Here is a 48,653-nt window from a genome sequence, read left to right on the forward strand (position 1 = left end):
GCCTGTAGATATCTTTATCAAAACTTACAGACGTTGTTGTACGTATTTGAATGGCACAATGCCACAGCTTAGGCTCTGGCAGAGTTGCCCATCCTGTCATTGCTTCTATCTGCCAAAGCTGGGAAGGACTTTCCCACACTTGAGTTGGCGCACAAGCTCTAGGGGTAATAGACTGTGTACCATCAGGCATATTATCCAATACTTGCTCTAGATAATGCTGACTGGTAGTCGCTTGATAACCTGCTAGCCAGTATAAATTAATAGGCATATCTTGACGTAAATAAAGAACAGATTGCGCCAACCATTGTGTTGGTGTTTGAACAATCACCCCTGTTAGCTTATGCACCCCCTGTTTTTTTAATTGCTCATAAAGTGTTTGTGCCACATTTTGAGCCAGCATCATACTTGCCTCTGCTGATTTTTCTTTCATTGAAGCATAACCTGATGGATAGCTGGATAATAATAGCCATACTTCCTTATCACTCCCCTGCCCCTGTTGTAGTAATACAGCCGATGTATTGGTTTCAGACACTGATAAAGTTTGTATACTTAGTTGATGGGAAGTTAATGCTTGCTTAGATGAATCAATAGCAGGTATGACTCCCATCTTTGCCAATAGCATCAAGAGACTCAATAGCAAAGCAGGCATACTAAGCCAACGGCTTAACAATCCTTTTGGTAATATCCACGGTAATAGACTAAGATAAATCACCAGTAGCATGGGCAAAGTAATCGTGGTATATAACCAACCTGAACCACTGGCAACATTTTGCAACCAAACCAAAATACCGTGAAACTGTGTTAATAACAGAATAATTAATGACCATAGTACATTTGCCACTGCTGGTACAACAAAATACAACACACCTGCAAATAGATTTAATGGAACCAATATCCAGCCGTAAAAATTAATGGCAAATAGATTAACCAGCATACCCCAAATAGATACCTTGCCAAACAACCATAATGTAATCGGTAATAAAGCAAAAAACATCCATACCTGTAACCAAACAAACGCCCATAACATTTGCCATAATCGATGAGCATACTGCGTTGATAGCGCCTTATTTGATAGCTGTTTTAGTGGCGCTTTTTGGTATTGCTGATGATGTCGGTGATAGGTTGCCTCCAGCATTTGTACTCGTTGAGAATAGACTACCAACATAGCAACCGCAGTAAAAGAAAGCCAAAACCCTGCCTGCCACAATACAAATGGATCTAAAAATGCCATTAATACTGCCAGCCCCATAAGTGGCTTAAATACGGAAGCACCTACCAATAAATAACGCAAGACACCTAACAATAGTAACATCCATGCTGTCCGCGCCGCTGGTACATCAAACCCAGTAAACCACGCATAACCAAAAGCAGACACAACCGCAATCACATAGCGCAACTGCCAACGGCTCACATAACGATATACTTCTGGTATAAACCGTGTCACCACCGCACTACTTATACCTGCCAGCCAAATCGCCAAAAATAAGACATGTGTTCCAGAGATTGCCAGTAAATGAGTAATACCTGCAAACTGATATAGCTGTGTCGTCTCATTGCTAATAAGACTACGATCTCCTGTCAATAGACTCAACGTCACTGCCATTGCTTGATCTGGCTGAACACTAGGGGTTATATAGCTTTCTTTTGCTCTCTCTTTTTCTAATGACAATTGCTGTAGATGCTGGCGAATAGCAAAGCGTTTATGGTTAATATTTTGCTGAAAAGAGGCAAACAATCCCTGTGCATGATAAGGCTCAATATCCTCTATCTGGGCAGATAAAATATGTGCTGTGGCAGTGGCATGACGTGTAGAAAGCCAACGATAACCATCGAAAGCATCTTTATCTACTTGTGGCTCTATTGGATACAGTGCCAAACGCATTTTTACTTGTTGATTTGGTGCTAAATCATTTAGCCACTGATATTGTGCTTCTTTACTTTGCACCATTACTGTCATTTGCTGAGGCAAAGTAACTCTTTCTAGTAAATGTGTATCATCAGGCTCTACAGCAGAGTCTGCCATAGCCAGTGGATTATTACGGACAGTCACATCACGCAATTGCACTTGTTCAGCTTCATCAAAAGTTCGAATGTCTTGTAAAGTTGCTAATAAACGATAGCTACGGATGGCTTTTGAATTTAAATGTGATGCTTCTATATCTATATTAGAAGTTTTTAAACTGTTGTTTTTATTGTTGTTTTTATTGTTGTTTTTATTGTTGTTTTTATGATTATGTTTATTATTACTATTATTCTGCTCCCTAATAGCAGGCTCTATTAGCATTTGCTTATCACTCAGCGCAATAGGACGTACCATCGCTTCCACATACACAACATGAGGAACTGACTGCACCAACAACTGCTGACGGACAAATAGACTTTGGCAAACCACTGCCAATAACAATGCAAAAATAATGCAGATATGCGTAAGATGGTCAAAGAATAAGGTAAACTGCTTTCTTTTTATATCGTCCTTGATATAACAACATGACCATTTATAAAGAAAAAAATTAGGGAATTTAGAGCAAGGAAATCGAAAAAAGCACAAACGTAATAGCCAGATTGTACTTGCTATCAATAACAAAAGCCATACAACACTCTGAAAATGTGACGCAGGAATATTGTGTAACAGCTCTGCCATTGTACTGGGCTGAATGGACAAAATTGCCAGCATAATCAACAATGCCAACACGCTAGCTACCCAAAACACCACTATTTTTCCTACCAATAGTTATATAGTAAGGATAGATAGTAGCGAATCTGATTTATAACTGTCAATTAAATTTACAATGGCTTTTTAATACTACTCCAAAAAATGATTTCTATCATAGTACAAAATAACAGACCTATAATTATCAAAAACTATCAAAATGCTTATCTAGTAACTGCTTATACCTCCTGTTATATATTCTTACACTTATAACGTTGCCCACTGTCCATTTTTTAATAGCAACTGTCTATCTGCCAATGCCGCCAAGTTACGGTCATGTGTGACCATTAATAATGCCGTTTTAAGTGTACTTTGTAACTCAGCCAATAACTCAAAAATACTTTGAGCATTATCATAATCTAAATTACCTGTTGGCTCATCTGCTAAAACCAGTGCAGGGTTAGTGACCAATGCTCGGGCAATTGCAACACGCTGGCGCTCACCACCAGACAGCTCTCCTGGACGATGTGGTAAACGATGACCCAATCCAACCTTTTCCAATAAATCTACTGCTCGACTACGCGCCTCATCAATAGATACCTCTTTACGCATTAATAAAGGCATTGCCACATTTTCTACCGCAGTAAACTCTGGCAATAGATGGTGAAACTGATAAATAAACCCTAAATGCTGATTGCGCATATTTCCACGCTCAGTCTCATTCATATGATTAAGGCACTTACCTTGTAGCCACACCTCACCCGAGGTTGGAACATCCAGTCCACCCAGTAGATGTAACAGTGTACTTTTTCCTGAACCACTCGTACCAACAATCGCAATACGCTCACCTGCTTGTACCGTTAAATCTAACCCTGTTAGTACCTGTGTACGAATACTACCTTCATCATACACTTTACTGATATTTGTAGCGGTCAAAATAGCAGACATGAATATTCCTTATAAACCTAATAATCTAGTAACCATATTTATTAACATGTAATTTATCTAATGTGCTTACCCAGCTCATTTACTCATAGCGTAACGTCTGAGCTGGCTGGATTTTAGCAGCACGTCGAGCAGGATATATTGTTGCTAAAAAGCTTAATAAAAAGGAAGTACTGGTAATAATAAGTACATCCAACCAGCGCAACTGTGATGGTAAATAATTAATAAAGTAAGCATCAAATAAGTGTAAAGAAAATGTCTGATTGACCCAACCTAAAACATCACCAATAGTCAATGCTAAAATCACACCGAGGATTGTTCCTGTAACTGTACCAATCACTCCAATAACCACACCCTGAACCATAAATACCTGTGTAATCAGCTTTGGTGAAGCACCAAATGTCTTCAAAATTGCAATATCTGCTTTTTTATCTGTTACCAACATCACCAAGCTCGACACAATATTAAAGGCCGCAACAATAATAATTAAAAACAGCAATAGTCCCACCATTGCCTTCTCCATCTGGATAGCACCAAACAGATTGCCATGCGTATTTGTCCAATCATTTGCATACAACATATCTGGAGCAATATTTCTTGCCCTATCTGCAACTTGTGGTGCTTTAAAAATATTATGTAGCTTCATACGGATGCCTTGCGCACCCTCAGGTAAACGCAATAACTTGGCTGCATCATTCATCGGAATAAAAGCCACCAAATTATCCACCTCACGGCTAATATTGAATGCACCAGATACCGTAAAGCGCTTAAATCTTGGAATCACACCAGCAGGTGATGGTGATGCTTCTGGTAAAACTAACGTTACCTTATCGCCAACTTGTAACCCAAGTGCCTGAAGCATACTTTCACCCAAAACGATATTAAACTCACCTGCCTGCAAGCTATCAATACTACCCTGTACCATATGATTATTAATGATAGATACTTGTTGCTCATACTCAGGCTCAATACCAGTCACCATAATACCAGCAACCTGACCATTTGCTGTCAACATCCCCTGTAGCTCAATAAATGGTGCAGCCGCCACAACCTCTGGGTCTTTCTTAATCTCATCGGCTAATGCTGGCCAATCTGTAATAATCTCACCTGCACTAACCGTCGCCTGTGGTACCATACCCAAAATACGAGTTTTTAACTCACGGTCAAAGCCATTCATCACGGATAGCACAGTAATCAATACTGCCACACCCAAAGTTAGCCCTACCATAGAGATGAGAGAAATCAAAGAAATAAATCGATTACTGCGCTCAGCACGGGTATATCGTAAACCAAGAAATAACGCTAAGGGTCGAAACATAATTAATACTCTATCATCTTAAATAACAAGAACAGCATATTTAGGTTTTATCATATATGACACATATCAAAGTCTACTAAATATCTCAAGATTCATACTATTTGCAAATAACAACCTAAAATACCATCTTATCTGGCTTAGTTATTTACCAAAATAGCAACTCAATAGACCCTACAATCATAAAAAGGACATAGTTTGACATAAAATGATACTCATTGCCTATGTTTAATAGCCACTGGCTACTTTTTTATAGTAAAGCAATCATAAAGCTGTAAAAATATATTCAAATACCTTAAAAGCTCCAAATTAAACTGAAGGGTAAATAGACCATATTCTTATTTCATCTTTTGTGTTATACAGCCAACACCAACGAATACCTCACTGGCTAGTAAACAATAAAAAGCCCTAACGCCATCTTGTAATTTTTATATCTGCCCCTATCTAAGAGAAGAGATAAAAATGGCAAACATACCAAACATTAGCATTTAAATACCAGCGATTAAGTCTATGACTATGACAACACATTACAAATATCAATCAACACAAACACCAAACCAATCACCTATCAAGGTTACGCTAACTTCAGAGCAGACTGCAGGGCATAGTGACCACTGGCAAATACTTACTAACGATATCACCCAAGTACCTAACTGGCTGAGTTTATCTATTGATACCGCAGGTCTACCAAGCGGACTACATACCCAACAAGATACTCAAAAGCAAGACCACTTATTACTCTCAGATAAACATACCTGTCATATCAATCAAATACTTGCCATTGATAATGGCAAACCGAAACATTTTGTCAATGCCTTCCCTTGTGTCAATAGCCCCTATGGAGCTAACTGCCAAATTGAACGTATTATTATTAATGAGCAAACACAAGACGCCGTACTTCGTCTAATTAGTGAAGACGGCAGTATCATATACGCCTTTGATCAATTGTATAGTATCAATCACAATCAATACCAAAAAGAACATTTATACTTTGTCAATCTCAGTGGCTGGGCTTATGAAATAACACCGAGCATTCAAGATGAAGTCATACGAGTCGAAGACCCAGAAGCCATCCGTTACCACCGAGCATTTAATGATATTGTAGCGGCTAATAATGGTATTCCACCTGAAGACATCGCCGAAAAAATCAAAGCATGGCAACCAGAATCTAAAACAAGCAATGATGAGCTTGCCCCTGTAGAAATTAACCTTGGGCATATGTGCGCTTACTTATTTGGAGAAACACTGGGACAAGAAGACGAAGCATGGTGTCAAGGTCAAGTCTTAGGCATGCAAACCACCACATTTTATGAGCAAGAAATAACACTTATGGATGTCGCTATATTACGTGAACCAGATGCTAATCCTCTGGTTGTGCGATTAGCCACTCCTACTACAAATATTAAAGGCAATATCGCTGTAAATGACTACATTCAAGCCAATATTTGGCTACAGGCAGCAATTTATAGTGAAAACCAAAAAAATACTAAGTAACACACACCATCAGATGTAGAGATTGTAGAGATACTATCTATAATGCAAAACCCTGCTAAATAGCAGGGTTTTGTGGATTTATACACATAGAGTTATTTACAAAAACTAGAAAAACACGGTATCATGCTTAAAAAGCATACAAAAATATAATAACAGTGACTATCTGTTATCTTTCTAAGTTGCCTCTTATGAAACAAAATCGTATTAAACACAATTACCACTCTGAGCTAAAGCCTACCATTATTGCCATTAATAAAAACCATATCTACCAAAAACCTTTTAAACTTCCACGTCATCAGTTTTTACCACTCTGTTTCTTTATCTCTGGTGCCATATTGATACAACTCTTTTTGTAATCATTCATCTTATTTAGCATACTAACCACTAATTCTTTAATTAGGTAATTAGGATCTGCTGAACTTTTACCACGTTATACTAATATCTACAAGGAATACAGCTACTTTTTACTTTCATGTAACAATTGGCTAAATTCTCCTATGAAGATGAATGTTCAACAGAACCTAATATCCTTATTAATGAACAGATAAAAACATATAAAAAAGCACCCAAATCTGAGTGCTTTTTAAAGTATTGTGCTATCAAACTAGCTAACAATACCTACTAACGAAGGACTATAACATATGGTCATCACTGACTAATATGGTTACGCCTGTTCAGTAATCTCAACAATACGCTTATATAAACTTTTTTGCTCTTCACTTGGTTTTGCACTTTGTAGCGCCATCAACTGGCTCATATCACCATCAACTCGAATATCACCCGACATAAATGCTTGCATTGCCTTATTCATATCAAAGTTAAAAGCCAAGTCTTTTAATGCTGATTCAGTTAAAGTAACCGTTGTTGACGCAGAAGCTTTACCCTTTTTTAACTTACCTTCTTCTAGATAAGCTTCAATCTCTTCACCCTGATTAGTTACTTTCAGGTTCATTACCATACTTGCTAATGATGGTGGTAAATTCAAGTCGCCTGCTTCCTGATTTAACTGTTCTACTTGTTCAAACCACTCATCTGTTAAAAATACTGCCATAATCATATCCTATTGTTCAGTTAAGTAATGGACTCAATTGTAGTGATATTTTCTATCCATACAATCCATCTTGTTCTTGAATATTTGCAAGAGTCTAATTCAATTATTAGATACTCTACCATAACTTGGACCTGATTGTAGCAACCTCAACAACAACTGTCTTAAAAATTTATGACTACTTATTATTGAATTTTGTTAATAGCACTCCCTGCCTATATAACAACCGTTGATTGTCTCCCAATACAAATAAATATATTTAGAACAAATAAAAGAGATGGCTATAGCCCAGCCCAACTCCAGCAGCTCTGTAGTACAACAAACTATAGTAAACATCCAGTGTGCTGTTACTTATTCGTCATTATTTTGTCTATATCACCATAAACCAGAAGCATTATCGACCATTTAGACCAAACTATTAGCTTATTTAGTCTAAAACTGGGATTGACTAATCTTTTCCTTACAAATATTATGGTTTTTTAAGATTTGACTGAATCGTCAGATGATATTTCTATTGCTTTAGGTTACAATAGGACAATGTTTAGACAAAATCGGGAGTTTTAACTCATAGATAGTAATATAACCTTAACTTAACGTCTACTTACACGTTAATCATGGGTCATTTGCTAAGTAGCCATCGCCACTTCTAATATGTTTGCGACATTACTTATATTGTACACATTTGGGATCTACTCTAAGTATTGAGAGATTCGACAGTAAAAGAGTCTACTAAAGATACTCACTACTGTCCTTTATAAGATAATGATGAAGACTATATGTAAAAATGTCTACTTTAAATAGTAGCCAAACATAGCGATTCATATCGATATTCGTGTTTTGAGTCAATGATATTGGGCGATGTCTTAATCTGTAGTTACTTCTACTGATCATTCGGGCTGTAAAGGAAATCTTCCAATGAGTTTACAAAACACAGCAGTCGCCTCAATCGACAAAGATTACGAAATCACCATCGTCCGATACTTTACTATCATGACAGTGATTTGGGGCATCATCGGGATGAGCCTCGGTGTTTTTATTGCATCGCAGTTAGCATGGCCATTTCTTAATTTTGATATACCTTGGCTGACGTTCAGTCGACTAAGGCCTCTTCATACTAATGCAGTTATTTTTGCCTTTGGTGGTTCTGCATTATTTGCAACATCTTACTATATCGTACAGCGGACGTGTAAAACACGACTCTTCGCACCTTACCTTGCTTGGTTTACCTTTTGGGGATGGCAAGCAATTATTGTTGCCGCTGTTATATCTCTTCCTCTAGGATATACCACATCAAAAGAATACGCAGAGCTTGAGTGGCCAATTGATATCATGATTGCAGTAGTTTGGGTTGCCTATGCTATTGTTTTCTTTGGTACGGTCATCAAACGTAAAACCTCACATATCTATGTTGCTAACTGGTTCTTTGCAGCTTTTATCATCACAATTGCCTTATTACACATTGTGAATAGCTTAGCAATTCCAGTATCACCCATGAAGTCTTATTCATTATTTGGTGGTGCAACAGATGCGATGGTACAGTGGTGGTATGGTCACAATGCTGTCGGCTTTTACCTAACCGCGGCCTTCTTAGGGATGATGTACTACTTTGTTCCTGTTCAGATTGGACGACCTGTTTACTCTTATCGACTATCTATTGTTCACTTCTGGGCACTTATCGCAGCTTATATGTGGGCAGGTGGTCACCATCTTCACTACTCAGCACTACCAGACTGGGCACAGTCTTTAGGTATGGTCTTCTCAATCATTCTATTTGCACCTTCTTGGGGTGGGATGATTAACGGGGTACTTACCTTATCAGGTAGCTGGGACAAACTACGTACAGACCCCATCATTCGCTTCTTGATTGTGGCATTGTCATTCTATGCGATGTCTACATTTGAAGGACCAATGATGTCTATTAAGACTGTTAACGCCTTATCACATGATACTGACTGGACTATTGGTCACGTTCACTCAGGCGCACTGGGTTGGGTTGGTATGATTACTATTGGTTCAATATATGTACTATTACCACGTATTTATAACAAACCAAAAATGTACTCTACACCATTAATTACAGCTCACTTCTGGTTAGCAACAGCAGGTACTATTTTCTATATCGTATCTATGTGGATATCAGGTATTGGTCAAGGTATGATGTGGCGTCAAACTAACCCAGATGGCACACTTGTATATAGCTTCATTGATACAGTTGAGTTTTCTCACTATCCTTATATCGGACGTGCTTTTGGTGGTCTACTATATGTAAGTGGTATGTTTGTTATGGCATACAACTGCTATAAAACACTCAAAATGCCTGATGCAATACCTCAAGGTACAGCAGACCCTACAGATCATGATACTGTCCCATTAAAGGACGTTGATACACAACCTGTGAAAGTATAAGGAGCAATCATGGCGGGTACACCACATGAAATAATTGAGAAAAATACAGGTCTATTGGTCATCTTTATCGTGATTGCTATTAGCTTTGCAACCTTGGTTGAGATTGTACCTTTGATCTTTGATACAAAATCTGGTGATGAAGGTGGTGTCAACCAGCCACTACCTACTATGGAGCCATGGTCACCACTAGAGTTGGCTGGACGAGATATCTATATCCGTGAAGGCTGCCACGTCTGTCATACACAGATGATTCGTCCACTACGTGCAGAAGTAGAGCGCTATGGGCCATATTCACGTGCAGCAGAATCTGTTTGGGACCATCCATTTTTATGGGGTTCAAAACGTACTGGTCCTGACTTAGCACGTGTTGGTGGACGCTACTCTGATGACTGGCAAAAAGAGCATCTTATTGCACCAAGATCACTTGTTCCTGAATCTGTTATGCCTAACTTCCCTTGGTTAGAACATAACGAAGTTGATGGTGCAGATATTCAAGCAAAAATGCGTCTTTTCCGTGATCGTTTTGGTTTGCCCTATACAGATGAAGACATTGAGGGTGCTCCTGACCAAGTTATGGGTGCAACTGAGCTTGATGCTGTTGTTGCCTATCTTCAGCAGTTAGGTACTGCGATGGAAGGACAACGCTAATGAATTTAGGCCTATTACAATCTATTGCAACTGTAGCAGCCTTTATAGCATTCATAGGTATCACTTGGTGGGCATTCTCACCAAAAAATAAAAAACGATTTGAAGAAGATGCACAACTTGCGTTCGATGATGATGATCAAGAAAGCTCATCATCTTCTAAGCAACGCAATAAGGATAAATGATGAGCATATTTTGGAGTTCATGGATTACTATCTTGAGTATCGGCTGCTGGCTGTTTATTCTCGGTGTGCTAATTTTTGTTTTAAAATACAAGCCTGAAGTACAAGAAGATGGTACAACAGGACATGCTTATGATGGTATTAAAGAATACGATAAGCCACTACCAAAATGGTGGTTAGTCATTTTCTTTGGTTCTATTGTTTGGGGTGTACTGTACTGGGTACTTTTCCCAGCGCTACTTCCTGGAATCTGGCATGGTGCATCCACAGTAGAAGTTGATGGTGAAACGAAACCTTGGACTTCCGTCAACGAACTATATAGTAATCTTGAAACAAATAATAAAATCTTTACTGATAACTTTGAGCAAAATATTTTGCCAGACGCCACTGCCGTGCAGCAGCTAAAGCAACTTAGTGATCTACAAGCAGAGCAACGCAGACAAGAAACACCATCTGCTGAGCTACAAACACAGATTGATGAAAATATCAATAAACTGGCACCTTATGTTGTCTCATTATCACAAGACCCGAAAGCATTAATGCTTGGTCAGCGCCTATTTTTACAAAACTGTGCGCTGTGTCATGGCTCTAACGCGACAGGTGCGACAGGTTATCCAAACTTAACTGACAATGACTGGTTGTATGGTGGCAAAGCTGAAGATATCTTAACCACAGTACATAATGGTCGTATCGGTGGTATGCCTGCATGGCGTGATGATATTGGCGAAGATGGTGTACGAGCTGCTTCAGAGTATGTTCTATCATTATCTCCTAGCCATGGTGACGTTAAAGGTAAATCTTATAGTAATGGTGAGCTTGATCAAACTTTAGTTAAACAAGGTTCAGCGATTTTCCAACAAAAATGCGCCCTATGTCATGGTGAAGATGGAAAAGGCATGCACTCTACTGGTGCGCCAAATCTAACTGATGATATCTGGCTTTATGGTGGTCAGCGTGAAGTTGTACGCAATACAGTCCGTCATGGCCGTGCTGGTGTCATGCCTGCATGGGAAAGCAAACTTGGTAATGAGCGTATCATGTTGATTGCAGCTTATATCTACTCACTTAGAGATGGTGGACAACCTCTTCCAGACTCTACGGGTAACTAAGCTAAATTAGTATTTTTCAGTACCTCATTCATTGTTATATATTTAAGGTAAACATTAGAAAAGGACTGTTAATGCAGTCCTTTTTTTATAAATCCAAGTTTATATAAACTAAAATATATCTGCTTTTATTGTTCTTTTATCTGTCACTATTGTTATGGATTTTCTCATAACTGCCCTCATATAAAAGAACAATACAAGTGATATGAGTTATCCAACATATCCGCTATATTCTTAATAATAAATGATCATAGGGCTGATGATGTTATGACATTAGTTTTCAATATATCTATAGTTTTAAGTTTAAAAAAATTCTCATAGCCAGCCAGCAAACTGACTCTTTATTAACAAGGTGAAAGTATGTCAGCACAGCAATCCAAACAAATACCTGTCCATCAAGTCGATCTTGATGCCACTAAAAAACAAGTCCACCCACGATTCGTTAGAGGGTTATATCAAAATATTCGACTGGTCAGCATGTACTTTTTGTTGGCTCTATTTTTACTCTTACCATGGTTACGTTATGATGGTCGCCAAGCCATCTGGTTTGATGTTCCCTCACAACATTACTATATTTTTGGGCTAACTCTGTTTCCACAAGATTTTTATTTTGTGGCGTTCTTTTTTATCATTGCCGCTTTTACCTTATTCATGGTAACCGTCTATGCAGGACGTGTTTGGTGTGGTTATGCTTGTCCACAAACTATTTGGACACACTTATACCAACATGTTGAAAAATGGGTATTAGGAGAGCGTAATAAACGGATTAAATTTGATAAAGAGCCATGGAGTGCCAGTAAAATTGCTAAAAAAGCCCTAATACACTTTATTTGGTTTACTATGTCAGTTATCACAGCACTGACATTTGTTAGCTATGTATCTGGGACTGACTTTTTATATCATAGTTGGACAAGTATTAGTGTCATTCCTTTTCCTGACTGGCCAACATGGGTATGGGTATCGATGTTTATCTTTACCTTTGCCACTTATGCCAATGCTGGCTATATGCGTGAGCAGATGTGTATCCATATCTGTCCATATGGGCGTTTCCAGAGTGTAATGTTCGATAAAGATACGCTGATTGTATCTTATGACTATAACCGAGGCGAACCACGCGGACCACGTAAGAAAGGAACACATCCTGAGAATCTCGGTGACTGTGTACAGTGTACCATGTGTGTTCAGGTCTGCCCGACAGGGATTGATATTCGTGATGGTCTGCAAGTCGCCTGTATTCAGTGTGCAGCTTGTGTTGATGCTTGTAATGAAATTATGGATAAAGTTGGTTACCCACGTGGGCTTATCCGCTATACCACTGAACGACAACTGGTAGAAAAAGAAAAAAGTCGTCTACTTCGTCCTCGACTATTTGCCTACTCTGCCTTATTAATCTTCTTAATCTCTGTCTCTCTCTATACCTTGACAGATAGGGTTCCACTAGAAATTGATATTCGCCGTGACCGTAATCAACTTTCATCTATCAATGCTGAGGGTATGATTGAAAACAGCTATATTATTAAAGTAACCAATAAAACTCAGCAAGCACATGATTACCTCATCACACTAACACCACAAGATGGTCTAACACTACGCACTCGCTTTAGCAGTTTGCCTCTTAATGCTGGAGAAAGTTATGACTTGCCGATAAGAATCATTGGTGATCCAAGCATCGTTAAGAAAGGTCAGACTCAAATTGAGCTAAATGTCGATAGTAAAGATGGGCAATATCATGTTTCAAAACAAAATGTATTTACCACACAAGGGCAAGACTAAAACGTGGCATAATATGGTCTTGATGCAAAATGTAACTGAAAGAGGCACTAATGGCTCAACATAATACCCCTTATCTAGATGAGAATACAAGGCTGACTCGCAATTCAACAAATGACTTTAAACCTCAAGATAGTCAGCCTTGGTATAAAAACTATATGGTCATTATCTTTGTGATTGGTATGCCTGCTTTTGTCGTCATTGCTTGTATTTGGTTCGTCTTTTATTCAGTACAGATTAAAGACACTGTAGTACGTGATGACTGGTATATGGATGGTAAAACTCTATACCAAGATGTCTCTCGTGATAAACTGGCTCATGATTTAGACCTGAATGGTAAAATGATGTTTGAGGATAATAATCAAGTCAGTTTTTATTTAAACTATCCTGAGCAAAGTTTACAAGATGGCAAGTTATTAGATGGCTCTGCATTGGTCTATCCAGATACTTTAGAGCTATCAATATCGCATGCAACAGATATCAATAAAGACCGTGAGGCAGTATTACAACACCAAGAAGGTAACCTTTATACTGCCCATATTGAACTTGATCCCCTACCCTCAAAATATTATGTGCAAGTAAGTAATCAGGGTAATCAAAACTGGAGATTGCGAGAAGTTGGTGAGCTACCTGCCAGCACTATTGAGTTCCATCCTCTACAATCATTTGATAAAAACTAACAACCATAGTCAACATTAAATGTAATGTTGACTATGATATATATTACAACATAGGATTAATTGTTGGGATTTTTTTCTTCTCTGCCTTAGAGCTGGAGGACTGTACAAATTTTGGGTTAAAAGTCTGTACTGCAGGTGCAACAGGCAAGCCTATCTCTGCTAAACTCTCTGTTTGTCCCACTTGAATGTTATCCCCTTCAAATAAGCGCTCGTTATCATCTCTATCCAAACTTAAGTTTTCAAAATCAAACAATTCTCTATCGGCTAATTGCGATGGGGCAACATTTTGCATGGCTTTAAAAATAGATGCCAAGCGTTGCGGGTGTTCTTTATCCCATTCTCTAAGCATGTCATTAATCATCGCCCGTTGTAGATTTTTTTGACTGCCACATAAGTTACAAGGAATGATGGGGAACTGCTTGTAATTGGCATATTTAATGATGTCTTTTTCTTCCACATAGGCTAATGGGCGAATAAGCACGTTTTGCTTGTCATCGCTGAGTAGCTTAGGGGGCATGGCTTTCAGCGAGCCACCATGAAACAGGTTAAGAAAAAAAGTAGCTAAAATATCATCACGATGATGACCTAAAGCGATTTTGGTTGCCCCAATCTGTTTGGCAAAGCCGTATAATGAACCACGACGCAAACGTGAACATGCTGAACAATAAGTTTTGCCTTCAGGAACAACACTTTTAACAATGCTATAGGTATCTTTTTCTAAGATATAATGTGGTATGCCTTGCTCATTAAGATAGTTGGGTAAGATATCTTCAGGAAATCCGGGTTGTTTTTGGTCAAGATTAACCGCCACCACTTCAAAGTTAATTGGGGCAATGCGTTTTAAAAATAGCAAAATATCTAATAGTGTAAAGCTATCTTTACCACCAGAGATGCAAACCATGACCACATCGCCATCTTCAATCATATTAAAGTCACGAATTGCCCATGACACCTGTTTACGTAGCTTTTTTTGTAAGCGGCGAAAGCGTGCTGAGTCAGTACCTTGACGTTCATGCTCTGTAGCTTCAACCTGTGTTAAATCAATGTCTGAATCTATAGTGGCATTTGGGGTTATATCAGTTGCAGTCATACTCATAGGTCAGCTCAACACTCATTTATCAAATAAAACAAAATATCATGAGTAATTATAACAAATTTAACAACAGCAAACATGCCATAGCTTTAAGCTTTGATGAACATCCATCGTACTAACTCGATATTAATACGATTGACAGCGATATTTATTCTGATATTAAAAACTTTACTCAACTTTCCCAATTACTTGCAGACATTATAGTGACGCCATCGCCATTTGTGTCAAAACTCGCCCACGGGCTGTTCTTAAAACATAGCCTTGTTGTATCAAATATGGCTCAATCACATCTTCAAGTGTCCCTCTATCCTCTGCCATGGCAGCCGCAATTGCCTCAACACCTGCAGGTCCACCATCAAAACGCTCATATACCATTTCAATATATCGTCTATCAAGGTGATCCAAACCTCGGCGGTCTACGGCTAACATATCCAATGCACTATCTGCAATCTCACCTGTCACTTGTCCATTTCCTTTGACTTCTGCATAGTCACGTACACGGCGTAACAAACGGTTGGCAATACGGGGGGTACCACGTGCACGCCGAGCAACTTCTAAAGCTCCTTCTGGTGTCATACCAATATTCATCAATCGAGCTGAACGGGTGACAATGGTGGTCAAATCTTCAATACTATAAAACTCTAAGCGCTGGACAATACCAAAACGATCTCGCAGTGGGGAGGTCAATAGACCCGCACGTGTAGTCGCTGCTACTAAGGTAAATTTTGGTAAATCCAACTTAATAGAACGTGCCGCAGGACCCTCTCCAATCATAATATCCAACTGAAAGTCTTCCATTGCTGGATATAAAATCTCCTCAATAACAGGACTAAGGCGATGAATCTCATCAATAAATAAAACATCACCCTCTTCCAAATTGGTCAGCATGGCTGCTAAATCCCCTGCCCTCTCCAGTACAGGACCAGAGGTTGAGCGCAAATTTCCATCCATCTCACGGGCAATGATATTGGCAAGAGTAGTTTTTCCCAATCCTGGAGGACCAAAAATTAAAGTATGATCCAGTGCTTCACCACGATTGCGTGCTGCACCAATAAAGACCTCCATCTGCTCACGAACTACAGGCTGACCAATATAATCAGCCAATTTGGCAGGACGAATACCCATATCTGGAGCATCATCTTGACGCTCAAATGGATTAATTAACCGATTTTGCATGCGCTCTCTTCTTTATCTATATTTGAAGCTATGTTTATAACGACTATTTTGATAATTCCATCAATCAAGGCAAGTGAATCATTATCAGCATACGATAACATATCACTTTTCGTATATGGTTTATATATTAATATAAAAAAAAGACGACATTTAATGTCGCCTAATAGAGTTAATCTCTTACCTCAAACCCATATGACACAGCTTATTTAAAAGTTTGATAACTGTTTTAGTGTGGCTTTTAATAATTGCTGAGTATCTGTAATCTGCATATCATAAGCACTTTGAGCGGCCTTAATCGCCTGTTGAGCTTCTTTTTCTCTATATCCTAAGCTCAATAGTGCTGATTCTACTTCTGCAATAATCTGTCCTTCGTGATTGACACTCGGTTCAGACACTTGTGATTCCATAAAACTATTATCTATTTCGATATCTTTGAGTTTATCTTTTAGCTCAATTAATAGTCGTTGTGCTGTCTTTTTACCAATACCTGGAATACGAGTCAATGCAGTTTCTGAGCCTTGCTCTACATGTGCTTTTAGCTCAGCAGCAGACATAGCAGATAGCATGGCTAATGCCATCTTTGCACCCACACCATTAATTTTTATTAACTTTCTAAATACATCTCTATTATTTCTATCAATAAAACCATACAGCAGTTGTGCATCTTCACGAACATGTAAATGTACCCAAATGCTGATATCTGCATTCATCTGTAACTGACAAAAAGCGGGAAGAGGTAGCTCAACTTCATACCCCACACCAGATGCAGTCATGATACATGCCATTGGTGCTTCAAGCAGCTCTACCCGCCCTTTAATCAGTCCAATCATTCATCTACTCCACTTACACTTATGACTTAGCTAACCATAGGCCAGCCTTTAATGATTAAAAGGCTGGTAGTCATGTCTTATTCCAATTTTATAGCCTAATACGCACCTAGTTAGATTAAATATCTCTAGCTGAAATATAGCCATAAAAAAGTAACTCAATTTATTTAAGCCTGATAAAAATCTACCATTTGCTCAAGACTAATTGGACGAATCTTACTGGCATTACCAGCCGTACCAAAAGCCTCATAACGAGCAATACATAAATCCATCATTGCATCCATTGATGCTTTAAAAGGTTTACGAGGGTCAAAGTCACTTGGATTTTGTGCCAAATAGCGACGGATAGCACCCGTTGAGGCTAAGCGTAAATCAGTATCAATATTGACTTTACGCACTCCAAACTTAATGGCTTCAGCTATCTGCTCAACTGGTACACCATAGGTTTCTCCAATGTCACCACCGTATTCATTAATCACTTTTAGCCACTCTTGAGGCACACTAGATGAGCCGTGCATGACCAAGTGAGTATCAGGAATACGAGCATGAATCTCTTTTACACGTTCAATAGATAAGATATCACCAGTTGGTGGACGGGTAAATTTATACGCACCGTGACTGGTACCAATGGCAATGGCTAACGCATCAACGCCTGTATCTTTAACGAACTGCTCTGCTTCATCTGCACTGGTCAATAGTTGAGAATGGTCTAAAACACCCTCTGCACCAATGCCATCTTCTTCACCAGCCATTCCTGTTTCTAGACTACCCAAGCATCCAATTTCACCTTCTACTGATACTCCACACGCATGCGCCATGTCAACAACTTGACGAGTAACACGGGCATTGTACTCATAGTCAGTAGGGGTTTTGCCATCCTCTGCTAATGAGCCATCCATCATTACAGAAGAAAATCCCAATTGAATAGAGCGCTGACAAACTGCTGGGCTTGTACCATGATCTTGATGCATAACCACAGGAATATGAGGCCACTCTTCAATTGCAGCCAATATTAAGTGTCGTAAAAATGGTGCACCAGCATACTTTCTTGCCCCTGCACTCGCTTGCACAATAACAGGAGAGTCTGTTTTATCTGCAGCCAACATAATGGCTCGCATCTGTTCCAAATTATTGACATTAAAAGCAGGAACGCCATATTGATTTTCTGCTGCATGGTCAAGTAGTTGTCGTAAAGAAATTAAAGCCATAATATTCTCTTAAAAAGCCTTGCTAAGTTTAGCTGGGTTGAAATGGAATTAAAAATCGGCGCTAGTATACCAAAAAGCAGTCAAGAGGTGGTGATGCTTTTCTGCACAAAGCAGAACATAAAAAAAGCTTCAGTAAATAAAATACTGAAGCTTCATATTGGGGATACTGGAGTGCCACTCAATGCACACACTAAGTATTTACAAGTTAACAGTCTATTTGATTTGCATCACTTATAGTGATTCATCTTTTAAAGTTAAGTACTTTTAAAGAATTGCTTTGAAAGATTAGTATTGCTGATCTTCTGATACAGCATTCATATCTTCAGCAGCATGTTGCTCTTGTCTAGCTTCTGCATCAGAAGCAACTTTATCTGCACCTTCAGCAACGGCATTGGCAGTATCAGCAACAGCTTCATTTGCACCATCTGCAATGGCTTCACCAGTACTAACAACAGCATCAGTTGCCTCAGCACCAGCAGTTTTTGCATCATCAACCATACTGTCACCAGCTTCACTTGCTGCAGTTGCCGCATCGCCTGCTGCTTCAGAGACATCTTGACCTGCTTGTTCAGCAGCATTTTTGGCATCTTCAACTTGTTGGCTACATGCCATAAGTGACATTGTGCCTGAAACTAAAGCAACGAGTAATAGGTTACGTTTTAACATTGTATTTCCTCACTTAAATGTGACATTAATTCCTCTCATAGTATTGTAGCGATGCTTGCAGATTCTTTGCAAGTTATCTCTACACTTGTTAACAAAACTCAACTACTGCAACTATGAGAGACATATTTGGTAACAACCAAATATCTTTAAAGCATATAGCATACACCACTATGAGCCAACTATCTATACACTATATGCCTAATAATAGTCACTTCTATCGGCTCAACGCAGCAACTGCAGGTAATGTTTTGCCTTCAACAAACTCTAAAAATGCACCACCACCTGTCGACATATAACTAACACCATTGGCAACTTCATATTTATAAATCGCTGCCAATGTGTCTCCACCACCAGCGATACAAAATGCTGGGCTATCTTTTATTGCTTCTGAAACGATTTTGGTACCTTCTCCAAATGCATCTACTTCAAAAACACCTACAGGACCATTCCATAAAATAGTTTTAGCTGACTTGATAGCATCAGCAAGTTTTTCAGCACTTTGTGGCGCAATATCCAAAATCATCTCATTGTCACCGATATCTGCAACGGCTTTAATTTTGGCTTCTGCACTATTTAGTGAGCCAATAAAATCATCAAAGTTAATTTGTGCTTTATCTGCCACCACCACATATTCTGGCAATAAAATCTGAGTCTGGCTCATGATTGACTTGGCAACCTCAATCAAGTCAGCTTCATATAGAGACCCACCAACAGAATGTCCCTGTGCTGCTAAAAATGTATTGGCAATACCTCCACCAACGATAATCTGGTCACAAATTTTTGCAAGGCTGGTTAATACATCCAGTTTGGTCGAGACTTTAGAGCCACCAACAATGGCAAGCATTGGTTTTTCTGGCGTTTCTAATGCCTTACTCAAAGCATCTAACTCTGCGGATAATAAAGGTCCTGCACAGGCTTGTTTATTTTGGTGATTCACCGCTTCAATAACGCCATGTGTTGAGGCTTGTGCACGATGTGCTGTACCAAAGGCATCCATTACAAAGACATCACATAAATCTGCATATTTTTGTGACAATGCACTGTCATCTGCCTTCTCACCCTTATTAAAGCGGACATTTTCTAGTAATACCACATCACCAGAAGTGACGCTCACACCTGTGCTTAAATAATCACGGCTCAATAACACCTCTTGTCCTAACTGCTCGGATAAATAGTCAGCCACAGGTTGTAGTGAAAACTCATCAGCATACTCACCTTCTGTAGGACGACCCAAATGAGAGCAGACCAACACGCCAGCCCCTTTTTCTAATGCCATCTTAATGGTTGGTAAGCTTGCTTGCAAACGGGCATCATTAGCAATCTTTCCTGCCCGTATTGGCACATTGAGGTCTTCACGTATCAATACTCTTTTATCCGTCAAATCCAAGTCATTCATACGCAAAAAATTCATCTGTTGCTCCTCTCAAAGGGTTGGTTTCTATGGCTTTACAAAATATCATATCAATATCACAAATTAATGTCACAAAATTTTAACACACATTTTATTCATCATCACAACTCTATAACCAAAACCATATTGAGTAATACATTCTGCCTCTGTAACCTATTAATCATACCCAAGTACATTTATGTTTTTATTACTAAATGATTGATAAGGAAAAGATATGAGTATAGATTTTAATGAAGCAAAAACACGCCTACTTAGCTTAAAAGAAGAATATGCCACTCGTATCGAAAAAATCGAAGACCATATTCAACACCCTCAAGACTCACTCAATGAGCACTGGGATGACCAAGCCATCTCTACTCGTGAAAATGACATGCGTAAAAACTTATTAGTTGAAGCACAACAAGGGCTAAACTATGTCAATAATGCACTGAGTCGTATTGAAAATGGTACATACGGTGAGTGTACAGAATGTGGTGAAGATATCGAAGAAAAACGCTTACAAGCTGTGCCATATGCGACATTATGTATGCAACATGCTGAATAAGCGCTATATGCTACATATAGCACAGCAACAAAATCATAAAAAAATCCCCCAATCATAATGGTTAGGGGATTTTTTAGACTTAGCTTCAAATAAGCTTAGATTCAAACAAGAGGTATAGACTATTGCATCCAACCTGCTAGAGCATCCTGCCAGCGTTGACAGCGCAACGCAATCTCAGCCACTGGATACTGCAAAATATCACCAACAACAGCAACATAACGCAATGAATACGGATAAAGCTGGGTGACATTTTCTGCACTAATGCCACCTATGACACACAGGTCGATATCACAATGTTGTACTTGCTCTAATACAGATAAAGAAATAGTTTGTGCGCTTGGCTTGGTAGATGATGCAAAGATTGCCCCCAATGCTGTATAGCTGGCACCTTGACGCTTTGCCTCTTCAACCAATGCCACAGAGCCATGACAAGTACAGCCAATCAGGGCATTATCACCTAAAAGCTGACGTGCAGATGCCACGTTACCATCTTCTTGCCCCAGATGCACACCCACACCCAACTCATGAGCCAACTGCATATCATCATTCATCACCACAGTCACACCATACCTTTCTGCTAAGGTAATAATCTGTTTTGATTCATGCAATACACCAGCACGCCCTTGCGCTTGACTCACTTTTTTACGACGAATCTGAACAACCTCGACCACACCTGTTGCAAATGCTTTATCAAGCTTCTCACATAACACAGTTAGCTCATCATCATTTGTAATTAAGTATAAACTGGGTGTCTTCATTCACATCTCATCCTAAATCTTCTGCTTTATAAAAAAAGCCCACTTTTAACACTCTACTTTTAGAGATAAGGCATCAATCACTAATATGGGTATTGATATCAGAATCTGTCTCCAGCTCAAATACTTGGCGTAAATATGCCAGATAAGTATCATTGCTAATCATCGTTTTTCCGGGACTATCTGACAACTTAGCAACAGGCTGTCCATTACATTCAACCAACTTTAACACAATATTAAGCTGAGTCAGACCCATATCATTGGTTAAATTTGTACCAATACCAAAACTGGTTTTTATGCGCTCTTTAAAATACTGATGTAACTTCCATGCTTTGGCAATATCCAGCCCATCACTAAAGGTTAACTGTTTTGTTTTAGGATTAATCTTTAACTTTTGATAATGGGCAATTGCCTTATCACCCCATTCATACGGGTCACCACTATCATGACGCAACCCATCAAACAGCTTAGCAAAGTATAAATCAAAATCTCGCAAAAACGCATCCATACCCACCACATCCGTCAAAGCAATACCTAAATCACCTCGGTATTCATGCACCCATGCCTCAAGTGCAGCCTTTTGTGAATCGCGTAGTCGCACATCCAGCGCCTGAAATGCCTGCATAAACTCATGCGCCATTGTACCAATAGGTGTCATCTTTAAAGTCTTAGCGAGATAAACATTTGACGTTCCACGTACAATATTCGGCTCAGCACGATGCAATGCTTTAACAACATGCGCCTGCCACGTTTTACTAAAACGACGACGAGTTCCAAAGTCAGCAATGATAAATGGTGGGTCATTACGTTGCTGTTTACCAGCATACTGATGCAAACTGTCTATTTTTTGCTGTAAGCGATGCTCACCTTCTTCTAAAACCGCAGGCGTACTCAGACGCTGATAATACAACTCATTGACAATCGCCAATACAAACACTTCAAAAAACATCGCTTGTATCATTGGACCTTCTATATCAATACAAAGGCGATTTTTTTCATCTGTACTAACCTTAATAAATCGGCGTTTTAATTGAAAAAGCTCCAAATAGTCAACAAAGTCTGAACGCAAAAAACGCAAGCCACGTAAATAATCCAGCTCATCTTGACTAAAACGCAACTCACACAAACTATCTAACTGTAACTCTAAATCAGGTTTAATATCTCGTAGTGGATAAGCTGTCTCTTGATAATTGCGACAACGAAAGCGATACACACCATGCGTCTGTGGAAACTGGTGTAACATAGCTTGTAGCATGGTAAATTTATATAAGTCATTATCTAACAATGAGGTAATAATAGGTGTGATTTTCCCGCTCATAATGCTACCTTTTTTTATTAGGAAATAGAGATTTTAAAATTATTGCCTAAAACTTAGCATATTTCTGAACATGCTGGTAGCAATATATATAAAAAACTTGATATAAAACACGATGATAACAAGGATGACTGATAAAACTTTTTGTTTTACACCAACCATTTATCATATGATGATGTGCAAATAATAGGAAACCAGAGAATTTAGGAAACCAGAGAATTATCGCTCTGGTTGCAGTAAATTTTGGTAACTTGGCTGAATTTGTTCAAATGGCATCCAAATAAATACATCAGCACAATGAAACATCACATCAAAACATGCTTGCTCGGATAAACTTGCACCCATCTTAATATATGTCCTTAGTAGTGGTGGAAGCTGTGGTGAATGTCTTAACACACTTTCAGGCAGTCGATATTTCGGTTTTACAGCTACTTTTGGTACAGCCAAATCATGAAGCCAACCCTGAATATCACCAGCACCTACTGGAATAGAGCAACAACCCATAAACGCATTCACAGACAGCAAATGTGCAACCTGTCCCACACTTTGCCATAACTGCATCAGTGCCTTCATTCCTCGAAATTGCGGATGAATACATGTTCGTCCAATTTCCAAAATATTATAAGGATAACGTGATAAAAGATGGGTTAGTGTAAATTCACTTTCACTATAAAATCGACCTGCTTGATTGGCACGAGGACAGTCTAATAATCGTGTGGTTGCCACCACTTTGCCATCTTGTATCAATACAATATGAATACAAAACTCATCAAACTCATCATAATCTCGCCCATCTGGAAAGGTCGCACCAAATGTCTGTGAAAAACACAATGCCCTAAGCTGTTGTGCTTGCAATAAATACCCCGAAGCAAGGTGACTATCTATGCGATGATGGCTGGGCAGATGGCTCATTGATTGTGACTGTTGAACCGCAACATCATAATGAGGCAATGCTCCAAAAAACGAAGTTAAGTGATGCTCAGAATCACTCATCTTAGAAACTGCATCTGGTATGATAAATCGCTGAGTGCGCCCATCAATGAACAGCGACTGTATCTGCGTACGTTCCTGAGACTTTTTTTGAGAAAAAGTGTGGTAGTCCTCTACATTGGCGTGTAGAATCTTACCGTCTTTTTGCTGAAGTTCGCTTTGTTTTGTACGAGCAATATAATTATTATGATGATACTCAGGCTCACTGGTCGCACAAATACTCTGTATTGCCCCTTGTTTTGTGGTTTGCTTTTTTGTTTGCTTGGCAATATTTTGGTATAAATTGTTTTGATTGCCAGCATCAATATCATTTGTACGATAGTGATTTTTTAATATATAACTATTCATATGAAACAAAGTTGGCATAATATCCGTCATAATTTATTGCTCATTTTATTGCTTAGGGCATATAACAATTTAAACTTTAAAGTGAGATGATTTAATAAAAAGATTAAAAAAGTTAAAATTGCCCCAGTTAAAAGAGACCATACAACTATCAATAAAACACGGCTAAAAATAAACTAAGTTTGTAGTAAGTTTACAAGTCAATGTGGTTATAGAAGTGTATGACACTAGGTTTCTTTTTGAGTATGTGACATCAGCATGTCCTTTATATGGCAAAATAATGGCAAAATGATGACAAGTTTTCGCAAATATGTTTCTATTATTTAATATCTAGATAAGTAAAAGGTGATAACTTTTGGAATATTTTGAGCGCCACGAAGGTGGTGAAAGAGCGATACTGGTACATTTAGACATTAGGCAACTACGTGACCCTGATGATTTAGAAGAGTTTGAATTATTGGTTGACTCTGCTGGGGCACAACAGCTAGCCATTGTGACAGGCTCTCGACTAAAACCTGATGCTAAGTACTTTGTTGGAACAGGTAAAGCTGAAGAAATCGCTGAGCAAGTCCGTCTACATGATGCAGATATTGTGATATTTAACCATAGCCTTTCCCCTTCACAAGAGCGCAACCTTGAAGCATTGTGTCAGTGTCGTGTTCTTGACCGCACGGGTTTAATTTTAGATATTTTCGCCCAGCGTGCGCGTACCTATGAAGGGAAACTACAAGTTGAACTGGCTCAGCTTAACCACTTATCCACACGACTGGTTCGTGGCTGGACACACTTAGAGCGCCAAAAAGGTGGGATTGGACTACGAGGTCCAGGGGAAACACAGCTAGAGACAGACCGTCGCTTATTACAAACTCGTGTCACTCAGCTCAAAGCTAAGCTTGATAAAGTCAAGCAAACCCGCGCTCAAGGGCGGGCAAAACGACAAAAGTCTGATGTATTAACCATCTCATTGGTAGGCTATACCAATGCTGGCAAATCAACTTTGTTTAATCGCTTGGTTGATGAAAATATCTACGCAGCAGACCAGCTTTTTGCTACGCTTGACCCCACGCTACGACGTCTCGACTGGCAAGGAATTGGACGTGTGGTCTTGGTAGATACGGTTGGCTTTGTACGCCACCTACCCCATGAGCTGGTTGAGTCTTTTCATGCCACTTTAGAAGAGACACTAGAAGCTGATTTATTACTACACGTCATTGATTCTGCTAGCCCTGATATGCACGAGCAAATCAAAGCCGTCAAAGCAGTACTGGCTGAGATTAATAATGACGTCCCTGTTCTCAATGTTTACAACAAGATAGACTTAACTGGAGAGCCTGCTCATATTGGTTATGCCCGTGAAGGTGTACCCAATCGTGTCTATGTCTCTGCCCAAAAAAATCTGGGTATCGACAAATTGTATGATGCCGTACAGCAACTTTTATCTGGACGACTGCATACCTTTGATTTGACGCTTCCATACGATGCAGGGCAATTTAAAAATGCACTCTATCAATTAGATGTCATCTTAGAAGAAGACTTTGATGAAGCAGGACACGAATGCTTAAAAGTACGGCTACCAAATGATAAGCTTAAACAACTTCTGGGACAGGCAGATATTGACCCCTATCAGGTGTTGCCAACAGAACAAGCAGATCGTCTAATGCCAAAGCTTGAGCCATTTGAACAAGCAGAACCAGCTCAAACGGACCAAGCCGATGTAAACAGTGACAAAGAATAAGATATCCTACCTAATATTTGCCATATTTTGTGATACACATAATGGCTGATAAATACTTATTTAGATAGAAGGAAGGGATAAGGAAAAGATAATGAATGATTTAATAAATGCACTAACCAGCATTTATGATAGTAATACTTATTTGTTATAAAAATTTGTTAATAATAGGGATATTAGCATCTGTTGCACTTGAGTATTTAGCCGATACTAAAGCAAATAGCAACAGAGAGCCATGATCTAACCATGACCCATCATCATATGGAAGAGATGCCAGATGACGCCAAATCAAACACAGACACCAAAGCTCCCCTTATATCTTGCCATTATACTCACTCTAGTAATGGTGATAGTCGTTCGTGAAGGGGCAGTCATCGTCTGCCGAGCCATGAATATTGAAAGTGCCGCCAATATTGTTGGCATGATAGTCATGTTTATTTTATTGATGACATGGCGACTGACAGTAGGGCTACCAGAATGGATTAGCCGTGCCAGTAACCGACTACTTGTCGATAGTGGATTTGCCTTTTTGCCAGTTTCTGCTGGCGCGGGGCTGTTACTATTTGCACTTGGCGAAGAGTTTTGGGGCATTGTGATTACCATCATCGTCAGTACCCTAATACCATTATGGGGACTTGCCAAACTTGCTAATCACTGGCTCAAAGATACCCCAGAACAGCCAATGACCTCGCAATGCAACACAACTGACTCACAGCAATCATCTAACTAGGAGTTATATCGTATGACAGAATATTTTGCCTCCGCTCCTAGCTTAGCTATTTTAGCAGCCATTGTCTTAACACTGATAGCACATGTCATTGCTCGTCTGATTGCCCTGCGTGTTCGTGGCATTCCATTAGTTATTACCGCCATGATTTTGGTGATTTTATTTTTATACCTAATCAACTGGCAGTATGAGGCTTACTATGCCGTTGCCAAGCCCATCTTTGACCATCTGCTAGGTTATGTCACCGTGCTACTTGCCATCCCACTGGCAGCTATGAACTTTAAAGGTTTACCACTCAAACGCTTATCCATCATTGTCATTATTGCCAGTGCAGTAGGCGCATTACTGCCAATGTCGATGGCATACTTATTTTCACTTAGCCAAGAGACTTTATTGTCTTTTGCTACTCGCTCTGTAACCACACCAATTGGGCTCAGTGTTGCTGAAATTATTCATGCTCCCTTAGCGATGGCAAACCTTATTATCATTGTCTCAGGTTTACTGGGTGCAGGTGTTGCACGCTGGCTATTTAGAGGTGTCACAGATGATCGTGCTAAAGGTTTGGCTCTAGGACTAGCCGCTCACGCTTTTGGCACAGTTGAGGCATGGCAGATAAGTGAAACAGCAGGACGTTATGCAGCCTTTGGATTAGCAGTTAATGGTATTGTCACTGCTATTTGGATACCGATTTTTTTAAGTATTTTTTAGCCATAAACTTATCTATAGCCAAAGAAAACTAAAACAGATACAAAGCAACCGAGTGCAGATAGTACAGCAAACGAGGTCAACATCGTTACTGTTTAGTAGTTCTTTGACTATACAAATTAAAGGCTTAGTATATAAACATATACTAAGCCTAGTTAAATGATATTGATATATCTGCTATTTATTTTGCGTTATTGTGAGGAGGAATAACTGCATCTAGCTCTTTTTTCATTGCTGGCAAAGTAATACGCATTTGCTCATCTACAGCTTTCATTATCTCAGGCATTGCCGTCATCATATAGTCTTGCATTACTTCTGGCTGCTTTTCAATAATACTCTGTCCAACAGGGCTACTATAAAACTCAATTTGTGCATCTACTTCCTCTTGTGTGTAATATTTTTTTGATGCATCAATAAAACCTTGGTGTGACAACTGTACCATTTGAGGTCTAACTTTATCTAACATATCACGAACATTTCTATTAATAATTTCTGCAACCTGCTGTTTCTGTGCAGGTGTCAAGTCCTGCATTTCTGCGTGTGATAGTTCCGCTTGTATCATCGGCTGAACGATATCATGTTGTGAGCCAAGCATCTGATCCATTGTCTCTGACATATGCATGACTTGCATCAGCTTCAATACTGAGGCATCCGTTGGCTCAGCCGCTTGTGCAGGCAACATACTTGTGCCAAAAATAAGAGTTGCTGTTAAAGCTGTCGTTTTTAGTAATGAACGCATAATAATAAATTCCTTTGTTTGGTAAGTATCTAGTAAATATTTAATGAATCTATATATTCAATATTACAAGTATGGACTTTAAACTTTGATAAGTGATTTAAACCACCTATATCAACATTAAATAGTTATACTACAGCTTTTATATTAAGAATAGTTATGAATATAAATTTAATAACAAAACTAACAAAACTCATTACATTCTGACAGCAGATAACAGGGATAGTCTATTGTTCATCACTATTACCATCAAGCTCACCCACAAATCCGCTAATATCACAGCTTGGGCGATTCGACTCATCCATGCGGATTTTTTTACGCTCTACAGCCGCATCAAAACGACACTGCTGTAAAGGAGATTTAATCTCTAATGGCGGTACAGGGGTTGGCTTACCATTTTCATCAATCGCCACCATAGTAAAATAACAACTATTGGTATGACGAATGGTTCGTGCTTGGATATTTTCAGCTTCAACTCGTATCCCCACTTCCATAGAAGTACGCCCAACATAATTGATACTTGCAGCGAAGGTGACCAACTCTCCGACATATATTGGCTCACGAAACATCACTTGATCGACAGATAACGTCACAACATGCGCACCACTATAACGACTGGCACACGCATATGCCACCTGATCAAGCATTTTGAGTAAATCCCCACCATGTACATTACCAATAAAGTTTGCCATATCAGGCGTCATTAAAATTGACATGTACAGCTCATTTTTTAAAGGTGCTTTTTTTGCTGTTGATGCTGTATTCATCTGTGACATAAAATTCCAAATTTAAAGTTTAATAGGACGCATATTATAAGAGTCGTATACTTAATAGTACAGTCATCAGTATGTCATGGTACAATAGACACGATGTATGGCAAAAACTTGGTTATTATTCGTCATATCATTAATAATCAAGTCTGTTTCTTTTTATATGAATCAAAAAATATAAGGATAACTTATGAGTGAGCTTCAACTCTCAGACCGCGTAAATAACATCAAACCTTCTCCTACCCTTGCTATTACCAACAAAGCCAAGGAGCTAAAAGCTGCCGGCAAAGATATTATTGGTCTTGGTGCAGGTGAGCCTGACTTTGATACGCCAGAATTTATTCGCCAAGCAGGTATTGATGCAATCAATCAAGGATTCACTCGCTATACTGCTGTTGATGGCACACCAGAACTAAAACAAGCCATCATTGCAAAGTTTAAGCGTGACAATGACATTGAGTTTGCTGCTAATGAAATTTTAGTTTCATGCGGTGGTAAACAGTCATTTTTCAATTTGGCACAAGCATTTATCAACCCAGGCGATGAGGTCATCATTCCAGCACCTTACTGGGTGAGCTATCCTGATATGGTTAAAATCGCTGAAGGTGTGCCTGTTATTGTAGAATGTTCTGCTGAGCAAGACTTCAAATTAAGTGCAGAGCAGTTAGAAAATGCCATCACAGACAAAACCAAACTTTTGGTATTAAATAGCCCATCAAACCCAACAGGTATGATTTATACCCTAGATGAGCTAAAAGCCTTAGCTGAAGTACTAAAAAAACATCCTCATGTTTATGTGGCCTCTGATGATATGTACGAACATATTCGCTGGACCGGTGATAAATTCTATAACATCTTAAATGCTGCTCCTGAGCTAAAAGAGAGAGCCATCATCCTAAATGGTGTCTCAAAAGCTTATGCCATGACTGGCTGGCGTATTGGCTACGCTGGTGGCCCTGCAAAACTGATTGGTGCTATGAAAAAAATCCAATCACAGTCAACCTCTAACCCAACATCTATCAGCCAAAAAGCTGCCGAAGCGGCACTAAATGGTGACCAAAGCGTTCTTGAACCAATGGTTGCTGCTTTTGAAAAGCGTTGTGATTTGGTGGTAGATGGTTTAAACAAAATTAAAGGCATCACTTGCCTACGTCCAGATGGTGCATTTTATGTTTATCCAAACATCATGCCATTAGTTAAAGCTGCAGGACTCAAGTCATGTACTGAATTTTCAGAGTGGCTATTAGATAAAGTTGGCGTTGCTGTCGTACCTGGTGATGCGTTTGGACTGGGTGGTCATATGCGTATTTCTTATGCCACTGATGAAGCAACATTACAAGATGCCCTAGCGCGTATTGAAAAAGCCGTCTCTGAATTAGACGTTGCAGAATAAATCAAAGCACTCTAACTATATACACTAAACAAAAAGTCACCATCTGGTGGCTTTTTTATATTAATTTCACTTTCTTTAAAAAAAACACTTGACGTTTCTGATAAGTTTGCTAGAATACGCCCCACTTAACGCAGTTATCACTATTATTCGATAATCGTTAACACAACTTATTCCCCAATAGCTCAGTTGGTAGAGCATCGGACTGTTAATCCGTGTGTCCCTGGTTCGAGCCCAGGTTGGGGAGCCATATTATTTCATGCTATGCTGGTATGATGATTGTTGGCCATAATGCCAAAAGCCCTTATCCCACAGATAAGGGCTTTTTTTTATAGCAATGTCTCGTTAATTACTCCTTAGTATAAGCTATAAATTCATTTCTCTTTTGAGTCTAAAAGTAAAATAGTATCAATTTTAGAAAAATCCATTTATAGGCTTGACAGCCATAAAAAGCTTAGCTAAAATACGCCCCACTTAACGCAGTTATCACTATTATTCGATAGCCGTTAACACAACTTATTCCCCAATAGCTCAGTTGGTAGAGCATCGGACTGTTAATCCGTGTGTCCCTGGTTCGAGCCCAGGTTGGGGAGCCATATTACTATCTTATATGATAGATATTAATTAGCCCTTACTTCAAAAAGTAAGGGTTTTTTTATGTCTTGATATTTATAATATCTATTATAAAGCCATAAAACTAAATAACATTACTATGACTAACTATTGACTATTATTAACTCAAGATAGCCACTTCTGTGGTTTCAGTTCCTGTTTTTTTGGCTTATAATGACTCCTCCCTTATCATAATTAATCACAATCACTCATCCTAATATCTGGTTGCCACTATGTTACCTCCACATATTAAAAACAAATTTTCTGAGCATCCACAAAAAGTCATGCGCCCAATCAGTATTCGACTTTCAGAAGAGATGCTACTGCTATTACAAGAAACTGCGGATGAATACGGCTTTAATCGTATACAAGGTCTATTACGCTTATATATTCGCCAAGGGCTTGATCGAGACAATGATAAATACACACTTGCTCACGATGAAGTATTTTTAGAAACTTTGCGACAAAAAGGGGTCAGTCAAAAACTCATTGATGAAGCAATTATTGATACAAATAATGCTTCTGCACCTAAGCTTCCATAATAGCGCCAATCACTACTAAATCCCCCTAATTCACCAATCTTTTACTGATGCTTCAGCTAATTAAACCAGCCATTTTGTGCTGGTTTAATTGTCATTAAATCATAGTATATAACTACCCATACAAAACTTCTGCTATAGTGGTGCAAATTATCTTGTCAAAAAAATAGCTCTATTATGTCAAAAAATATCGTCTGCCAGCACCATATACTCCTCACCCCCTATCTGATATTAAGAGGCTTGAGCATTTGCTTATTGTTTGGCTTGACCATAATACTAACTGGCTGTGGTGGCTCTTCGTATGAGTCAGACTATGATAATGGTACACAGGCTATTCTTAGACTCTCTACAGAGGAACAAGCATTATTTTATCGTTATGTCGCACGTATGCAGTCTATACAAGCTGAGCAAAGACCTCATCGTGTCACGATTGCACAAGCTTTATCCAGTCAACGTGAATATGAACAAAAACATGCAGATTCTGATAAACACATGTTAGATAAACGTCCTAAGGAACGTTATGCTCTTATCTTACTTCCTGAGCAGATAACCAATGCACCACCCAATACCCCCCGCTTTAGCATCAGTCTATACAATAATAGCGATATGGCCGTCAAAACATTCCAAGGTACAATTGAAATTAGCTTACCTACTTGGCATCAACCACAAACCCTTACTATTCCTTTGACACAGTTTTTGCCACCTATTGCTCCACAAGGTCAAGGAATATTAGCAATCAACGATAGCCTACAAAATGCGTCTATCTTACGAGACATCAAACAGCTTGATACAGCCAGTATTCATATTGTCTCTGCAAAACTGACTTTAGATGACAATCAAGTTGTGCAACTGCCTATAACGTCAACATCTAAAAGTAAGCCTGCAAATACACCAAAATAACAAAAAATAGAGAATCTATAAAAAAATTATAATTTTTTTAGAAAAGGGGCTTGCAGTATTATATAACTTGTGTATAATACTGCACCTACGGAAGCGTGGCAGAGCGGTTGAATGCACCGGTCTTGAAAACCGGCGTGGGTTCATAGCCCACCGAGAGTTCGAATCTCTCCGCTTCCGCCATATACCAAAAAGCCAATTACTAATTTAGTAATTGGCTTTTTTTATGGGTGATGGAAATTATTTTTTCGATTATGTCATAACTGTATTCATCTCCCTACATCCTCTCTCCCTTCATGAAAAAAATATATAAATTTATTTAAACGACATAACCTGTCAAACATATACTGCATACTATAAAAATCATCTCAAGCAGTCAGCGATGAGAATCAAAATAAATCTAGGGAGAAAAGTTATGAAAAAACTGACAATATTAATGACCTTGTTCTTTTTAGCACCCTTAGCAAATGCTAATGAGGACACTCTAAAAGTAAATACCCTCAAAAGCCTCTATAAAAACTGTGTTGCCTATGAAGTTAATAGAGACTCTGACTCCTGTTATGAAGCGCTTTATAAGGTCTCTAGCCCTGAGCTTAAGTTAGCATTAATATTAGCAAGTGGATTTGAAGCTCAAGAAGGTATGTTATGTACTGATATTAATCTTTGGGACTCAGTAGATCCAATTTTTGATACTCAAATTACTTTTACAAATATGCATGATGGTAGGGTATTAACTAGATTTGGCTATGGAGGAAAAGTTTCATACTCTTTATCTTGTAATCATCACAGCTGTATGGTTACAGATATATTTAATCGTAATGACATTTCATTTGTTCAAGATGCCAATCAAAACTGCTATCCATAATAACAAATAACCAAACCTATAAATAAGAGAATATATGATGAAAACTACCTATAAATTAATCACTGCTTTGTTTGTTTCAGTAATAGCTACTTCTTCTTATGCAATATGCGATAAACTCTTTAGCTGCACAGTCAAGGGGAACCATAAAAAAGTACAGGTGTGTGACGATGATAATGGTTATATTACCTATCGATTTGGAAGAAATTTAAATTCACCAGAGATGAAGTTAACCCTCCCCTATCATAGAACCAGTATCTAGCATTGGTGGGACATAGGTGCAGGACGCTGGCATAATAATATACTAAATTTACCAAATGGTAATAGTCTCTTTACCAGTCTTGATACCCATACACATGCATTTCAAAGTGGCATTTTAGTAGAAGCTAATGGTAGACAAGTTGCTGAATGAAAATGTATAGATGATACACTGTATTCTGACTTAGAAAATGTGGATTATTTACCAAGAACTCGTTGGTAAATTACTTCTATATAGATAAAAAAAAGACTAGGCATTAAGCCTAGCCTTTTAATATATTCAGTAATTAGTTAACCACAGGATAAAACGGCTTGCCCCAATCCATCTGGTCATGATGGCTCATCATGATTTGTATCATCAGCGGTAATAGTGAGGATAAAATGGCACAGCCATCTTTAACCTGCTCACGATTAACTTGGCTATTATGCGTTGCTCCACCATGTACGATTTGATTGCGTAGCGTATATAGTCGTTCAAATACCACAGCTAGGATAATATCTGTATCTTTATTAGTCAGTGCTACATGAACCTTACTTTTTGCCTGTTTAAAGTCCTCTAGCCATGCTTGCTCACTAATATGACTATTATGAAAATCCCAAAATGGCTGAAATGTATAACGGTTATCTAGTAGTGTACGAATACTCCCTGAATAAGTATCCCAAACTAGATTATAAATAGCCTGCACTTTATCTAGCTGACAAATCATTTGAATAAAACGGCGAAACTCTGCCTTTTCACTGTTTGTTATATTTAGCCCCATTTTGCGAGCATAAACGGCATTAAAGGCTATCCATAGGCTGATAAATTGAATATCCTTATCATCACACTCTTGAGCTTTGGTTATCCAACTGAAAGCACGATGTAGGCGTAGGTTTAATTCATCTGGGCGACTACTACGAGTATTATTAAACTGCTCAAGTAATGTCATATTGTTGCCTTAATAGCTAGTTTTTTCACTGTATATAAGCTATTTTTCCTAAAAATTTTAAGTTATGATAGATGTTTTAAATTAACTAATATTAATCTTACGTTTACTTTTTGGCACATGCTGAATAATGCTATCCATCACCTTAGATATATTATAGTTTTCTGTGGCAGAATAATAAACAGGCATGCTGATTTTTTGTTTTGTATTTTCATAAATACGACTTTGTACTGACTTTACCTTATTTTCCAAAAATAATTTTAATTTTTCTTCTGGGAAGTGATTTTTAGAATTCCAGTAGCGACCCTTCATACCCATATCACATTGATTAACAACTGTAATAATTCTATCAGATGGTATTTGTTGACAAATAACCTCCTCAAGTAAATGATATGTTGTACCAAAATCACGAGATGACCCATCTAATATTACTAAAACCAAATCAATAAGTCCCCATGTGCCATCATCATGAGTATAAGTTTTATAAAGCGTATCAACCAGTTTCTTTTTATGAATCACATCTTTACTGGGAGAGTCACCCAAACCAGGACTATCCCAAAACCTAAGTTTACTTTCTCCAATATCATAATGGTCTATTTCCATGGTTTCAGGATCAGCACCCTTACCTACTTTTGCAACATCATTACCAAACAATGCATTAATTGTTGAAGATTTACCTACACCAGTTGCACCAACCAACAATATATCTAAAGGATATGCACCCATTGAGTTTATTTTATTAAGTAATTCTTGTGTTCTATAAGTTCGTGCATAACTGCCATTAATCTCTTGCATACTCTCTAATTGTTTAATCAGGTTTTCCACCTGATTTAATAAGGAAAAAACATCAGTCATCATCTAACTCCTATTTCAAAATATGTATACTGATATAGTGTTAGAAGTATCTAATATTAACTTTATTAGTTTTCCATAAGATACTTCCAACATAAAGTTTAGGTAAATTATTAGTTAGTTTAAGTTCTTAGCCAAATAAACCACTAAAAAATGATTTAACTACTCCAACAGCTCCACCCACAACAGTTCCAATAACTCGCCCAACGGCTCGCCCTCCAGAACCAAGTAAACTTCCTATTTCCTCACCAATTTCACCACCTGTCTGAGCAGATTCACGAATAGAGTCTATAAAACTTTGTTGAACTTCCTTTTGATAATCTTGCAATTTATCATCATGTTCCCAAACCTTTTTATCTATATTCATATCATTAATATAAACAGCCCGTTTTTTTGGCTTAGTACTATTAACAATAAACATAAATAACTTAGACAGGTTATAAGGTTGTTGTTCCTCATCACCATCTTTATATCCTGCTGAATAATAGATGGGTTCAACATTAACACCTGTTGCCTCATGAATACGCTTACGGGTTGATTCTACCTTTTCATCTAAAAATTCAACCAACTTATTCTCAGGTTTATTTTTCTCATGATCCCAATAACGCCCCTTCATTGCCATATCACACTGATTAATAGCAACTAGTAGACGGTTAGTATCTTCACCTAAATTTGGAATAATCACTTGATTAATTAATTCAAATGATGTTCCCAAATCCCGAGATGAGCCATCTAAGATGACTAACACTAAATCAATTAAAGCATTGCCATCTTTATCTTTCTCATATAGCTTATTAATAATATTTTTTGAATGACGACGATCAGCCTCTTTACCATCACCCAAACCTGGACTATCCCACAGTATAATATTATTTAATTCAAATTTTTTAATATCCATTGTTTCAGGATCAACACCTTGACCAACTTTAGCAACATTTTCTCCAAATAAGGCATTAATTGTTGAGCTTTTACCACAACCTGTTGCACCTGTAACGAGAATATTAATTTTTTCATCAGCGAGCTTTTGTATACTTAACATTAAATGTTGTTTTGCTTTTTCACTCATTCCATGTTCAGTTGCCAAGTCACGTATTACAGCTTTAAAATCATCTAATCTCATATTGATTTACTCCAAATTAATTTAAAAATTTATAGTCTATATCTACATCTACTTAAATAAATACTCTATCAGCCTAACCTCCTTTTTCTATTATTCTATTTCTAATATTAGAAACACTCTAAAAAATTATCCTTACTTTTTGATATTCATATAAACTAATACCTTATCTTAACTAAGTTCTATGTAAGCTAAGAGGTTTGATTAGCACTTATTCCCTCGCTGTTTTTCTAGATATGCTTCAATCGTAGAACAGCCTGTTTTCTGAGCATGAGGGAACAGAATAATAACGGATGGCTTGGTACTACAAGGTTTCGTTTTTTGTTTATTCTCCAAGTATATTTTTTGATAAGCATCATATTTCATAACCATCTTTACATCCTCCTTATATCAAACCCAAATACTCTCTTAACCCCTCTTCCATCTTCTGCTGGACTTCAACAGGGCTAATCACCCGTATATGAGGTATCCAATACTGTACAATCGGGGTGATTTCTCTAGGATGAATATTCTTACAAACCAATAGCAAATCACCATTATCCAGATGACGTACTAACTCCTGATTGGGTAATAAATCTCGCCGTTGAAAATATCCTGCAACTTTGGCATTCACCTGTAGCACAATTTCACTGATACGATTGCCAAAAAACAAACTGTCTGTGGCTAGTATTTCTTCCTTAATCTCTGGGTCACACACAAAGGTTTCCTCAGAAAGCTGAATGTTATTCATCTGGGTAAAGCAATAGATACGCTGTTGTTGCTCTTTAAGCCCGACCACATACCAAATGCCATTCTTATTTAATAAATGATAAGGTTGCAGTTTATGGTGTTTAAGTTGTGTTTCTGTCTTCTTGCCACGTACTTTTTGATAATCAAATTCAATATAACGATTCTCATCAATGGCTTTGGTAATTCTGTCGAATTCTCTTTGTTTATGACGAATATTTTCGTATTGAAATCCTTTTACTGTAATACTTTGACTTAGTTTTTCTTGGAAAAAACGACGGTCAACTTCGGGAAATAGGTCTTGTATGCTGGCAAAGTTTGCTATACGGCGAATTTCTGCTTGACTCAAATGCCCCTGTTTATTTTTATTGAGTTGGTAATGGCTTGAGCCAGCTTCTGCATAGTCAAAGAGCGCAAGCCGTTCGTTTAAGTCTCTTTGTATGGTACGTACAGAGACTTTATGTTCATCTGCTAAATCATGGATGTTAAGACGTTCACCATTATTAAGGCGAATGATAATGTCTGTTAGTCGTACGGCAAGGCGTTCATGTTTTTTTGATGTCATATATCCTTAGTACCCTCTATTTATCCTATTATCTTTTTTACCTGTATCTCTCTTTACAGTATATTTTTTATTATTTTAACAACTATACTTGACAGGTTATGTCGCAAACTAAAGAAAAACTGCTCTTTTTTTGCTTAAAATGACAACAAAAAAGAGTAAAAGCAATGTTTAAAGTCTAGTATATAACTTATTAGCACTGTATCTCAATACGGTAATGCCTAGTATTCCAAAATAAATGGGAGGTTTTATGGTATTGCGTACAGATGATGAGTTAAGCAGAAATATTGGTCGAGCAATCGCTAAAAATAGACAGTTGGCAGGGCTAACTCAGGCTCAGGTTGCAGAGTATTTAGAGATTAGTAATGATGCGGTATCTCGTATGGAGCGAGGTAAGATTATGCCAACGGTTGCACGGCTGATGCAGATGGCTGATATTTTCGGCTGTGAGACAGCAGATTTATTGACCCAAAGTAGTGTGTTAGCCTTGGATCAATCCAGACGGATTCAGCAGTTATTAGCTCAGTTGGATGAAAAAGAACGGGTACAGTTATTAGAGATTGTTGAGACAATGGTCCAGTGGTATCAACAAGGCAGGGATAAAAAGTAATATCCCAAACCTTGACATACTACCAACCCTACTTGTTATCGCATTGGCTGAGGTATAAACACATATCGAGCAAGCGGTTGGCATAGCCCCATTCATTATCATACCAAGCAAAGACTTTAAACTGGCTACCTACCTGCATTAGTTGTTGCCCATCAATAATCAATGACTCTGACTGATGAATAAAATCACTGGAGACCAATGGCTCATCAGTATAGTCCATGATACCTGCTAACCGTCCCTGACACGCCAGCATCAAGGTCTGGCGTAGATGAGTTAAGTTAACGGGTTGCTGAAAGACAAACGTCGCATCAATGGCAGCGACATCAATGGTAGGAACTCGAATAGAATGTCCATTAATCCGACCTTGCATCTGAGGCAAAACCCGCTCAGTAGCGGCAATACTGCTAGATGTGGTCGGAATGATGTTATGCCCAGATGCCCTAGCACGACGTAAATCACGGTGCGCTTGGTCAAGTACAGTTTGGTCAGCAGTGACAGCATGTATTTCTGTCATCATCACCGACTCAATCGAAAACGCTGTGTCTAAAACATGAATCAATGGGACTAATGCCTGTGTGGTACAAGACACACTAGAGATGATAGGCAACTTACGTGTAAGTAACTCATCATTGACACCCATCACCACGCAAGCATCAATATCATCAAACGGTGCAGCACCAATAATCACCTGCTTAGCACCTGCATCTAGATGTTTTTTGGCATCTTGATAAGAGCGAAAATGCCCTGTGCATTCCAAAACCACATCAATATTTAATGACTGCCACGGTAGATTTTCTGGACTAGCTACGGCAAGCATTTGTATATCATAGCGACGTGTGGCTTTACGCAAACATAGCATGTACTGAGCATCTTGCTCAGTTAGACTTGCGTCTACACCACTGTTACTTAATCGACCATGTGTACTGTCAAACTTAAGTAGATGTAATAGCGTCTGAGCATCAGCGACATCATTAATCGCTACAATATACACTGATTTACCCAACACTTCAAAGCGCTCAATCAATGCCCGTACAACATTGCGACCAATACGACCAAAGCCATTTATTGCAATTCTTAATGGCTGCGTGATATCACTCTTAATCGCTGATGTGGGACTCAAAGACGATACAGTGGGCATTGCTATTGTGGGATGTAGATTATGAGTAGACAAAAGATTCTCTTTAATTTAATAAAATTAACCAATAAAGACTTATTTCCGTGTTTTTAGCACTGTGTTATATGGATAGCATATGCGGTATCAATACCAGTTGTTACTCTGTAATAAATATCAGTGCTAAACGAATGGTATTATAATCAATGGTCTCTCGTAAATGCTCAAAAATAGGTTTGAGCTTGATACTACCATCATCATTAAAGTCATTAGGGTCGTTTGCCACCTTAATGGCAACATAGGCATTTCCCACTTTTGTCATAACCTCATCACTAGGACGCAGGTGTTCACAAGCCAATTCAGGATGTTGTTTTTTAAGCCGACTTAAGTGGCGCATAATTGTAGACTGTGCCAGCCCCCTTGCTTGTGCAATTTCAGCAATGCTCAGGCTCTCTTCTAACAGTAATCGGGTCTCTAACAATGTACTACTGGACTGGTCACTGACTTGATTACTCAATTGCTCTTTTTTTTCATGTTGGCGCTTGAGTTTTTCTTGTCTTTTTTTACGCATGGATTCATAAGCATCAATCGCACTTTGGCTGAGTGTGCCACCCGATTTGAGAATAAAGTTATTTTGTGTATTGCTTAGGCTATTTTCATCTAACAAAGCATAGGCACTTTCTGCCTCATCAGACAGCTCTAAAAAACGTCTGTCTGCACCTCTGGCTAATGGGTCAAGCTGGAGGCTTAGCTCGTTCATTCCCAAAAGCTGTAGCCCATCTAAAGATTTTAAACGAGACAATGCCACATAACCCTGACCCAGCTCAAAGGTCTTTGATAAGTCTATCTCAGCCGTCTCTAGGGTCATTCCTTGTGACTTATGAATAGTAATCGCCCATGCCAAGCATAGAGGCACTTGACTATAACTTGCCAGCACTTCACCGTTCTCATCTTCGATAATCCATTCTTCTATTTCTGCTGTGACTTTTTGTCCATTATTCAGCTTTACAACAGGAAGCTTATCACCATCAGGCTTATCGGCTTTTACGGGGGCAAAAGCAATCACCTCTCCCATACTGCCATTTGATACGCCAAGCTCATTATTATTTTTGATAAACATCACTTTTGCGCCAACTTTTAATACCAGCTCATCAGAAGTGCGTACATTCTTTTTTAGAGTCTCTACCAGCTTGCTATCACCAAATGTACTGGCACTAAACGTCATAGCATCTGATGGCAAAGCGTCCAGCTCACGCTCATTAATTTTATTCACATTTAGATTATGTGTATACAGGCGTGTGCGGTTATGGTGGATATCTTGAAACTTTGTCGCATTAAGCGTATCAATCGCTTCGTAAGTGATGCGTTGCTGACGGATTTGATTCAAAATGATATCTAAGGACAAACCTTCTTCTACAGATATTTCCGATTGACGATGCTGCTCTGTCAAATAACAAATATGAAAGTTTGCTTCCAGCCAAGCAGCTGACATAAAGGCAAACTTATCACGATTGGTTTCTTCACGTGTCCCAATAGGCGGAAGCTGAAAAAAATCCCCCGCCACTACAACCTGAATCCCACCAAAAGCGGCTTCCGTTTGGCGAATATGTTTTAGTACCTGATTAACTAAATCTAGCTGTTTAGCATGTAGCATGGAGATTTCATCAATAATCAATACTGCTGTCTCTTTAATACGCTCAGCTAAGTAACGCTTACGACTCAGATTACTTAAATCACGCTCACTTAAGCTATCTTTAATACCAATACCCGACCAACTATGAATGGTAATACCGCTCATATGAGTGGCGGCAATACCTGTACTGGCAGTAACGGCAACAGGAACTCGGCGTGCTCGCAAATAATGGATATATTGGTTTAATGTATAAGTTTTACCTGAGCCTGCTGAACCTGTTAAAAAAACATTTTCACCAGTTTTAAGAATATCTAGAGCAGTAGATTGACGCATAGAAAATGACCAGCACGCTTAATTTTAAAGGAATAGTTTGATTGATAAATTGCCACACAGACCATGATAACAAATGCCACCAGTATAATTATACCTTTGTGTGACAACTGGTGAACAAACCCTCTCATAGACTCGACAAAATTTTATAAAATCCTTTTAAAATAAATAACTTAAATTCATTGTTTTTAATATGGATTTAAGGCATCATAGCTGATGTACCTATTAATACAATAGATAAAAATCATTCAAATTTATAAATAGCACTGACCATACATAAATAATAATGACAAAAACCATCTACTAAGAGGTTCAATATGCCATTTAAGCCCATCCCTGCCGTCATCTCTATTTTAATTGGCTTGATTATCTGGTTTGTTATTCCTGTACCTGAGGGTGTCAGCCCTGATGCGTGGCATTTATTAGCACTATTTGTCGCTACCATTGCAGCTATTATTGGCAAGGTTTTACCTATTGGTGCGATTGCAATTATTGCAGTAATGCTCGTCGCCATTACAGGAGTAACCAACGAAACCCCCAAAGGGGCAATTAATGACGCACTATCCAGTTTTTCTAGCCCACTTATTTGGCTAATTGGTATTGCAGTGATGATATCACGAGGGCTGATTAAAACAGGGCTGGGTGCACGCATCGCCTATTACTTTATTTCAGTCTTTGGCAAAAAAACATTGGGGATTGCCTACTCATTATCCATTGCCGAGCTGTTAATTGCACCCATCACCCCTTCAAATACCGCACGTGGTGGCGGTATCATTCACCCAATTATGAAATCTATTGCCCATAGCTTTCACTCTACCCCAGAAGAAGGTACACAAAATAAAATTGGTCGTTATTTATCCTTGGTCAATTTTCAAACCAACCCCATCACTTCAGGTATGTTTATCACTGCCACTGCTCCTAATCCACTGGTGGTAGATTTAATCGCAAAAGCCACAGGCAATGATATTCAACTGTCATGGACAACGTGGGCAGTTGCCATGTTTCTACCCGGTATGCTGTGTATTTTGCTGATGCCATTGGTCATATACATGGTCTATCCACCCGAGATTAAAGAAACACCTGATGCCAAAGGCTTTGCCAAAGAAAACTTAGCCAAACTGGGTAAGGTCAGCACCCAAGAAAAAATTATGCTCGGTGTTTTTGCACTCATGCTAATTTTATGGGCAAACATTCCAGCAATGATTTTTGGTGATGCTTATGCAGTCAATGCCACCACTACTGCATTTTTAGGCTTATCCTTGCTTATCTTATCAGGGGTCTTAACGTGGGAAGATGCCCTAAAAGAAAAGTCCGCTTGGGATACCATTGTTTGGTTTGGTGCGCTGATTATGATGGCATCATTTTTAAACAAGCTTGGTTTGATTGAATGGTTCTCTACTAATATTAACTCAGCAATTGCAACCACTGGCTTTGGCTGGGTTGGCGCTGTGGCAATCTTAACCTTAGTTTACCTATATATTCACTACTTCTTTGCCAGTACCACCGCCCATATTACGGCGATGTTCGCCGCCTTTTATGCGGTCGGGCTTGCTCTTGGCGCACCACCAATGCTCTATGCACTAATACTAGCAGCAACTGGTAATATTATGATGTCACTGACCCACTATGCCACAGGAACAGCACCCGTAATTTATAACTCTGGCTACACTACATTAGGTGAGTGGTGGATTGTCGGTGCCATTATGAGTGTGGTCAATATGATTGTATGGATTGGTAGTGGTTTAATCTGGTGGAAAATACTGGGTTATTACTAACGTCTATTGAACATTCATCTTTATAGGAAAAATTTTGCCAATTTTACATAAAAGTAAAAGATAATCTCGCCCGTAGTACCTACTTTGATAAGACAAGATAAGAGCAGTTACACCTTCCCTCGTTTTGCTTGTAGCTACATTATCTTGAGCTAACTACAATAAATTTTTGATGAAGCTCTATTCATATAGTCTACAAAACTAGACATGGCTATTTATAGCTTATAGCCACCTCTAACCTTAAGGATAAATAACCAACAAACCCTAGCAATAACTCATAAATATTTTTTATACAAAAACATAAAAATAATTATCAATTTTGACTATCTATTTGCCCAAAAAGTTAGTACGATGAAAAGGCAGTTAAATGATAAATGACTTATCAATTTAAAACAAAATCCCTAATAATTCCAATGATATATAAACATGGATAGGTTGCCTGCAAAAAACGGCACATCTCATCACTCTATCCATAATATCAGAGTGCTAAAGTGCTAATCTCATCAACACCAGCAGTTATGGAATTATTTTTTATTATAACGAGCAATAAGGAATTAAAACATGCAATATGATTATCCAAACACCTCAAATAGCCCAGTACAATTTAAGGAAAAATATGGCAATTTTATTAATAACGAATGGGTAGCCCCTGCTGATGGTGAATACTTTGAAAGCACCAGCCCGATTAATGGTGCAGTGGTCTGCCAAGTTGCCCGCTCAAAAGAGGCTGATATCGAAAAAGCCCTAGATGCAGCCCATGCTGCCAAAGAATCTTGGAGTAAAACCAGTGTTACTGAGCGTGCCAATATCCTACTAAAAATTGCTGATAAAATCGAAGAAAACCTAGAAGCCATCGCCATTGCTGAAAGCTTTGAAAATGGTAAACCAGTACGTGAAACGCTAGCAGCTGATATTCCACTTGCCGTTGACCAATTGCGTTATTTTGCAGGGGCAATTCGCGCCCAAGAAGGCGGTATTAGTCAAATTGATGAAGACACCGTTGCTTACCATTTCCATGAGCCACTTGGTGTGGTCGGGCAGATTATCCCTTGGAACTTCCCTATTTTGATGGCAATTTGGAAAATCGCTCCTGCCCTAGCTGCAGGTAACTGCGTTATCTTAAAACCTGCCGAGCAAACCCCTGCATCTATCTTATTTTTGCTAGACACCATTGGTATTGCAGACATTCTACCCAAAGGTGTACTTAATGTCGTCAATGGCTTTGGTGTCGAAGCAGGTAAACCACTGGCATCAAATCCACGCATTAACAAAGTTGCATTTACAGGGGAAACCACTACTGGTCGCCTTATCATGCAGTATGCCAGTGAAAATATCATTCCTGTCACCCTAGAGCTTGGTGGTAAAAGCCCCAATATCTTCTTTGAAGATGTGATGGACGCCGATGATGACTACCTTGATAAAGCCATCGAAGGCTTGGTAATGTTTGCCCTAAACCAAGGTGAAGTATGTACTTGCCCTTCACGTGCCTTAGTACATGAAAGCATTTATGACAAGTTTATCGAGCGTTGTGTCGAGCGGGTGAAAGCCATCAAACAAGGCAACCCACTGAACACCGAAACCATGATTGGTGCACAAGCCAGTTCTGACCAATTAGAAAAAATCCTATCTTACCTAGACATCGGTAAAAAAGAAGGGGCTGAAGTGCTGGTCGGTGGTGAGCAAGCCAAACATGACGGTGAGCTAAGCGAAGGCTACTATGTGCAGCCTACCATCTTTAAAGGCACCAATGACATGCGTGTGTTCCAAGAAGAAATCTTTGGACCTGTACTGGCGGTCACCACCTTTAAAGATGATGAAGAAGCAATGAAAATCGCCAACGATACCTTGTATGGTCTAGGTGCTGCTGTATGGACACGTGATATTAATCGTGCTTACCGCTTTGGTCGTGGTATCCAAGCAGGTCGTGTGTGGACAAACTGCTATCACGTCTATCCTGCCCACGCAGCCTTTGGTGGTTACAAGAAGTCTGGTATCGGACGTGAGACCCATAAAATGATGCTTGACCACTATCAGCAAACCAAAAATATCTTGGTTTCGTATAGCACCAAAGCACAGGGTTTCTTCTAGAAACTTACGACAGTTATGTGTCTAACGGTTAAATTTAAAATGCAATCTGTCGGCTGATGGATTGCATTTTTTATTCATTAAAATTAGGGGAAAACTTATGCAATTAATAGCAACGGATGCCTGCAAAGAGCTAATAGCCTTATTAAAGTCTAAGCATGGTGAGCTAATGTTTCACCAATCTGGCGGCTGCTGCGATGGTAGCTCGCCGATGTGTTATCCACTCGGTGAATTTAAAGTCGGTGCGGTTGATGAGTTGGTCGGTGAGCTAGAAGGTTGCCCTTTTTATATGGATAAGGCTCAATATAAACTATGGCAACATACCGATTTAACCATTGATGTGGTCAATGGACGTGGAGCAAGTTTTTCGTTAGAAATCCCCGAAGGCAAGCGGTTTATTGTACGCTCTGATGTGTGTGCTGTTGACTAGATGTTATCATACTGGTATTGATGAGTCTGATAATAGATACATTCAAGCTAAGAACAGTTATCCATTACTTCTATAAATACAGGTTGTGAAAATTTTTCAATATTATCAATATCATAAACTATCTCATTGGTTCTATTACAGTGAAAGGTGAATGTTGCCAACTTACCTATTTCATCCTCTTGGAAACCAACTATCGTAGTGATGGGCTGATTCAAAAATTGTTTTTTCCATTGCATACGAAATCGTTTGGCAAAGAGGATAGCCTGTATAAATACATCATTTTGAATGAAATCTTCGATATGAAATTTATTGATAACACATTCAAGCCCAGAATAATCACGATATATTGCCAAATCATATATTTGGTCAAAATCTATGTCCATATAATTCTTCGGAAAAATTTCTCTTAAAAACACACAGTCTTCTAATCGATAAAAACCTTTATTAATTACTTCCCATAACATAGGATCTAAAGAACTTTTAGCAATTAAATCTTTTTTACTTTTTAAAAACTCTTGCATACTACTATTTGTATACAACATAGTTACTATCCTAATAGTTACTACCCTAACAATATTATTTTTTATTGATTCTTTTTAAGCCTTAATCACCCAAGATTTAGACTCAATTAGCCAAGTGACGATATTAATCGCACCTTCACCCAGCTTTTAGAGTGGATATTATTGACATAGTTTGCTAATAATAGAATTTTAGTTTAAGAGTATAACCATGAATAATAATACCACCTCAATAAAAAGAAAATCAAAGTCACTCAGATTATATTTTTTTCTAATAATCTTTACTATTTTTATCATTATTTTTTACGCTATTTATAAATCTCAGCAAAAAGATGAATTTCTTTTAATCACCTATGATTTATGTCGACAACAACAAATAACCATTCTTGCCAGTCAGCTCGGGCTAGATTATAAAATGTCAGTGGGTGATGCTTTTGAATTTCCCACGTTACGTATTATTGGTAACACCGCAGACATGCAAAATTTTCGTCATTTATACCATCAAACTTATGCTGATAATAAATTTTGGAATTATTATACCTATGATACAAACACCATAAATAATGAATGCCACTTATATAATATGAAATATCATGTCGATAACATCAACGAAAAATTACTGCCCTTTATTCCTAACAATGCTGACCATGTCAGTTATGACTCAAAAGCCGATAATGCGGTTTACTGCTATTATACCAATACACAAAAAGGTGGCTCACAATGTTATTTCATTAGCTTGCATGATGATATTTTGCAAAAAGATGATATTAGCGATATGGAAAAAGCAAACTTAGAAAAACTCAATCAACTATATTCTTTGCGTCGAGATATGAGTGATTTGCGTTTTATACGTTCACAAGTTTATGACTGGAACAGTAATCCAACACAGCTTTATGGATTTAGACTGCATACCAACTATGATGGTAATCGTTGGGGAATAGTAGAAAGATATTAAATTTTTGCATACCTATATATGTACTAGCTCAAACCTAATCTGACAGTACCCCCAAATTGACGGTCAAGATGTCAGGTTATATTTGAGCTAAATTCTTTTGTGCCCAAACGGATTTACCCTCAGTAAGCGTTTGCATAGGTGTTCTACCACAGCACATCTTACCTTGATGAGTTCTTTCATAATTATAATAAACAAGCCAATCATCTAAATCAGCTTGTAGAGACTCTAGATTATCGTAAATCTTCTTTCGAAAAGCAATTTGATAAAACTCTTGTAAGATAGTCTTATGAAACCGCTCACAAATACCATTGGTTTGCGGGGATTTGGCTTTAGTCTTAGTATGATCTATATCATTGATAGCCAAATAAAGCTCATAATCATGTTGTTCTACCTTACCGCAATACTCAGTACCTCTATCTGTTAATATTCTAAGCATCGGTAACTCATGCTCTTGATAAAACGGCAATACCTTATCATTGAGTAAATCAGCAGCTGTAATCGGTGTTTTGGTATTATATAACTTAGCATGTGCTACCTTCGAATAAGTATCTACAAAGGTCTGCATATAAACACGTCCAACGCCTTTTAAATGACCGACATAGAAAGTATCTTGTGAGCCTAGGTAGCCTGGATGTGCTGTTTCAATCTCACCAGATGCTTCATCGTCTAGTTTTTTCTTTTCAAGTGCTGATATTTGCTCATCAGATAAGAGGATGCCTTCGGCTTCTACTTTTGCCTCTAATGCCTTTAAACGTTTATTGAAGTTTTCTAGGTTGTGTCTTAACCATATAGAACGTACACCACTGCCTGAAACAAAAATACCTACTTTTCTAAGTTCATTAGAGGTTCTGTGCTGACCGTGAGCAGGATAGTCTATGGCATGTTGTATGACAGCTTGTTCTGTGGACTCATCAACTCGATTCTTAAGGTTAGGTACTCGCCTTGATTGATTCACTAATGCGCCTATACCGCCGTTGTCTGCCATTTCTTTATAGCGATAAAAGGTGTCTCGAGAGACCCCCATTATTTTACAAGCTTTAGAGACGTTACCTAGCTCTTGAGCTAAGTTTAGTAAGCCTGCTCTGTGTTTGATGATTGGATTACTATTTGTGCTAGAATGGTTCATGTGTGTTATTCCTTATTTGATAAAGTTTAGACATCTTCATCAATTTGGGTAACACACTCTTTTTTAAAGTGTGATTGTCAGATTAGGTTGAGACTAGTACA

Annotated in this window: 43 protein-coding genes and 3 tRNA genes (1 of these 46 cut by a window edge); 23 read left to right on the top strand and 23 right to left on the bottom strand. The window is 38.4% G+C overall.

From position 1 onward, the window contains the following. From FHK88_RS14380 to FHK88_RS11135, 3 genes are all read right to left on the bottom strand, one after another. Positions 1-2,710: the 5' portion of a ComEC/Rec2 family competence protein gene (locus FHK88_RS14380; protein ID WP_227430815.1), read on the bottom strand. Its footprint begins 398 nt before the window's first position; only the first 2,710 of its 3,108 coding nucleotides appear in the window; its start codon is at positions 2,708-2,710; the stop codon falls past the left edge of the window. A gap of 207 nt (positions 2,711-2,917) precedes the next feature. Further along, positions 2,918-3,598 carry a lipoprotein-releasing ABC transporter ATP-binding protein LolD gene (lolD, locus tag FHK88_RS11130; RefSeq protein WP_227430816.1) on the bottom strand — a complete coding sequence of 227 codons (681 nt, stop codon included), beginning with the start codon at positions 3,596-3,598 and terminating at the stop codon, positions 2,918-2,920. Between the two features lie 79 nt (positions 3,599-3,677). Continuing rightward, positions 3,678-4,913: a lipoprotein-releasing ABC transporter permease subunit gene (locus tag FHK88_RS11135; protein WP_227430817.1), complete on the bottom strand. Its 1,236-nt coding sequence runs from the start codon at positions 4,911-4,913 to the stop codon at positions 3,678-3,680. 513 nt (positions 4,914-5,426) lie between these two features. On the opposite strand from FHK88_RS11135, the gene FHK88_RS11140 reads away from it, so the two are divergent. Beyond that, on the top strand, positions 5,427-6,404 hold the full coding sequence (locus FHK88_RS11140; protein ID WP_227430818.1) for a hypothetical protein: 978 nt from the start codon (positions 5,427-5,429) through the stop codon (positions 6,402-6,404). A 664-nt stretch (positions 6,405-7,068) separates the two neighbouring features. Here the strand turns inward: FHK88_RS11140 and FHK88_RS11145 are convergent. Beyond that, positions 7,069-7,455, bottom strand: a complete 387-nt coding sequence (locus FHK88_RS11145; protein WP_227430819.1) for an SCP2 sterol-binding domain-containing protein — start codon at positions 7,453-7,455, stop codon at positions 7,069-7,071. A gap of 912 nt (positions 7,456-8,367) precedes the next feature. Between FHK88_RS11145 and ccoN the strand changes: the two genes are divergently transcribed. The 6 genes from ccoN to FHK88_RS11175 all read left to right on the top strand — a co-directional run bounded on the left by ccoN (position 8,368) and on the right by FHK88_RS11175 (position 14,241). Beyond that, positions 8,368-9,858: a cytochrome-c oxidase, cbb3-type subunit I gene (gene ccoN, locus FHK88_RS11150; protein WP_227430820.1), complete on the top strand. Its 1,491-nt coding sequence runs from the start codon at positions 8,368-8,370 to the stop codon at positions 9,856-9,858. 9 nt (positions 9,859-9,867) lie between these two features. Continuing rightward, complete coding sequence (gene ccoO, locus FHK88_RS11155; protein ID WP_227430821.1) at positions 9,868-10,506, top strand: cytochrome-c oxidase, cbb3-type subunit II; 639 nt, start codon at positions 9,868-9,870, stop codon at positions 10,504-10,506. Next, entirely contained in the window at positions 10,506-10,688 is a 183-nt protein-coding gene (locus tag FHK88_RS11160) for a cbb3-type cytochrome oxidase subunit 3 (RefSeq protein ID WP_227430822.1), read from the top strand. Before ccoO ends, FHK88_RS11160 begins: the two co-directional genes overlap by 1 nt. Then, positions 10,688-11,794 carry a cytochrome-c oxidase, cbb3-type subunit III gene (gene ccoP / locus FHK88_RS11165; RefSeq protein ID WP_227430823.1) on the top strand — a complete coding sequence of 369 codons (1,107 nt, stop codon included), beginning with the start codon at positions 10,688-10,690 and terminating at the stop codon, positions 11,792-11,794. The genes FHK88_RS11160 and ccoP overlap by 1 nt, the downstream gene beginning before the upstream one ends. Before the next feature lie 357 nt (positions 11,795-12,151). After that, complete coding sequence (ccoG, locus tag FHK88_RS11170) at positions 12,152-13,564, top strand: cytochrome c oxidase accessory protein CcoG (RefSeq protein WP_227430824.1); 1,413 nt, start codon at positions 12,152-12,154, stop codon at positions 13,562-13,564. A 155-nt stretch (positions 13,565-13,719) separates the two neighbouring features. Continuing rightward, entirely contained in the window at positions 13,720-14,241 is a 522-nt protein-coding gene (locus tag FHK88_RS11175) for a FixH family protein (protein WP_413680506.1), read from the top strand. Between the two features lie 43 nt (positions 14,242-14,284). Here the strand turns inward: FHK88_RS11175 and ttcA are convergent, their stop codons facing one another. The 6 genes from ttcA to FHK88_RS11205 all read right to left on the bottom strand — a co-directional run bounded on the left by ttcA (position 14,285) and on the right by FHK88_RS11205 (position 20,622). Next, on the bottom strand, positions 14,285-15,337 hold the full coding sequence (gene ttcA, locus FHK88_RS11180) for a tRNA 2-thiocytidine(32) synthetase TtcA (protein WP_227430826.1): 1,053 nt from the start codon (positions 15,335-15,337) through the stop codon (positions 14,285-14,287). A gap of 195 nt (positions 15,338-15,532) precedes the next feature. Then, entirely contained in the window at positions 15,533-16,510 is a 978-nt protein-coding gene (gene ruvB, locus FHK88_RS11185) for a Holliday junction branch migration DNA helicase RuvB (RefSeq protein WP_227430827.1), read from the bottom strand. A gap of 206 nt (positions 16,511-16,716) precedes the next feature. Continuing rightward, a complete protein-coding gene (ruvA, locus tag FHK88_RS11190) occupies positions 16,717-17,340 on the bottom strand; it encodes a Holliday junction branch migration protein RuvA (RefSeq protein ID WP_227430828.1) in 624 nt (207 codons plus the stop codon). Between the two features lie 164 nt (positions 17,341-17,504). Then, positions 17,505-18,545 carry a class II fructose-bisphosphate aldolase gene (fba, locus tag FHK88_RS11195; RefSeq protein WP_227430829.1) on the bottom strand — a complete coding sequence of 347 codons (1,041 nt, stop codon included), beginning with the start codon at positions 18,543-18,545 and terminating at the stop codon, positions 17,505-17,507. Between the two features lie 285 nt (positions 18,546-18,830). Next, positions 18,831-19,211 (bottom strand): hypothetical protein, encoded by a 381-nt coding sequence (locus FHK88_RS11200; RefSeq protein WP_227430830.1) that lies wholly within the window; start codon positions 19,209-19,211, stop codon positions 18,831-18,833. A gap of 214 nt (positions 19,212-19,425) precedes the next feature. Continuing rightward, positions 19,426-20,622: a phosphoglycerate kinase gene (locus FHK88_RS11205; RefSeq protein ID WP_227430831.1), complete on the bottom strand. Its 1,197-nt coding sequence runs from the start codon at positions 20,620-20,622 to the stop codon at positions 19,426-19,428. A 214-nt stretch (positions 20,623-20,836) separates the two neighbouring features. Here FHK88_RS11205 and FHK88_RS11210 point away from each other — a divergent pair, with 214 nt between their 5' ends. Continuing rightward, positions 20,837-21,166 (top strand): TraR/DksA family transcriptional regulator, encoded by a 330-nt coding sequence (locus tag FHK88_RS11210; RefSeq protein WP_227430832.1) that lies wholly within the window; start codon positions 20,837-20,839, stop codon positions 21,164-21,166. A 119-nt stretch (positions 21,167-21,285) separates the two neighbouring features. Here the strand turns inward: FHK88_RS11210 and FHK88_RS11215 are convergent, their stop codons facing one another. From FHK88_RS11215 to FHK88_RS11225, 3 genes are all read right to left on the bottom strand, one after another. After that, complete coding sequence (locus FHK88_RS11215) at positions 21,286-21,924, bottom strand: thiamine phosphate synthase (protein WP_227430833.1); 639 nt, start codon at positions 21,922-21,924, stop codon at positions 21,286-21,288. 73 nt (positions 21,925-21,997) lie between these two features. Further along, positions 21,998-23,239, bottom strand: a complete 1,242-nt coding sequence (gene pncB / locus FHK88_RS11220; protein ID WP_227430834.1) for a nicotinate phosphoribosyltransferase — start codon at positions 23,237-23,239, stop codon at positions 21,998-22,000. A 216-nt stretch (positions 23,240-23,455) separates the two neighbouring features. Continuing rightward, positions 23,456-24,604, bottom strand: coding sequence for a GNAT family N-acetyltransferase (locus FHK88_RS11225; protein WP_227430835.1), 1,149 nt, complete (start codon positions 24,602-24,604; stop codon positions 23,456-23,458). Between the two features lie 322 nt (positions 24,605-24,926). Between FHK88_RS11225 and hflX the strand changes: the two genes are divergently transcribed. The 3 genes from hflX (at position 24,927) to FHK88_RS11240 (ending at position 27,738) form a co-directional block, all read left to right on the top strand. Next, positions 24,927-26,306, top strand: coding sequence for a ribosome rescue GTPase HflX (hflX, locus tag FHK88_RS11230; protein ID WP_227430836.1), 1,380 nt, complete (start codon positions 24,927-24,929; stop codon positions 26,304-26,306). A 274-nt stretch (positions 26,307-26,580) separates the two neighbouring features. Continuing rightward, positions 26,581-27,033 (top strand): CidA/LrgA family protein, encoded by a 453-nt coding sequence (locus tag FHK88_RS11235; protein ID WP_227430837.1) that lies wholly within the window; start codon positions 26,581-26,583, stop codon positions 27,031-27,033. A 12-nt stretch (positions 27,034-27,045) separates the two neighbouring features. Further along, complete coding sequence (locus tag FHK88_RS11240; protein ID WP_227430838.1) at positions 27,046-27,738, top strand: LrgB family protein; 693 nt, start codon at positions 27,046-27,048, stop codon at positions 27,736-27,738. 178 nt (positions 27,739-27,916) lie between these two features. Here the strand turns inward: FHK88_RS11240 and FHK88_RS11245 are convergent, their stop codons facing one another. Together FHK88_RS11245 and FHK88_RS11250 are read right to left on the bottom strand one after the other, a co-directional pair. Then, the gene (locus FHK88_RS11245; protein WP_227430839.1) at positions 27,917-28,474 is read right to left on the bottom strand and encodes a DUF2059 domain-containing protein; all 558 of its coding nucleotides are present in this window, start codon (positions 28,472-28,474) and stop codon (positions 27,917-27,919) included. Positions 28,475-28,698: 224 nt separating this feature from the next. Further along, positions 28,699-29,247: an acyl-CoA thioesterase gene (locus FHK88_RS11250; RefSeq protein WP_227430840.1), complete on the bottom strand. Its 549-nt coding sequence runs from the start codon at positions 29,245-29,247 to the stop codon at positions 28,699-28,701. Between the two features lie 184 nt (positions 29,248-29,431). Here FHK88_RS11250 and FHK88_RS11255 point away from each other — a divergent pair, with 184 nt between their 5' ends. The 7 genes from FHK88_RS11255 to FHK88_RS11285 all read left to right on the top strand — a co-directional run bounded on the left by FHK88_RS11255 (position 29,432) and on the right by FHK88_RS11285 (position 33,544). Then, a complete protein-coding gene (locus tag FHK88_RS11255) occupies positions 29,432-30,634 on the top strand; it encodes a pyridoxal phosphate-dependent aminotransferase (protein ID WP_227430841.1) in 1,203 nt (400 codons plus the stop codon). Between the two features lie 171 nt (positions 30,635-30,805). Continuing rightward, positions 30,806-30,881: transfer RNA gene (locus FHK88_RS11260), tRNA-Asn, on the top strand. 270 nt (positions 30,882-31,151) lie between these two features. Then, a tRNA-Asn gene (locus FHK88_RS11265) sits at positions 31,152-31,227 on the top strand. A gap of 249 nt (positions 31,228-31,476) precedes the next feature. Continuing rightward, positions 31,477-31,785, top strand: a complete 309-nt coding sequence (locus FHK88_RS11270) for a CopG family transcriptional regulator (protein ID WP_227430842.1) — start codon at positions 31,477-31,479, stop codon at positions 31,783-31,785. A 174-nt stretch (positions 31,786-31,959) separates the two neighbouring features. Beyond that, on the top strand, positions 31,960-32,682 hold the full coding sequence (locus tag FHK88_RS11275; protein WP_227430843.1) for a hypothetical protein: 723 nt from the start codon (positions 31,960-31,962) through the stop codon (positions 32,680-32,682). Positions 32,683-32,771: 89 nt separating this feature from the next. Continuing rightward, a tRNA-Ser gene (locus FHK88_RS11280) sits at positions 32,772-32,862 on the top strand. Positions 32,863-33,094: 232 nt separating this feature from the next. Continuing rightward, the gene (locus tag FHK88_RS11285; RefSeq protein ID WP_227430844.1) at positions 33,095-33,544 is read left to right on the top strand and encodes a hypothetical protein; all 450 of its coding nucleotides are present in this window, start codon (positions 33,095-33,097) and stop codon (positions 33,542-33,544) included. Positions 33,545-34,086: 542 nt separating this feature from the next. Here the strand turns inward: FHK88_RS11285 and FHK88_RS11290 are convergent. From FHK88_RS11290 to FHK88_RS11305, 4 genes are all read right to left on the bottom strand, one after another. Next, positions 34,087-34,728: a HEPN domain-containing protein gene (locus FHK88_RS11290; protein ID WP_227430845.1), complete on the bottom strand. Its 642-nt coding sequence runs from the start codon at positions 34,726-34,728 to the stop codon at positions 34,087-34,089. Positions 34,729-34,809: 81 nt separating this feature from the next. After that, positions 34,810-35,583: a GTPase family protein gene (locus tag FHK88_RS11295; protein WP_227430846.1), complete on the bottom strand. Its 774-nt coding sequence runs from the start codon at positions 35,581-35,583 to the stop codon at positions 34,810-34,812. Positions 35,584-35,707: 124 nt separating this feature from the next. Continuing rightward, positions 35,708-36,697: a GTPase family protein gene (locus FHK88_RS11300; RefSeq protein WP_227430847.1), complete on the bottom strand. Its 990-nt coding sequence runs from the start codon at positions 36,695-36,697 to the stop codon at positions 35,708-35,710. A gap of 382 nt (positions 36,698-37,079) precedes the next feature. Next, positions 37,080-37,985, bottom strand: a complete 906-nt coding sequence (locus FHK88_RS11305) for a helix-turn-helix transcriptional regulator (RefSeq protein ID WP_227430848.1) — start codon at positions 37,983-37,985, stop codon at positions 37,080-37,082. Positions 37,986-38,232: 247 nt separating this feature from the next. Between FHK88_RS11305 and FHK88_RS11310 the strand changes: the two genes are divergently transcribed. Continuing rightward, positions 38,233-38,592, top strand: coding sequence for a helix-turn-helix domain-containing protein (locus FHK88_RS11310; RefSeq protein WP_227430849.1), 360 nt, complete (start codon positions 38,233-38,235; stop codon positions 38,590-38,592). 28 nt (positions 38,593-38,620) lie between these two features. Here FHK88_RS11310 and FHK88_RS11315 read toward each other — a convergent pair whose 3' ends face one another. Next, positions 38,621-39,730, bottom strand: a complete 1,110-nt coding sequence (locus FHK88_RS11315) for a type I glyceraldehyde-3-phosphate dehydrogenase (protein ID WP_227430870.1) — start codon at positions 39,728-39,730, stop codon at positions 38,621-38,623. A 133-nt stretch (positions 39,731-39,863) separates the two neighbouring features. Further along, the gene (locus FHK88_RS11320) at positions 39,864-41,669 is read right to left on the bottom strand and encodes a helix-turn-helix domain-containing protein (RefSeq protein ID WP_227430850.1); all 1,806 of its coding nucleotides are present in this window, start codon (positions 41,667-41,669) and stop codon (positions 39,864-39,866) included. A 314-nt stretch (positions 41,670-41,983) separates the two neighbouring features. Between FHK88_RS11320 and FHK88_RS11325 the strand changes: the two genes are divergently transcribed. From FHK88_RS11325 to FHK88_RS11335, 3 genes are all read left to right on the top strand, one after another. Continuing rightward, positions 41,984-43,441, top strand: a complete 1,458-nt coding sequence (locus FHK88_RS11325) for a DASS family sodium-coupled anion symporter (protein WP_227430851.1) — start codon at positions 41,984-41,986, stop codon at positions 43,439-43,441. Positions 43,442-43,999: 558 nt separating this feature from the next. Next, positions 44,000-45,526: an aldehyde dehydrogenase family protein gene (locus tag FHK88_RS11330; RefSeq protein WP_227430852.1), complete on the top strand. Its 1,527-nt coding sequence runs from the start codon at positions 44,000-44,002 to the stop codon at positions 45,524-45,526. Between the two features lie 97 nt (positions 45,527-45,623). Next, positions 45,624-45,953 carry a DUF779 domain-containing protein gene (locus FHK88_RS11335; protein WP_227430853.1) on the top strand — a complete coding sequence of 110 codons (330 nt, stop codon included), beginning with the start codon at positions 45,624-45,626 and terminating at the stop codon, positions 45,951-45,953. 47 nt (positions 45,954-46,000) lie between these two features. On the opposite strand, the gene FHK88_RS11340 is transcribed toward FHK88_RS11335, so the two are convergent. Further along, the gene (locus FHK88_RS11340; protein ID WP_227430854.1) at positions 46,001-46,495 is read right to left on the bottom strand and encodes a hypothetical protein; all 495 of its coding nucleotides are present in this window, start codon (positions 46,493-46,495) and stop codon (positions 46,001-46,003) included. Positions 46,496-46,682: 187 nt separating this feature from the next. Between FHK88_RS11340 and FHK88_RS11345 the strand changes: the two genes are divergently transcribed. Further along, positions 46,683-47,426 (top strand): hypothetical protein, encoded by a 744-nt coding sequence (locus tag FHK88_RS11345; protein ID WP_227430855.1) that lies wholly within the window; start codon positions 46,683-46,685, stop codon positions 47,424-47,426. A 76-nt stretch (positions 47,427-47,502) separates the two neighbouring features. Here FHK88_RS11345 and FHK88_RS11350 read toward each other — a convergent pair whose 3' ends face one another. Next, a complete protein-coding gene (locus FHK88_RS11350) occupies positions 47,503-48,552 on the bottom strand; it encodes an IS481 family transposase (protein WP_227429178.1) in 1,050 nt (349 codons plus the stop codon). Positions 48,553-48,653: the final 101 nt, after the last annotated feature.

This window comes from Psychrobacter sp. I-STPA6b, from assembly GCF_020662265.1.
Lineage (GTDB): Bacteria > Pseudomonadota > Gammaproteobacteria > Pseudomonadales > Moraxellaceae > Psychrobacter.

What these genes read in the sequence shown, in the direction of transcription:
- FHK88_RS11320 (WP_227430850.1), bottom strand. Translation starts at nt 41,669, where the DNA reads ATGCGTCAATCTACTGCTCTAGATATTCTTAAAACTGGTGAAAATGTT.
- FHK88_RS11225 (WP_227430835.1), bottom strand. Translation starts at nt 24,604, where the DNA reads ATGACGGATATTATGCCAACTTTGTTTCATATGAATAGTTATATATTA.
- ruvA (WP_227430828.1), bottom strand. Translation starts at nt 17,340, where the DNA reads ATGATTGGACTGATTAAAGGGCGGGTAGAGCTGCTTGAAGCACCAATG.
- lolD (WP_227430816.1), bottom strand. Translation starts at nt 3,598, where the DNA reads ATGTCTGCTATTTTGACCGCTACAAATATCAGTAAAGTGTATGATGAA.
- ccoG (WP_227430824.1), top strand. Translation starts at nt 12,152, where the DNA reads ATGTCAGCACAGCAATCCAAACAAATACCTGTCCATCAAGTCGATCTT.
- FHK88_RS11140 (WP_227430818.1), top strand. Translation starts at nt 5,427, where the DNA reads ATGACAACACATTACAAATATCAATCAACACAAACACCAAACCAATCA.
- ccoN (WP_227430820.1), top strand. Translation starts at nt 8,368, where the DNA reads ATGAGTTTACAAAACACAGCAGTCGCCTCAATCGACAAAGATTACGAA.
- FHK88_RS11255 (WP_227430841.1), top strand. Translation starts at nt 29,432, where the DNA reads ATGAGTGAGCTTCAACTCTCAGACCGCGTAAATAACATCAAACCTTCT.
- FHK88_RS11175 (WP_413680506.1), top strand. Translation starts at nt 13,720, where the DNA reads ATGGTCATTATCTTTGTGATTGGTATGCCTGCTTTTGTCGTCATTGCT.
- FHK88_RS11345 (WP_227430855.1), top strand. Translation starts at nt 46,683, where the DNA reads ATGAATAATAATACCACCTCAATAAAAAGAAAATCAAAGTCACTCAGA.
- FHK88_RS11200 (WP_227430830.1), bottom strand. Translation starts at nt 19,211, where the DNA reads ATGTTAAAACGTAACCTATTACTCGTTGCTTTAGTTTCAGGCACAATG.
- FHK88_RS11145 (WP_227430819.1), bottom strand. Translation starts at nt 7,455, where the DNA reads ATGGCAGTATTTTTAACAGATGAGTGGTTTGAACAAGTAGAACAGTTA.
- FHK88_RS11160 (WP_227430822.1), top strand. Translation starts at nt 10,506, where the DNA reads ATGAATTTAGGCCTATTACAATCTATTGCAACTGTAGCAGCCTTTATA.
- FHK88_RS11270 (WP_227430842.1), top strand. Translation starts at nt 31,477, where the DNA reads ATGTTACCTCCACATATTAAAAACAAATTTTCTGAGCATCCACAAAAA.
- FHK88_RS11205 (WP_227430831.1), bottom strand. Translation starts at nt 20,622, where the DNA reads ATGAATTTTTTGCGTATGAATGACTTGGATTTGACGGATAAAAGAGTA.
- FHK88_RS11210 (WP_227430832.1), top strand. Translation starts at nt 20,837, where the DNA reads ATGAGTATAGATTTTAATGAAGCAAAAACACGCCTACTTAGCTTAAAA.
- FHK88_RS11340 (WP_227430854.1), bottom strand. Translation starts at nt 46,495, where the DNA reads ATGTTGTATACAAATAGTAGTATGCAAGAGTTTTTAAAAAGTAAAAAA.
- FHK88_RS11235 (WP_227430837.1), top strand. Translation starts at nt 26,581, where the DNA reads ATGACGCCAAATCAAACACAGACACCAAAGCTCCCCTTATATCTTGCC.
- FHK88_RS11215 (WP_227430833.1), bottom strand. Translation starts at nt 21,924, where the DNA reads ATGAAGACACCCAGTTTATACTTAATTACAAATGATGATGAGCTAACT.
- FHK88_RS11315 (WP_227430870.1), bottom strand. Translation starts at nt 39,730, where the DNA reads ATGCCCACTGTATCGTCTTTGAGTCCCACATCAGCGATTAAGAGTGAT.
- pncB (WP_227430834.1), bottom strand. Translation starts at nt 23,239, where the DNA reads ATGAGCGGGAAAATCACACCTATTATTACCTCATTGTTAGATAATGAC.
- FHK88_RS11310 (WP_227430849.1), top strand. Translation starts at nt 38,233, where the DNA reads ATGGTATTGCGTACAGATGATGAGTTAAGCAGAAATATTGGTCGAGCA.
- FHK88_RS11325 (WP_227430851.1), top strand. Translation starts at nt 41,984, where the DNA reads ATGCCATTTAAGCCCATCCCTGCCGTCATCTCTATTTTAATTGGCTTG.
- FHK88_RS11295 (WP_227430846.1), bottom strand. Translation starts at nt 35,583, where the DNA reads ATGATGACTGATGTTTTTTCCTTATTAAATCAGGTGGAAAACCTGATT.
- FHK88_RS11285 (WP_227430844.1), top strand. Translation starts at nt 33,095, where the DNA reads ATGAAAAAACTGACAATATTAATGACCTTGTTCTTTTTAGCACCCTTA.
- FHK88_RS11350 (WP_227429178.1), bottom strand. Translation starts at nt 48,552, where the DNA reads ATGAACCATTCTAGCACAAATAGTAATCCAATCATCAAACACAGAGCA.
- fba (WP_227430829.1), bottom strand. Translation starts at nt 18,545, where the DNA reads ATGGCTTTAATTTCTTTACGACAACTACTTGACCATGCAGCAGAAAAT.
- FHK88_RS11240 (WP_227430838.1), top strand. Translation starts at nt 27,046, where the DNA reads ATGACAGAATATTTTGCCTCCGCTCCTAGCTTAGCTATTTTAGCAGCC.
- FHK88_RS11305 (WP_227430848.1), bottom strand. Translation starts at nt 37,985, where the DNA reads ATGACATCAAAAAAACATGAACGCCTTGCCGTACGACTAACAGACATT.
- FHK88_RS11135 (WP_227430817.1), bottom strand. Translation starts at nt 4,913, where the DNA reads ATGTTTCGACCCTTAGCGTTATTTCTTGGTTTACGATATACCCGTGCT.
- FHK88_RS11300 (WP_227430847.1), bottom strand. Translation starts at nt 36,697, where the DNA reads ATGAGATTAGATGATTTTAAAGCTGTAATACGTGACTTGGCAACTGAA.
- ccoO (WP_227430821.1), top strand. Translation starts at nt 9,868, where the DNA reads ATGGCGGGTACACCACATGAAATAATTGAGAAAAATACAGGTCTATTG.
- FHK88_RS11250 (WP_227430840.1), bottom strand. Translation starts at nt 29,247, where the DNA reads ATGTCACAGATGAATACAGCATCAACAGCAAAAAAAGCACCTTTAAAA.
- FHK88_RS11335 (WP_227430853.1), top strand. Translation starts at nt 45,624, where the DNA reads ATGCAATTAATAGCAACGGATGCCTGCAAAGAGCTAATAGCCTTATTA.
- ttcA (WP_227430826.1), bottom strand. Translation starts at nt 15,337, where the DNA reads ATGAGTATGACTGCAACTGATATAACCCCAAATGCCACTATAGATTCA.
- ruvB (WP_227430827.1), bottom strand. Translation starts at nt 16,510, where the DNA reads ATGCAAAATCGGTTAATTAATCCATTTGAGCGTCAAGATGATGCTCCA.
- FHK88_RS11290 (WP_227430845.1), bottom strand. Translation starts at nt 34,728, where the DNA reads ATGACATTACTTGAGCAGTTTAATAATACTCGTAGTAGTCGCCCAGAT.
- ccoP (WP_227430823.1), top strand. Translation starts at nt 10,688, where the DNA reads ATGAGCATATTTTGGAGTTCATGGATTACTATCTTGAGTATCGGCTGC.
- FHK88_RS11275 (WP_227430843.1), top strand. Translation starts at nt 31,960, where the DNA reads ATGTCAAAAAATATCGTCTGCCAGCACCATATACTCCTCACCCCCTAT.
- FHK88_RS11245 (WP_227430839.1), bottom strand. Translation starts at nt 28,474, where the DNA reads ATGCGTTCATTACTAAAAACGACAGCTTTAACAGCAACTCTTATTTTT.
- FHK88_RS11330 (WP_227430852.1), top strand. Translation starts at nt 44,000, where the DNA reads ATGCAATATGATTATCCAAACACCTCAAATAGCCCAGTACAATTTAAG.